The following is a 52692-nucleotide window of genomic DNA, read 5'->3' as shown; positions in this document are numbered from 1 at the left end:
TGTAACTTTTGTCTGGCAGTCAGAAAGGGTTACAGCGCCGTTGGCCTTGCAGGACTTGACCAAAGAACGGTCAAAGGTTGCACTCGAAGTTATCAAAAAATACTGGCCGGATGCTGAAGCTGAGCCGAGAGTTCAATGTGATCGTCGGTCATGATACCAAAGGTAAGCCGTGGTGAACTTTGATCTAGACGATTGTGAAAAGGGGTGGGATGTATCATTCTGATTTTGAAGGCGAATTGCAAAGGCCCAAATTCCCATTCCGTGTGTTTCCGCCATTATTTGGGCTTACTACCGCGATCTTGTTTGCGACGAAGTTTGCGGATGATTGGCGTTTTTTGACCGACTCATGGGTATTGGCGGTGATATTTTTTCTTTCTCTGGCCGCTGTCATCTTCCGCGCTGCCCAAGATTTCCGTTCGTTTCGGGCGGCTTTGTCGAAACAGGGTACGATCTTGCGAATAGATGCAGATGGCTGGTCAATGAATGGCGAGCTGGTGGTTCCTTGGGACCAGCTGAGGTCTATTGAACTGCGCAGAGCGAAGAGGCGTCTGATTGGGTCATATGTGAACTATGCGGCACAAGGTTTTGGTCGAACAAGTGTCATTTTGCCATTTGATGCTTTGACGTCAGAACAGGCCGAACGTTGTTTGTCTGCAATCAAGCACTATGCCCCCGACGTCGAAGCGCCATGGCAAGATCAACTGGCTCGGCGTGGTCTGAGTTAGGGCGCAGCTTTTTCGTTCTGTAACGCTTTTAACAAACTCGTGCGCATCTTCGGGATGACATCCGGCTCTGGCCTTCCTATCTGCGCTATGGAATATCTTTGCACCACATTGCGGCGGCAGACACGCAAGCAGACACAGGAAGACTGGGGACAGCCATGAGCGACTTTGATTTTGACCTATTTGTGATTGGCGGCGGTTCGGGCGGCGTGCGCGCGGCGCGGGTTGCGGCGGGTGAAACTGGAGCCAAGGTTGGCCTTGCCGAAGAGGACCGGTACGGCGGCACTTGTGTTATTCGCGGTTGTGTGCCCAAAAAGCTGATGGTGTTTGCCTCGGGCTATCCCGAAAAAGTGGCCGAGGCGCAGGCCTATGGCTGGGACATGACGTCCGGTGATTTCAACTGGGATCATTTCCACGGTAAACTGGCGGCGGAGTTGGACCGCCTTGAAGGCATCTATCGCAAACTGCTGGCAGGCAGCGGTGTTGAGACCTTTGACGCCCGCGCCAAGGTTGTTGATGCCCATACGGTTGAGCTTTCGACCGGTGAACGTAAGACCGCCAAACACATCCTTTTGGCGATGGGCGGACGCCCCACGATGCCCGACATTCCCGGTGCGGACTTGGCGATTTCGTCAAACGAAATCTTCCACCTTCCTAAGCTTCCCAAGAATATCCTCATCGTCGGTGGCGGCTATATCGCGTCGGAATTTGCCGGGGTGATGAATGGCTTGGGTGTGAAAACCACGCAGTTTTATCGCGGCGCACAAATTCTGCGCGGCTTTGACGACGAAGCGCGTGGCTTGATCGCCGAAGAGATGATCCAAAAGGGAGTCGATTTACATCTTGGCACCAATGTGCTTGAGATGAAAAGGGTTGATGACGGCATTTGGGTCAAGGCCACCAATGGCTCGGAACATGTGTTTGATCACGTGATGTTTGCCACCGGGCGCAAGCCCAACACCGATGACATGGGCCTAGAAGAGGTGGGCGTGAAACTTGGCCGCAAGGGCGAAGTTCTTGTGGACGAATATAGCCAGACCGCGGTGCCGTCGATCTATGCGATTGGCGATGCAACCGACCGCGTCAACCTCACGCCGGTTGCGATCCGCGAAGGCATGGCCTTTGTCGAGACCGTGTTTAAGGGCAACCCAACCCCGGTGGATCACGAGTTGATCCCAAGCGCGGTGTTCACCCAGCCCGAATATGGCACCATTGGCCTTTCGGAAGAGGCGGCGCGCGAGCAAGAACCGATCGAAGTCTATGCGACCTCGTTCAAACCGATGCAGTCGAGCTTTGCCGGATGCGCGGACCGCGTTTTGATGAAATTGATCGTATCCCAAGCCAATCGCAAGGTTCTGGGCGTGCATATCGTCGCACCAGCGGCAGGGGAAATGATCCAATTGGCCGGAATCGCCGTAAAAATGGGTGCAACCAAAGAGGATTTCGACCGAGTGGTTGCAGTTCACCCGGTTATGGCCGAAGAACTTGTCACAATGCGGAACCCCACGCGGACTGGTTGAATTTTAACCAAATCACGCACAGGTTACTGTAAGAGAGACGCCAAAGGACCAAAGAAGGACGACACTTCATGGCAGGAAACAGCGGCGGCCCCTGGGGGGGCGGCGGAAATAACGGCGGCAGCAATGGCGGCGGCAACAACGGCGGGAACAACGGTCGCGGCCCTCAGGGCGGTGGCGGCAAGCGCCCCGACGATGGTCAGATCCCCGAAATTGATGAGCTGATGAAAAAAGGCCAGGAACAGCTGCGCGTCCTTATGGGCGGTCGCGGTGGCGATAACGGCGGCGCGAAACGCGGCGGCGGGTCGGGCGGTTCCGGTGGTGGCTTTAACAAAGGGACGGCCGTTTTTGGCGCGCTGATCCTTGTTGGTCTTTGGGCCTTTGGAAGCTTTTACACAGTTAAACCCGAAGAGCAGTCGGTTGAGTTGTTCCTTGGGGAATACTCCAGCACCGGCAATCCGGGACTGAACTTTGCCCCATGGCCGTTTGTGACGGCTGAGGTGGTGAATGTGACCTCGGAACGCTCTGAAACCATTGGCGGACGCGGTAGCGACGGCTTGATGCTAACCACGGACGCCAATATCGTTAATATTGACTTCCAAGTGGTTTGGAACATCACCGATCCGGCCAAATACCTGTTCAATATTGCCGATGCTCAGTTGACTGTTCAGGCGGTGTCCGAGGCGGTCATGCGCGAAATCATCGCGGCAACCAACCTTGCGCCAATTTTGAACCGTGATCGTGGTTTGATCGCTGATACGGCGATGGAAAACATTCAAGCGACGCTGGACGAATACGAATCCGGTATCTCGATTGTCCGGGTTAACCTTGCCAAGGCAGACCCGCCTGATGAAGTTATCAACGCGTTCCGAAAAGTTCAGGAAGCTGAGCAAGAACGTGACCGTCTTGAACGTCAAGCGGATGCCTATGCCAACAAGGTTGTGGCCGAAGCCCGTGGTGACGCGGCGCAGGTTCTTGAGCAATCCGAAGGTTACCGTGCCCGCGTGGTCAACGAAGCCTTGGGTGAGGCGGCACGCTTTACCTCGGTTCGTGATGAATATGTGAAGGCCCCAGAAGTGACGCGCAAACGTCTTTATCTGGAGACAATGGAAAACGTGTTGGGTGATGTCGATAAGATGATCCTTGATCCCAGCCTGACGGGGGAGGGTGGTGTTGTGCCATATCTGCCTCTGAATGAGTTGAACCGGACCGGAGGGAAGAACTAATGCGTAAGACAGCATATTTACTCCCCGCTTTTGTGATCCTTTTGGTGGTCATCCTGTCTGCGGTCTTTGTTGTGGACGAACGCCAAAAGGCGCTGGTTCTGCAGTTTGGTCAGATTAAGGATGTCAAAGAAGACCCCGGCTTGGCGTGGAAAATCCCGCTGATCCAAGAGGTTGTCTACTATGATGATCGTATTCTGAGCCTTGATACAGATACCATCGAAGTCACCCCATCCGACGACCGTCGTTTGGTTGTTGACGCCTTTGCCCGTTACCGGATCGCTGATGTGGTCAAGTTCCGTCAGGCGGTTGGCGTGGGCGGCATTCGCGTCGCAGAAGACCGTCTTTCCGGCATTCTCAACTCGATGATCCGCGAAGTCTTGGGGGCCGATCAGGTCACCTCGGACCGGATTTTGTCGGTTGATCGCCGTGGGTTGACGAACCGCATCCGTGATCGTGCCCGCGTCCAGGCGCTGTCGCTTGGTCTTGACGTTGTTGACGTGCGTCTCAAGCAAACCAACCTGCCGGCGACAAGCCTTGAGGTGACCTTTGCTCGGATGCGCGCCGAACGGGAACGTGAAGCGGCGGATGAGATCGCCCGTGGTAACGAAGCGGCCCAGCGTGTGCGCGCGCTTGCCGATCGTACCGTGGTTGAAACAACTTCCGAGGCCGAAAAAGAAGCCAACGTGATCCGCGGTGAAGCGGATGCGGAACGTAACCGGGTCTTTGCCGAAGCCTATGGCGCGGATCAGGAGTTCTTTGCCTTCTATCGGTCTTTGCAGGCCTATGAGGCGGCGCTGCGCGGGTCCAATTCGACCATGGTGATCACGCCGGACAGTCAGTTCTTTGACTATTTCGGCAGTGAAAACGCTGCACCAGCCCAGTGACACCACGTCAGTGAGCTGGACGGACATATTAACGGGGATCGGTATGCTCCTCGTGATCGAGGGGCTGGTGTACGCACTGGCCCCTTCGCTTGTCGAGCGCCTGCTTGAGGCGCTGCGCGAGATGCCCTTGGACACACGTCGGGTTTTGGGACTGGCAACGGTTGTGACTGGGGTTTGCATCCTTTGGTGGGGGCATTTCTAAAGGTCACGGCTGTTTTTGTGTTTCAATGAGATGCGATTCCCAAGGGGCGAAACGGTAAGATCACGATAGTGCCTGACGACGATTTGCACCAAGCACGACTCAGAAAGGTCCGCACACAAAAGACGTGGATTTTCTTTATGACACTGTACCTCCAAAGTGGCTTTGGTGGACCGCCTGGGAAAGGTTTGTACTCAGGGCATATCGCGTCGAACGCTTTAGAAAAGGATTATTGTTAAAGCGGTCTGAGCGATTGTTTTTTGAACGTGCTAGGTCGGCAAGGGGCGCTTTGACGAGGTACGGGTTGTGTCAAAGAGCAAATCCAATCAGTTCGGGCTCGTTTTAATCAATTTGAAGGTAGCGTGCGCGTAACTAAAGTTGGTGGATCAACAACTAGTATTATTTGTGGAGCCTCAAGATTGAATCTCTACGGAATTTCATCCGGACATCAGCCGCAGATTGTACCGGCTGGTGCACCTGAGAACACGAGCGGCGAAATCAATCAATTTGAAGCAGTTTTCATTGAAGGAACTCAGGCTGAACGGGCGATGGGTCGAGCAGGGTTATTAGCATTCCGGGGTTTGGAGACCTAGAGACGCCGACTGACCCTGTCAGAGCACAAGAGCGACTTGCTGCGTTTGTAAGTTTTTATGAACGTGGAGCGGAGAGTTATCGCGAAGGCCTAGAAAACTTGGAAAAATCGGTGTCGATGCTCACTGAGGCGCGCGATCGGGTTGCTGCTGGAAACGTCTCTTTTGGTAGTCAAGTTGAACGGTTGGCAAGTTTGGAAGCCACGATTGACCAACACACACGAACATTACGCGAAGCACCTGAAATACTGAGGCAGCAAACCGAAGGGTTAGATGCCCTGCGATCCTTTTATGAGGAACGGTATGGGTGAGGGATAGGACGATTTTGAACAGTTTTGCCTTTACTGCAGTTAGGATGCCTAGCCAAACCGATCTCCGTCCACGTCGAATGCGCAGCAATACCAAATGGTTTTTGACGGCGGTCAACTTATGGCAATTATGCATTGCGGTCGTTGCTCTGCATCTCGCGACATTCCGCTCACTCTCCCTTCACAATCGCTTGAGGTCGGGTTTTCCCGCCTTTGGTGTTGCGCAGGTGCACCTATCTTTGTCACACTAGCAGGAGGCAGGACGCGGCGCGCACCAATGCGGGCCCACACCTGACAATGACAAGGAGTGCCAAGTTTGAAACCCCAATCCCTCGCTTTGACCAAGGACGATGTGACGCCGCTCAGGCTGTTCTGGCTGACGACGCTGTCGATGGTTCTGATCTTGTCGCAATCTTTGATGGCGCATGCGCGTGGCGCGCCCGAAAGCTTTGCTGATCTGGCCGAACGCATTAGCCCGTCGGTTGTGAATATCACCACATCCACCGTAGTCGAAGGGCGCACCGGCCCACAGGGTATCGTACCCGAAGGATCGCCGTTCGAAGATTTCTTCCGTGAGTTTCAGGACCGCGGCGGCGAAGATGGCGACCGCCCACGTCGTAGCTCGGCCCTTGGTTCGGGATTTGTGATTTCCGAAGACGGCTATGTTGTCACCAACAACCACGTGATCGAAGGGGCCGATGAGATCCTGATTGAGTTCTTCGAAGGCTTTGAATTGCCCGCGAAACTAATCGGAACCGATCCAAATACCGATATTGCGCTTCTCAAAGTCGAAGCCGAAGAACCGCTTAAATTCGTCAGCTTTGGAGATAGCGACACCGGCCGCGTTGGCGATTGGGTCATGGCGATGGGCAATCCGCTTGGCCAAGGGTTCTCGGTCTCTGCTGGGATCATTTCCGCCCGCAACCGCGCCCTAAGCGGCACCTATGACGACTACATTCAAACAGACGCGGCGATTAACCGGGGCAACTCGGGTGGTCCGCTGTTCAATATGGACGGTGACGTGATCGGTGTGAACACCGCGATTCTGTCGCCCAATGGTGGCTCGATCGGGATCGGCTTTTCCATGGCGTCCAACGTGGTGACCAAGGTTGTCGATCAGCTCAAAGAATTCGGTGAAACCCGTCGCGGTTGGCTGGGTGTGCGCATTCAGGACGTGACCGATGATGTGGCCGAAGCTCTGGGTCTTGAAGATGCTAAAGGCGCACTTGTGTCGGATGTGCCGGATGGTCCTGCCAAAGAGGGTGGCATTCTGGCCGGTGACGTGATCGTCAATTTCGATGGTGTTGCGGTTGAAGACACCCGCCAGTTGGTCCGCGTTGTTGCCAATGCCCCCGTTGGTCAAACGGTCCGGGTGGTTGTGAACCGTGGTGGTGAAACGCAGACACTCAAGGTGACCTTGGGCCGTCGCGAAGAAGCCGAGGGCAAAGCCCCACCCGCGCAAGAGGACACGCCAGAAGAGCCATCGAAAATGGAACTGATGGGCCTGACCCTCAGCCCGCTGACCGATGAGATCCGGGGTGAGCTTGGCCTTAGCAAAGACGCCGGTGGATTGGCCGTTGTTGCGGTTGATGAGACCTCGCCCGCGTTTGAAAAAGGCCTGCGCGCCGGGGATTTGATCACCGAAGCCGGGCAAAACCCAGTGGCGACATTGGACGATCTCGAAAAGCGGATTGATGAAGCCAAAGAGGGCGGCCGCAAGTCGATCCTGCTTTTGGTGCGGCGCGGTGGAGACCCCCGTTTTGTGGCGCTTGGCCTAGACGAGTAATCCTTGCTTACAGACGTGAAAAAGGCACCCTTTTGGGTGCCTTTTTTGTTTGTTGGAACGGGGCGGCCTGCTGCGATTTGGCTACAAACTGCTGCGATCCACGGCGACAAGGCCGAGGCTGCGGGCGGTTTCAAGTGACATCTGGCCGCTGTCCAGACCACGTTCGTTTTGGAATTTGCGAATGGCGGCGGTGGTCGGGGCGTCGAGTTGCCCGGTGACATTGCCGTGGAAATACCCGCGTGCGGCAAGGGCGCGTTGGGTCGAGGCGACAAAATCCGGGGTCATTTGATAGCCGCAGGGGGCCTCAAACCGCATCTCACCGCGCGGGGTGACAACCCGTGGCACCGGTGCCTTGCGATAGATTGGCGGGCGGATCACGGTGCCATCTTCGGCGATTTCCGCCTGGACGACCTGGACTTCACCCATGACCTGCTCATAGACGGCAGGGGTGATTTCGCGCGCCCAACAGCGGCCGTCGCGATCGGGTTCGGCCATGGGCGGCGGGCCAATTGGGGTGGCGGCACGGGTGACGGGCTGCGATGCGGTGCATGCAGCAAGTAGCGCCAACGCGGAAAGCGGTGCGGTCCATTTCATCAATCTGCTCGGGCCTCTTGTCGTGCCTTAGTTTGGCAGTGACGTTAGCCGGTTTTGCCGATCTCGCCAAGCTTTGGGTCCAAAAGCATATCCAACATGTCAGAAATATCTTCGATTGTGTCCGCAATGACATGGGTGACGCCATTGTCACGCTGAATACGGCCGGTGACGCGCAGCATGCGCCCGGCGATGACCGCACGGCGGTAGGCCTCGTACATTTTGCGCCAGACGATGACGTTGACGATTCCCGTCTCATCCTCAAGCGTCAGAAAGATCACCCCATTGGCGGTGCCGGGGCGTTGGCGCAGGATCACCAGACCCGCCACGGCGATGCGCGCGCCATTTGGCGGTTCGACCAAACGGCAGGCTTGCAGCGCCGAGGGGGGCAGGGGCCAGGGGGGCGGATGTTTCATGTGAACAAATATAGAACATTTGTGTGATGAGGCAAGTTTGTTGCGCCCTGCGACATTGGAATGCCGCAAAAGGGGCTGGCAGAGACCAGAGCGGCACATTAGGTATGTGCCAAATGATTATTGGAGAGCGGTGAAGATGGCGAAAATCACCTATATCGAGCACAACGGCACGAAACACGAAATTGAGGTGGCCAGTGGGCTTACCGTAATGGAAGGCGCGCGCGACAACGGCGTGCCGGGCATCGAGGCGGATTGCGGCGGGGCCTGTGCCTGTTCCACATGCCACGTCTATGTTGATCCGGCTTGGGTCGAAAAGGTTCCGGCCAAGGATGATATGGAAGAAGACATGTTGGATTTCGCGTTTGAGCCCGATCCGGCCCGGTCGCGCCTAACCTGTCAGATCAAAGTGACCGATGATCTGGATGGTTTGGTTGTGCAACTGCCTGAAAAGCAAATCTGATGTTGAAAAGGGCGCCGCGTCTCCTGTTGCGCCCTTTGCGCCGCCTCATGCGCGGCGGGCTGCTGATGTCGAGCCTGTGGATGGCGGGGGCTGCCGCGGCAGAGGTGCCAGCGGCGGCGCAATTTGTGGAGCCAACCACCCGGTATCAGCACGGTGTTCTTGGGGACGCCATTGAGTGGGGGGGCTTGGAGTTCAGCTCCGGCAAAAGATTTCGCCTACCTGAAGCGCTGGTTTTCGAAGACCTCACCCCGCGCGTTGTAGAGATTGATGGCGTATCCGCCCGAGACAAAGAGGGAAATCCGTCTGATAGCGGGCAGCCCGATCTCGAATTCATGGTTGTTGAATCACACCAATCCAAAGGGGCGCGATTGGCGCTTTGGGATGACAGTGGGCGGCTTGCAGTCACGCCCTTTATTGGCCAACGCAACCGCTGGCTGGCCCCGATTGGGGCCGGCGATTTGGACGGGGATGGCAGGATCGAAGTTGCCTATATTGATCGCCCGCATCTGGCCAAAACCCTACGTGTTTGGCGATATGAGAATGGTGAGCTAAGCGAAGTGGCCGCGGCCTCGGGGTTTAGCAACCATCAGATCGGCTGGGATTACATCGAAGGTGGTCTGCGCGACTGTGGCAACGGCCCTGAGATGATCGTGGCGTCGGGAAATTGGCGAGAGGTTCGAGCCGTTCGATTTGACGGGTCCAAACTTTCCTCTCGGCGATTGGGGGCCTATAGCGCGGCGGCGATCAAACAGGCGATGGCCTGTAAATAGGCTTGGGGAAATAACCACAACCTCATTGCGGCTATTTTGCCTTGTCCTCTTTGCTTTCTATGCAATTGGCGCTAGGGCATGGCGTTATGCGAATTCTGTTTCTAGGCGATGTGATGGGCCGTGCCGGGCGCGCCGCCATCACCGAAAACCTCCCCAAGCTGCGCGATGACTGGCGGCTGGATTTTGTTGTGGTCAACGGCGAGAACGCGTCGAATGGCATGGGTCTCTCGGGGGAACATGCCAAGCTGATTTTGGGCGCAGGGGCCGATGTGGTCACCTTGGGCGACCATGCGTTTGACCAAAAAGACATGCTCAGCTTTATCGAAAATGAGCCGCGGGTGCTCCGCCCGATCAACTTTGCCAAAACTGCGCCGGGGCGCGGAGTTGGATTGTTCAATGACCGTCGAGGCCGCAAGGTTCTGGTGTCTCAGGTGTTGGGGCAGGTGTTCATGAAACGTGCCTATGATGATCCGTTTTCGGCCATGGATGATGTGTTCCGTCGCCACCCTTTGGGTGGTCAGGCCCAAGCGATTTTGGTTGATATACATTGCGAAGCCACGTCCGAGAAAATGGGCATGGGGCATTTTTGCGACGGCAAGGCCAGCCTTGTTGTCGGCACTCATACCCATGTGCCAACGGGCGATGCGCAAATTCTGCCGGGCGGCACCGGATACATGAGCGATGCGGGCATGTGCGGCGACTATAATTCGGTGATCGGCATGGAAAAGGCGGAACCGATGCGCCGTTTTGTGACCGGCATGGTCAAGGGGCGCTTTACCCCGGCAACCGGCGAGGCAACGCTCTCGGGGGTTGTTGTCGAAACCGATGACCGAACCGGCAAAGCGACGTCTATCACACCAATCCGCCATGGTGGCCGTTTACAGGCTTCCGGTCTCTGACTGCGGGGAATTGCCCTTAAACTTGGCCTTGTTACCATCGCGCCGGTCGGCCACAATGGCCATCGGTTGAGGGATAACAGAGCAGAGCATGCAATTCATTGAACTGAGCCAGACCGGGCAGGCCGGGGTCGCCATTGCTGTGGTCATCGTGATGTTTGCGTTGTTTTTGCGCGACATTTACCCGACCGAAGTCACCGCTCTTGGTGGTGTTGCGGTTTTGTTGTTCACCGGCGTTCTTCCCTATGACAACGCCTTGGCGGTGTTGTCGAACCCCGCACCTTGGACCATTGCGGGCATGTTTATCGTCATGGGGGCCTTGGTGCGCACCGGTGCGTTGGATGCTTTTACCAACTACGCTCAGGCGCAGGTGCTCATCCATCCGCGCACCGCAATGGCGGCGATTTTGGCGGTGGTGGTGGTGGCATCGGCCTTTATGAACAACACGCCGGTTGTGGTTGTGATGCTGCCGGTCTTTGTCCAATTGGCCAAAGCGCTGGGGTTGGCCCCGTCCAAGCTGTTGATCCCGCTTAGTTACGCGGCCATCTTGGGCGGTACTTTGACCCTTATCGGGACCTCGACCAACCTGTTGGTTGATGGGGTGGCGCGGACCCAAGGGATGGAGCCCTTTACGATTTTTGAAGTCACGCCACTGGCGGTCATTCTGATCACATTCGGCATGGTTTACCTTGCGGTTATTGGTCGGTTTTTACTGCCGGATCGAACCTCATTGGCGGGCATGTTGTCTGATCGGTCGCGGATGAAATTCTTTACAGAAGCCATTGTGCCACCGGATTCCAACCTGATCGGCCGCGAGGTGCTTGGGGTTCAACTCTTCAAACGCGATGGCGTTCGCCTCATCGACGTGATCCGCGGCGATGCATCCTTGCGACGCAACCTTGACGGCGTCGAATTGCAGGTTGGTGATCGCGTGGTTTTGCGCACCCAAATGACCGAGCTTTTGTCGCTACAGCGCAATAAATCCCTGAAACGCGTCGATCAAGTGTCGGCCAAGGAAACCACCACGGTTGAGGTGCTGATTTCCCCCGGTTGCAAGATGATCGGGCGCAGCCTTGGAGCCCTGCGTCTGCGGCGGCGCTATGGTGTGTACCCTTTGGCGGTGCACCGGCGGAACCAAAATATCGGACGCCAGCTCGATGATTTGGTGGTGCGGGTGGGGGATACGCTCTTGCTCGAAGGCAACCCCGAAGACATTCAACGTTTGGCCGAAGACATGGCCCTTGTGGATGTGTCGCGCCCCTCCGCACGGGCCTTTCGCCGTGGCCATGCTCCGATTGCTTTGCTTGCCCTCGCGGGGATTGTCATCCTCTCCGCCTTGGGGGTGGCAAAAATCCTGCCGCTGACCATCATTGCCGTTGCCATTGTTTTACTGGCGCGCTGCATCGACGCCGAAGAGGCGTTTTCCTTTATCGAAGGCCGCTTGTTGGCGCTGATCTTTTCGATGTTGGCGATTGGCGCGGCGCTACAGGCCTCAGGGGCGGTTCAAATGATTGTCGAGGCCATCGCCCCACATCTGATCGGCTTGCCACCGTTTCTGCTGATCTGGGCGGTCTATTTGCTGACCTCGGTCTTGACCGAAGCCGTCAGCAACAACGCAGTGGCCGTCGTCGTGACCCCCATCGCCATCAGTCTCGCCGGCGCGATTGGCGTCGACCCGCGCCCCTTGGTGGTTGCGGTCATGGTGGCGGCGTCATGTAGCTTTGCCACGCCGATTGGCTATCAGACCAACACGCTTGTGTATGGCCCCGGCGGCTACAAATTCACCGATTTCGTCAAAGTGGGTCTGCCGCTGAATATCAGCATCGGCTTGATCGCCTCACTGTTCATTCCGGTGTTTTGGCCTCTCTAAAACTCCAATATCCTCGCGGGGATCAGGTTTTTTCTTTCCCCAAATTTCCCGAGATGAACGCGCCCTTGGGCGCAGAGGAGCAGGCCCCTTGCCCCCTCGCTTAACCGTAGCGTGCTACAAAGGCGGAGAGGATTTTCTCGGGCGTTGAGATATCTGCCGAGTGGCAAATGTCGATCAATCGGTCGGCGTCGTCTGGGGCAAAATAGCCTTTGTGACGATAGAACCTGATCCGGGTTTCGAACTCGGCCCCATCGGCTTCGGGGTGAAACTGGGTGGCATAGACATTCGCGCCGTAGCGGATCATCTGAAACGGGCAGGGGCCCGAGGCCAGCAAATGCACCGCGCCCTTGGGTAACTCCTGCAAGGCTTCTTTGTGACCGACCAAAGCGTCAAAGGCTTTGGGGAGACCGTGTAAAAGAGGATCTTTTGCCCCCTCAACCGTGAGCTCACAGGTTGTCGGCCCCACGGGTTCACCGTAGCGCGCCTTTGATACGTCTGCCCCAAGGTGATGGCCCAAAATGCCAATCCCATAGCAACAGCCCATAAACGGCACATCCGATGCGGTGATTTCAGGCATCAAAGAAAGGCAGGCGGCTTCGATGCGCGCCTCAATCGGTGTTTTGTCTTCGGGCGCATCGGAAACACAGCCCGGACCGCCGCCGACGATAACCCCCGCATAGTCATGCACATCAAGCCCATCCGGGAGGGTTTCCCGGTCAAGGCAAATGCGATGAACACGCGCGTCGTCCAACCCGGTTTTATCTAGCATCGCGCGATATTCGCTATCGCTGACTTCGGGTTCCGGGCGCAGTTGCAACAAGAGAAAATTAGCCATGTCCCATCGCCTAACGCAGCCAGCCGACGTTGCCAAGCCTATGCCCAAGCCTATACCTACGCCAATCCAGAGCCCGGCATGGCCAAAGCCGCCTTGGAAACCTGAGCCCAATAGCCTATAGAATGCGCCAAACAGGACGATCAGATACGAGGCGACACCATGGCCGGCCATTCCAAATGGGCAAATATTCAGCACCGCAAAGGTCGTCAGGACAAATTGCGGGCCAAATTGTTTTCAAAATTCTCTAAGGAAATCACCATCGCAGCCAAGATGGGTGATCCTGATCCAGAGAAAAACCCGCGTTTGCGCTTGGCGGTAAAAGAAGCCAAGTCAAACTCGATGCCTAAGGATAACATCGAACGCGCGATCAAGAAATCGGTCGCAGGCGAAGGCGATGATTACGAAGAAATCCGCTATGAGGGCTATGGCCCCAACGGCGTGGCGGTCATCGTCGAGACATTGACCGACAACCGCAACCGCACCGCATCAACCGTGCGTTCGACCTTTACCAAAAACGGCGGCAACCTTGGCGAAACCGGGTCGGTTGGGTTCATGTTCGATCGGGTTGGCGAAATTGTTTATCCGGCGGGAGCGGGTGACAACGACACGATTATGGAAGCCGCCATCGAAGCGGGTGCCGAAGATGTCGAAAGTTCGGAAGATGGCCATGTTATCATTTGTGCCGACACCGATCTGAACGAGGTTTCGACGGCTTTGGAAACGGCTTTGGGCGAATCGGATTCGACCAAATTGATCTGGAAGCCGACCACCACAACCGAGCTGGACCTTGACGGAATGGAAAAGCTGATGCGCTTGATTGATGCGCTTGAGGATGATGATGACGTCCAGCGCGTCACCGCCAACTTTGAGGCTTCTGATGAGGTTATGGACCAGCTGTCCTAAGCGGTTCTAAAGCTTGCGCCGTAGGCAGTTATGCCTGCGGCCCCCCCAAACAGGTTGTTATGTGTCGGCGGATAGGTCGGCCAAAGACAGATTGGGAAGACCGAGAAACGCACAAGCGCCTTGGTCGGAATCGACGATTTTGACGTCGATTTCATTCCCGTAAATATTCGCAATTGACGTGAACATCCGGGCCAATCCATAGACAAACGGGCCGTTTTCTATCAACGCGACCTTCGGAATGTGCCCCTGATCTTTGTGGTAGCTGACGAGGTCAGACACATAGGTCAGCATATCCCTGAACGTGATCTCAACATCGGTGATCCCGCGCAAATCGTCGATTTCAGACATGCCAACGCGGTAGGCGGGATGGCTGTAGGTATTTTGTTGGCAGCGTTGAACGTCAGGGAGTGTGACGAACCCGGAATAGCTGGCATAGACTAAATTATACGCGGGGATGATATTCGCACGGACGGGCATAGTGAACTCTTTTAAAGCTATGGTCGAAAATGTCTTCTAACTTATTGGCTTTTATGAAAGAAATTTATGAGGTGGGCTGCGGTTTCCTTGGGGGCTTCTTCTGGTAGGAAGTGACCACAGGGAAGCGCATGGGCCTCTACCATTTCTGCGTATTGATGCCAGACATTGGGCACATCATAGAGCCGACCAACAACCCCGTTTCCACCCCAGAGCACTTGCACAGGCATGGCAAGCTTGGCCCCGGCATCGGCCCGATCATGGTCTAAGTCAATGGTTGCGGCGGCGCGGTAGCCTTCGCAGGTGGCATGGATGCAGGCGGGGTCTCGAAAACAACGGGTGTATTCGGCAACAACGGAGGGATCAAAGGCCGCTGGGATGTCTGTGCTCCAGGCTGTGAGTTTGCTGCTCAGGTAAAAATCCGGATCCCGCCCGATCAAGGTTTCTGGAAAGGGCGCGGGTTGGATCAAGAAGAACCAATGATAATAAGCGCTGGCAAAACTCTGATCGGTTTGCGCGTACATATATTCCGTGGGAGCGATGTCCAAAAACGACACGGCGCGAACCCGGTCGTCATAGTCCCGCGCGAGCCGATGCGCCACTCGGGCACCGCGGTCATGTCCTGCAACGCAAAACCGCGTGTGTCCCAAGAGTGTCATCAACTCGGCGATGTCCTTGGCCATCGCGCGTTTGGAATACGGGCGATGCATGTCATCTGAGGGGGGCTTGTCGCTGTCCCCATATCCGCGCAGGTCAGGCAAGATGACATGAAACCCGGCGTCAACCAAACTTGGAGCAACTTTGTGCCAACAAAGATGCGTTTGCGGGTAGCCATGCAGGAGCACAAGAACCGGGCCATGTCCGGCCTGCCGAACATTTAAGGTTATACCCGTCGGTAGCGTCACTTTGTCATTGTCAAATCGGTCCAACATCAAGCCACCTCACTTTTGAACACGGTTTCAGGTTCGAGGGCACGAGGCAAGCCGAGAGATTGTCACGGGTCAGACCCTCGTCAGACAATCGAAAGGGGCTTGGATGGGGGGATGTACACGGAGAGGGAAACACTGACTCTGCGCCAAGGTCAAACCATGCGTTTAGATCGAACAAACGGCCGATCAAGGTGCAGGCAAGGACGGTAAGCTCTCTGTTGTCTGGTGGATAAAGGTCCGGCCTACCGGAGGCCGGACCCAAAGGTGTCACGGGCAAAGACCGCCAATGCTTAGGTACTTGCCATAGACCCAACCATTGGGGTCAGGTTGTCCCCACAGCGGATTCAGGCATCTGCCGGACATGCATTGCACCCGGTACCAGCTCCCGGCACGGTCCCAGACGGCAATTTCATCCCCGCGATACAACTCACCGATCTGTTGGTATTTGGACCCCGGACCGGTCCGCACCGCCAAAAAGCCGTTGCCTTTGGCATGGTTGTATTGGCTGATTGGGCGCACGCCGGTTACATGCCCAGTGCAATCTCCGGCAAAGGAGGCCCCCGCGGTCATGGCTAGGGCGGCGGCCGTTGCTAGGGTAACGAGGTGTTTCATTGTGGTGTCCTCCCCTCATGTGTGAGCGTCGGAGTGTCAGAGGGTTTCGACCCCGACGCCGAGATAATACCCAACAAAACACATTCCGTCGTTGATATGAGTCAGTCTCCTTGGCTGGGCGGCGCTTGCCGATCGCTCTGTGCTGGCCTATCACTCGGACATGTTATTTCGCGCGATCCTTTTGCTGACAGTGGTGGTTTTACTCTCTGCCCTTGCGACGTGGTACTTTGGCAAGGATGTGTTGATCGCTTTGGGGCTGATCCTTGTTCAGCTCAAGATCATTCTCAAAAAGACGGCGACCTTAGAATTGCCGATCTTTCTGATCTGGTTGAAAACCCATGCTTCGGCGTTTTTCAAAATCGAATTGATCAAAAAATGGATCATGTCGACGCTGATGCCGATGGTCTTGGGCAAGGCGGTGTTGCGCCGTCTGGCCGGATTTTTCACCCGCTACATCGAGGCGGTGCAAGCGCGCTATGCAAAACTGTTCCAATGGTACCAAAGCCTGTCGGGCATTGAGAAATTTGTCTCGGGGCTGATTTTGGTTTTTGCGGCGCTGGCCTTGTCGGTAAGTACCGTTGGTCTTTGGCTGGTCCTGTTTTCGGTTCAAGTGCCCTTGTGGATTGTTGCCAGTGGCACGGCTTTGGGGCGTCTCATCTGGGTCAGTGTTCAGAAAATGGCGTTTAAGGCCGTGGCGTTTTTGCAATTGGGGTTGTTGTGGAAGGGCTTGCAAAAGCTACTTCCGGAAAGCCTGCTTAAACGCAAACGTGCCTTTGACTATCGGGTTGCGCGGGCGGTGATCCGACGGCGGCGTATGACGGTGCGCCAATTGGCCGATCGCAAAGACAGCCTGCCCTTCCGGATGGGGTTGATGGTGGACTATCTGTTTGGCACCGGCAAATCGGATCAGGGTTGAACCAAAGCCGCGCGCGCGCTTTGAACAACGGCATCGGTGACCGGTTTCAACGCCGGAGCAAGAACGCGGCTCACTTGCCAGACAAGCGGAACATCCCATGTGGCGCGGTCATTCAAGGGCACAAGCCGACCACGGCGCAAAGCCCGGCGCACCAAAGGCTCGGGGTTCATACCCCAGCCAAGACCGGCAACAGCAGCATCAACAAAAGCATGGGTTGAGGGCAAATAGTGGCTTGGGGGTGTTGCACGCGGGGCCCCTTGGGCGGCCATCCAATCCCGTTGCAGACCGTCCTTGGTATCAAACACCAAACAGGGGGCTGTGTTGAGACTGTCTTGGGTGATGCCCTCTGAGAACCAGCGGTTGTGAAATTCGGGCGAAGTGGTGGCGACATAGCGAATGGCCCCGAGGGGATAGGCGTCACAGCCCGGAATGCTTGGGGTCGAAGTGATTGCGGCGCTCACCGCCCCGCGTTTAAGCCAATCGGCGCTATGGTCCTGATCGTCCAACTCAAGATCAAACAAGATGTCGGGCAATTGCACCATGGTTTGCACAAACCATGTGGCAAGGCTGTCGGCATTGATCGCGATCCGCAGGTGGCGCTGGGCGTCAGAGGCCTCAAGCTGCAAATCGCGGGTCAGGGCGTTTTCCAACAAGCCGATATCCTCGGCATGTTTGGCGATGCGAAGCCCATGGGGCGTGCCGGTACAGGGGGTGCCACGATTGATGAGGGTCGAGCCGACCCGTTCTTCCAAGGCTTTGATCCGTTGGGAAATCGCCGACGGGGTGACATGAAGCGCATTGGCGGCGGCGTCAAAGCTGCCATGACGCAAAACGCCCGACAGAGCCGCGAGGTGGTGGGGATCAAATTGCATTAGCCAAACTAATCTACCTGTAGTTTCTTTAATTTGATTGCGGGAAAGTCCTGACGTAGTCAAGCCCGACGACAAGGAGAGTTTGGGATGACCGCATATTTTGCAGGCTTTGCGCTGGGCTTTAGTTTGATTTTGGCCATCGGGGCGCAGAACGCTTTTGTTTTGCGCCAAGGGTTGATGCGCCAACATGTTTTGCCGGTTGTCCTTGTCTGTGCGATCTCGGATGCCGTGCTGATTGCCGCCGGGGTGGCTGGCTTTGGGGCTTTGGTTGCGGCGGTGCCCGGGCTTGAATGGGGGATGCGCTTGTTTGGGGCCGCCTTTTTGGTGTGGTACGGGTTGCGCACGTTGAAAAGCGCCTGGGACGGTGGACACAGGATGGAGGCGGGCGAAAAGGCCGGGAGCCTGCGTTTGGCGGTCTTGACCTGTTTGGCGCTGACCTGGCTCAACCCGCATGTCTATCTGGATACGGTTGTCTTGCTTGGGGCGGTGTCGGCACAATACGACGACAAGCTAAGCTTTGGGCTTGGGGCCGTCTGTGCGAGTTTCGTGTTCTTCTTTTCGTTGGGATTTGGCGCGCGCCTTTTGGCACCGGTGTTTGAAAAGCCGGGGGCGTGGCGGGTGCTTGACCTAGGTGTTGGCCTGACAATGCTGGCAATCGCGGCGGCTTTGCTATTGGGCTAGGCACCACCGTTAGGGGCATCACATATGTCGAGACATCACTGGCCTTGTGCCTGATGGTGAATGCGTTAAGTAATTCCTATGGATCAAGCGCGCCCCAGTGTTGGCATTTTCTGGATGGTGGTGACAGGGCTGTGCTTTGTCGCCGTTACGGCCTTGGTTAAAACCATGCATGGCCGCGTACCCGCCCCCGAAGCCGCGTTTTTGCGCTATGTTTTGGGGCTGGTGTTTGTCATTCCGTTCTGGCGCGAGCTGCGCAACATGCGCCCAACCCGTCGCCAATGGAAACTGATGGCGGTGCGCGGGGTGTTTCAATCACTTGGGGTGGCGTTTTGGTTTTTTGCTATGACGCGGATTCCCTTGGCCGAAGTCACCTCGATGAACTACCTCAACCCGATTTTTGTGACGCTCTTGGCGGTGCTCTTGTTGGGCGAAAAATTGGCATTGCGGCGCATCTTGGCGATTGCGGTTGCGATGATTGGTGCGCTTATCATCCTGAGGCCGGGGTTCCGCGACCTTGATCCGGGGCATTTGGCCATGCTGATCACCGCCAGCTGTTTTGCCGCGTCCTATTTAATCGCCAAAATCCTCTCGGCCGAGGTCAGCCCGGCGATGGTTGTTGCCACCATGTCGGTGTCTGTCACGATCGGATTGGCCCCATTGGCTATCCCGGTTTGGGTCTGGCCAAGCTGGTGGGACGTTGGAATTCTGTTCCTCGTGGCGTGTTTCGCGACGGGGGGGCATTACGCCATGACATTGGCCTTTAAAGCCGCGCCATTGACCGTGACCCAACCGGTGACATTCTTGCAATTGGTGTGGTCCGTTTCCCTCGGGGCGCTTTTGTTTGACGAAGCCGTTGACCCATGGGTGATTTCCGGGGGCGGGATCATCATGGGGGCCGTGGTATTCATCACTTTGCGCGAGGCCGCGTTGAACCGGCGGATTACGCCGGGTGTTGTGGAAACGAAACACTGATCTCGGGCCCATTGTCTCCAAATCGTTAAAAATCCATGTATTGGCCGCACTTGTGCCCCAATGCTTAAGCAGTTTGTAAACCATCGGAAGATAACGTGAACGATGGAGAAACAAATGTTTGCGGAGAATAAATTGACTGAGAATATGACTGAGATCGAGGCCTTCTTGCTCAAAGAACGTGCCAAAGTGCTTTCCGAAGCAGAGTGGCGTTTCCGGATGCGTGGCTATGGCTACAACCTGCGTCGCACAAACGATGGCGTCGAAGTGGCTCGCCTTCCACAAAACAAGGTTCTGGGAACGTTTGAAATGTAAGCTGCGGCCTGATTGGGCCGGAGACATGCACGCGAGTCGTGCACATAAACCAGATGCTGGCCGTGTGGCCGGATCAGAGTTGGCCCAAGTTGAGCCAGCCATGGGAGCGCCTGAATTTTTGGGAATGCGTTCAGGAAGCGACCCTTTGACAATGTTTTACGACGTGCCTTTCAGCGTGTTGTGAGGAGTACATGGGCTGTCCATAGTCGCCGTTGGATTTTGATTGACTTGTCAGTCAATAACCGGCAGCAATTCTTATATGCCTAAGATTGGACAAGAACCCAAAAGACGCGCCGCCTTGGTCGCAGCCACAGTCGAAGAGATTGGGGCCGCTGGATCGCTTGAGGTGACCGTTGGACAAATCGCCAAACGTGCCGGAATGTCGAGCGCCTTGGCCCACCACTATTTTGGCGGCAAAGCCCAGATTTTTCTGGCGGCGATGCGCCATATCCTCAACGAGTATTCGCGCGATGTGCGCGCAGCCTTGGCATCTGCGCAACCGGGTAGACGGCTTGAAGCCATTATTGACGGAAGTTTTGACCCGAATTGTTTTGATCCGGCAGCGGTCTCTGCTTGGCTCAACTTTTATAGCTTTGCGCAGCGCGACAAAGAGGCCGCGCGGCTTTTGCACATTTACCAGAGACGGTTGCACAGCAACCTTGTGCATGCGTTGCGGTCGCGCTGTTCTAACCCTCAATCTGCGGCGCGGATTATCGCGGCCCAAATTGATGGCGTTTATCTACGCGCGGCATTGGCCCATGGCGATATGTCCGGCGCAGCGGAGCAAGTCAAAACCGTAGCGCACGCCCTAATAGGGGAGGCATCGGCGTGAGCCCGAATATCCTGATCATCATGGTGGATCAGTTGAACGGCACGCTATTTCCCGATGGTCCCGCCGACTGGCTACATGCCCCAAATCTTAAAGCTTTGGCAGCGCGTTCGACCCGTTTTGCGAACAGCTACACCGCAAGTCCGCTTTGTGCGCCGGGGCGTGCAAGCTTTATGTCTGGGCAGTTGCCAAGCCAGACGCGCGTTTATGATAATGCGGCTGAGTTCGCCAGCGACATTCCCACCTATGCGCATCATCTGCGCCGGGCGGGGTATTACACGTGCCTATCAGGCAAGATGCATTTTGTCGGGCCGGATCAATTGCACGGGTTTGAAGAACGCCTGACCACCGACATTTACCCCGCAGATTTCGGTTGGACCCCGGATTACCGCAAGCCTGGCGAGCGGATTGATTGGTGGTACCACAATATGGGGTCGGTCACCGGGGCAGGGGTGGCTGAGATCAGCAACCAGATGGAATATGACGACGAGGTCGCGCATTTCGCCAAGATGAAGCTTTATGATCTTGCGCGCGGACTGGATGATCGGCCTTGGTGTGTCACGGCGAGCTTTACGCACCCGCATGATCCCTATGTGGCGCGCAAGAAGTATTGGGACCTCTATGAGGATTGTCCGCATCTGGAACCTGAGGTTCCGTCGATGGGTTATGACAACCACGATCCGCACTCTAAGCGCATTTTTGACGCCAATGACTGGCGCTCTTTTGATGTCAGCTCCGAAGATATTCGCCGTGCTCGGCGCGCCTATTTCGCCAATATCTCTTATTTGGATGACAAAGTTGGTGAGCTATTGGCAGTGCTGGAAGAGACACGCCAAGAGGCGGTTGTTGTCTTTGTGTCTGACCACGGTGACATGCTCGGAGAGCGCGGGTTGTGGTACAAGATGTCGTTCTATGAGGGATCGGCGCGGGTGCCGATGATGATCGCCTTGCCCGGTTGGGAGGGGCAGACGGTAGACGCGCCGGTATCCACCATTGACCTATGTCCTACGCTTGCCGCCTTGGCTGGTGTTGATATGGGGGAGGTTGCGCCATGGACCAGTGGCGAAAACCTTCTTTCGGTGATGAATGGTGAAGAACGCACGGCCCCGGTTGCGATGGAATATACGGCAGAGGCGTCTTATGCGCCTTTGGTGTGCTTGCGATATGGGAATTGGAAATACACCGCCTGTTCGCTTGACCCTGAACAGCTTTTCGATTTGGACAATGATCCGCATGAGTTAACCAATCTAGCCGATGATCCGGCCCATGCCGGCACGTTGGAAGCGATGCGGGCCAAGGCCGAGAAACGCTGGGACCTAGCGCAATTTGATGCAGAGGTCCGTCAGTCACAGGCACGCCGATTGGTGGTCTATGAGGCCTTGCGACAGGGGGGGTATTACCCGTGGGATTATCAACCGCTGCAAAAGGCCTCTGAGCGCTATATGCGCAACCATATGGATTTGAACGATCTCGAAGAGAACAAGCGCTTTCCGAGGGGCGAGTGAGCATGGAGAGGTTGTGCCGCCGCTTTGACGCGCCGCCCACCCCCCCACCCCGTCGCTTCAAAGCGGCATTGGTGGGTGAGGGCTGGACATGGTGACCGTTTGGGGGCGGGCGACCTCGTCAAACGTACAGGCGGTCATGTGGTGTGTGACTGAGCTCGGGCTTGAGGTTGATCGTCGCGATGTCGGTGAGGGTTTTGGCGGGCTGGACAGCGCGGAATTCTTGGCGATGAACCCCAATGGATTGATCCCGGTGTTGCAAGACGGAGCTGTGACGCTTTTTGAAAGTGCGGCCATCATTCGCCATCTTGCTCGCGCTTATGGCGACGACGGGTTTTGGCCGCGTGATACCACCGCCTTGGCAAAGGTTGACCAATGGGCGGAGTGGGCCAAGCAGATGGTGGCGAACCGTTTTACCGGCCCGATCTTTTGGCGGGCTGTTCGCACACCCGCTGAGCGCCGGGACCCGGAGGCCATCGCCCAGGCGGTTTCGCGTTTTGAAACCGGATTGGCCGTGGCCGAGGAGCGGTTACAAAACCACGCTTGGTTGGCGGGGGATCACATGACACCGGGGGACATCCATCTTGGGCATGTTCTTTACCGCTATTTCGACATCGACATCATGCGGGCCGATTTTCCGGCGCTGCGGAGCTACTATGACCGGCTGACCCGGCGTCCTGCTTATCAGGAGACGGTGATGCTTTCTTATGAGAGTTTGCGAGACACAATATGAGCACGAGCAAAAGCTACGATACGCAACCCACGGCCAGCCATTTTGTGAATGGGGCCTATTTGGAAGACACCGCCGGTGAGCTTATCGAGGTGGTGTACCCGGCCACGGGTAAGGTGATTGCGCGTGTGCACGCCGCGACGCCAGCGGTGATTGAGGCGGCTCTGACGTCGGCGCGCGCGGCCCAGAAAGAATGGGAAGCCAAGTCAGGTACAGAGCGAGGACGGGTGTTGCGCCGAGCGGCGGACATCATGCGAGAACGCAACCGCGAGCTGTCTGAGCTTGAGACCTATGACACCGGAAAGCCGATGTCGGAAACCTTGTATGTGGATGCGACATCGGGGGCGGATGCGCTTGAGTACTTTGGCGGATTGGCCGGAAGCCTAACCGGGGAGCATGTCAACCTTGGCGGTGATTGGGGTTATACGGTGCGCGAGGCGCTGGGCGTCTGTGTTGGTATCGGGGCATGGAACTATCCGACCCAGATTGCTTGCTGGAAGGGGGCTCCGGCATTGGCTTGCGGCAATGCGATGATCTTTAAGCCCAGTGAAAACACGCCGCTTTGTGCGCTAAAGGTCGCCGAGATTTTGGTTGAGGCGGGATTGCCAGCGGGCTTGTACAACGTTGTGCAAGGCATGGGCGCGGTTGGTGCGTCGCTGGTCACCGACCCGCGGGTCGACAAGGTTTCGCTGACGGGTTCTGTGCCGACGGGGCGCAAGGTTTATGCCGCCGCCGCCGAGGGGATGAAACACGTCACGATGGAGCTGGGCGGCAAAAGCCCCTTAATCATCTTTGACGATGCCGATCTGGAAAATGCCGTGGGTGGCGCGATCTTGGGGAACTTCTATTCCTCTGGTCAGGTCTGTTCCAACGGGACGCGGGTCTTTGTTCAAAAGGGGATCAAGGAGGCGTTTCTAAAACGGCTTTCGGAGCGTTTGGCGACGGCAAAAATTGGTGATCCGATGGACGAGAACGTCAATTTCGGCCCGATGGTCAGCAAAGCACAGCGTGAGATTGTGATGTCCTATATTGCCAAGGGCAAAGAGGAGGGCGCGCGTCTTGTTTGTGGTGGCAATGAGATTGCCGGTGATGGGTTCTATATTGAACCGACGGTGTTTGCCGATGTCAGTGATGAGATGACCATTGCTCAAGAAGAGATTTTTGGGCCGGTGATGGCGGTCTTGGATTTCGACAGCGAGGAAGAGGTGATTGCCCGTGCCAATGACACGCAATTTGGCCTATCTGCCGGGGTTTTCACCAACGACCTAACCCGTGGGCACCGTGTGATTGGGGCGATGGAGGCGGGGAGCTGCTTTATCAATTCCTACAATGATGCGCCGGTCGAATTGCCCTTTGGCGGATCGAAAATGTCGGGTGTTGGGCGTGAAAACGCCAAGGGTGCGATTGAGCACTATTCACAAGTGAAGTCGGTTTACGTGCGTATGGGTGACGTCGAGTCGCCGTTTTAAGACCTTGATCTCGTTGGGGCCACTGCCCCGGCGAGCGGCCCACCCGCCCACCCCCGTCTCGCCGGGGCAGCGGCGGTTGGCCTTGGACGATGATGAAATTGCAGCGATTCAGGGTGTTCCTTGAAACGTCAGGAAGAGGTCGCCCTAGACTGGGGCGGCTTGATCGAATGATGCCTGACGGTTCAGCAACCCCGAATGTCTTGAAGGATGAAAAGGCATGAAAGCGGATTATGTGGTGATTGGCGCGGGCAGCGCCGGGTGCGCAATGGCCTATCGGCTGGCAGAGGCCGGAAAGTCGGTCATTGTGATCGAACATGGAGGCTCTGACTGGGGCCCGTTCATCAATATGCCCGGTGCGCTGAGCTACCCGATGGGGATGAAAACCTATGACTGGGGTTTTGAAAGCGAGCCTGAACCACATTTGGGCGGGCGCCGGTTGGCCTGTCCACGGGGCAAAGTTATTGGTGGATCTTCCTCGATCAATGGCATGATCTATGTGCGTGGCCATGCGATGGACTATGACACATGGCGGGACATGGGCGCGCAGGGGTGGGGCTATGCGGATGTCTTGCCCTACTTCAAACGTCAGGAAGATTGGCATGATGGCGGGCATGGCGGCGACGCCGCTTGGCGTGGCAAGGGCGGTCCATTGCATGTGACGCGCGGCACGCGTGAAAACCCGCTGGTGCCCGCCTTTGTCGAAGCGGGACGTCAGGCGGGTTACCCGGTAACCACAGATTACAACGGCTATCAGCAAGAGGGGTTTGGCCCCTTTGACATGACCGTTTGGAAAGGCGCGCGTTGGTCTGCGGCCAAAGCCTATCTGCGTCCAGCCGAAAAGCTTGGGGCGACGGTTGTGCGTGGGTTGGCGCGCAAAGTGGTGATCGAAAATGGCCGTGCGACGGGTGTTGAATTGCGTCGCAAGGGCCGGATCGACGTGATCGAAGCCGGCAAAGAGGTGATCATCGCCGCAAGCGCCATCAATTCGCCTAAGCTGTTGATGCATTCCGGCATTGGCCCTGCGGCGCATTTGGCCGAGCATGGGATTGAAGTCATCGCGGATCGGGCCGGTGTTGGTCAGAACCTTCAGGATCACCTTGAGCTATATATCCAACAGGCCGCGACCCAGCCTGTGACCTTGGCGAAATACTGGAACCTGATCGGCAAGGGCTATGTTGGGGCGCGGTGGTTGTTTGGTCGCTCGGGGCCGGGGGCGTCAAATCAATTTGAAAGCTGTGGGTTTATTAGATCCGGGGCAGGGGTCCAATACCCTGATATTCAATATCATTTCTTGCCGATTGCGGTGCGTTATGACGGGCAAGTCGCCTCGGAAGGGCATGGGTATCAAGCCCATGTTGGACCGATGCGATCACCATCACGCGGGGCGATCACATTAAAGTCCAATGATCCAGATGCCGCCCCCAGTATCCTATTCAACTATATGAGCGAGGAAAAAGATTGGGAGGATTTCCGCACCTGTATCCGCCTGACTCGCGAGATTTTTGGGCAAGAGGCCTTTGCCCCATATCGCGGCCACGAAATCCAACCGGGTGATGCGGTGCAAAGCGATGATGCCCTGAACGGATTCATCAAGGAACATGTCGAAAGCGCCTATCACCCCTGCGGGACCTGTAAAATGGGGGCGGTTGACGATCCGATGGCGGTGGTTGATCCAGAGGCGCAGGTGATCGGAGTTGATGGGTTGCGCGTTGCGGATAGTTCGATTTTCCCACAGATCACCAACGGCAACCTAAACGCGCCGTCTATCATGGTGGGGGAGAAGGTGTCGGACCATGTGTTGGGACGCAGCCTTGCGGCGGAAAATGCCGAGCCTTGGATACACCCTGAGTGGGAAACCGCGCAGCGTTAAGCAGTTTTCGCTTAAATGGTTGATTTCGGGGGCCTTCATCCCGAGATTAACCTGATGTTAAATGTTCGTTTCTGTCTTGTTCTGCTTTTGTGGGTCATTGGGGCCAATCTCGCGTCTAGCGAGGTCAGCGGACCGCTGCGTGTCAAAGATGCAGATACGATAGACGTTGGCGGCATTTCCGTCCGCCTTCATGCCATTGACGCCCCAGAAGTCAAACAACGCTGTGGCGGTGATGGCCAACCTGTTTGGGCTTGTGGTGCGTGGAGCAAGGCGCAGGCGATTGAGCTATTTGACGGCAAACTGGCGCGTTGCGAGGAGCGCGATCGAGATCGCTATGGACGGGTTGTTGCGCGCTGCTTTGTTGATGGTCAGGACATGGCAAAAGTTTTGGTGCAAAACGGACTGGCCTTTGCCTTTCGGGAATATGGTTTTGACTATGATCTTGATGAAAAAGCGGCGCTGGTTGCGGGGCGCGGATTACACAGCACTGACGTGACAGCGCCCGCCACCTACCGCGCGCGCGGGCGCGAGGCGCGGGCAAAATGGTCACTTTTTGCGGCCCCCAAGGGCTGTGTGATCAAGGGCAACATTTCTAAAAGCGGCGAGCGGATTTATCACCTTCCCGGACAAAATTGGTACAACGCGACCACGATCCGCGCCGACAAGGGGGAGCGCTGGTTTTGCTCGTCAAGCGACGCGCGTATGGCCGGTTGGCGCGCGGCAAAAAAATAAGACAAAAAGAGACAGGAATGCCACCTGATTGATCCGGGTCAAAGTGAGTGCCTTAGCTCTGTGTCACCTTGCTTGCGAAAACGAACAAGGGAGACGCAAATGTCGAATACACCTCATGAACTGGCCGAGGAATTTCCGGAACATGTTGAAAAAATGAGTGCCTTGAAGCAGTCAGATGCTCATTTCGCAAAGCTGGCGGACGAGTATCATGACCTAAACCGTCAGGTTCACCGCGCAGAAACCAATGTTGAACCAATGAGCGAATTGGCAGAAGCGGAATTGCGCAAAAAGCGGGCCGCGCTCAAAGATGAAATCTATGGTATGCTTTCGTCTTGATCTAGGTCGCGAGTTTTCTGGAAGGGGCCAGGCGGGGAAACTCGGCTGGCCTTTTTGTGTGTCGTGAATAAGTTATGGCTGAAATGAGGCGGAGCTGCCACAATTTAGCCACAAATGTCTCGATTTTGCGGATGATGATTATCATCGCTTTAAGAAACACAGGCGAGGCTGACAATCATCCGAGTTTTGTTGCAAGCCTTGTGAAAGAGAAGGTTTGCCGAGGCAGAATGCCACCTGTGACCACTTCTTGATCGGTATCGCGCAGAAGCGTGCCCGAAGAGCAAAGGCGTGAAACATGTCGAGTATTCTGACCAATATCGGTGCCTTGTCGGCGCTTAAAACGCTTCGGCGTGTCAATTCTGATCTAGATGCCACCATGTCCGAAATTGGGACCGGGAAACGCGTGTCCAACGCGTCTAAGAACGCGGCGGTCTGGGCGGTGTCGAAAACGATGGAATCCGATGTGAAAGGGTTTCAAAAGATTTCCGATAGTTTGGGTATGGCGCAGGCGACTCTTTCGGTGGCGCGTCAAGGGGCGGAATCACTAAGCGACCTGTTGACGGACCTCAAAGGAAAAATTGTTGTCGCCCAACAAGACAACATTGATCGCGACAAAGTGCAGGCAGATGTTGAAGCCCTGCGCAATCAGATCACAGCGGTGGTCGAAGCGACGCAGTTTAACGGTCAGAATTTGCTCAAGAATGACCGCGACGATGCAGGTTCGGGGACGATCCGTATTCTCGCCTCACTGGCCCGCAATAGCGCCAGTGTCCAAACGACCGACATCACCTTGAAGCGTCAGGATTTACGCACCAGTGCCGCAGTTGTCGCGGCATCGGGCGGGACCTATGCGGCCGGCGCGGCACAGGCGACGTTGAACGCGACCCAAAGCGCGACGATCGATGTCAGCGGCCTGGCTGTCACCACTGGAACAGCCTTTGGGCTGTCGGTTTTTGGTACCGATGCGGATGGCTCAGGGTTCGATCAGGTGGCCTATCGGACGTCTGCAGCCGGTGCCGAGACCCAAGCGGAAATGGCGGCGGGAACATTGGCTTATGTGGCCAGAGAAGGAGATAGCATGTCGGATGTCGTCTCGGGGTTGGGCCGCAGGTGGGAGGCTTATGCCAACGCCAACGGGATTGACGCTTCTGTGCTCGCAATGAGTTTCAAGGGAACTGACATCGTTGTTAGCTCCGATGTCAGCACTGCGAGCGATACATTGCAAGTGAGCGTGAATACGCTCGGCGCTGATGCGGGGAACACAACCGGGGGCGAATTGGGGGACATCGCTAGCATAGACGTCACAACCGCAGCCGGTGCGGCGGATGCCCTTGGTCGCGTGGACGTCATGATTGAGGCCGCTGTCGATGCGGCCGCCGAGATCGGCTCAGTCCAGGGGCGACTGACGACGCAGGAAAGCTTTACCTCACAACTGATCGACAGCTTTAACACCGGTATCGGGGCGTTGGTGGATGCAAACCTAGAAGAGACCTCTGCGCGCCAACAGGCTTTGCAAGTTCAACAGCAATTGGCGGTTCAGGCCTTGTCGATTGCCAATCAGGCCCCGCAATCGCTGTTGTCACTGTTTCGGTAAAGAAAAGGCCGCTTTCGCGGCCTGATCTTTAGTCTTCCATGGCTTCCAACTCGTCGATGAACCCTTCGATCATCGACAGGCCTTTGTCCCAGAAACTTGGGTCCGAGGCATCCAAGCCAAAGGGAGCCAGCAATTCGGAATGGTGTTTCGACCCTCCGGCGCGCAGCATTTCGAAATACTTATCCTGAAAGCCCTCGGGTTGTTCTTGGTACGCGGCATAAAGCGCATTCACCAATCCGTCGCCAAAGGCATAGGCGTAAACGTAAAACGGCGAATGGACGAAATGCGGGATATAGGCCCAGAAGGATTCATAGCCCTCCATAAACTCAAACGCAGGCCCGAGACTCTCAGCTTGGACGCTCATCCAAAGGGCGTTGATGTCGTCTGGGGTAAGCTCGCCTCCGCGACGCGCATCATGCAATTTGCATTCAAAGTCATAAAAGGCGATCTGACGCACGACCGTGTTGATCATGTCCTCAACTTTTCCAGCCAACATCACCTTGCGTTCGGCCTGATCCTTGGCTCCGTCCAACATTTGGCGGAAGGTAAGCATTTCGCCAAACACGGAGGCCGTTTCCGCCAACGTCAGCGGAGTTGATGACAGCATTTCGCCTTGACCTGCGGCCAATACCTGATGCACGCCGTGGCCAAGTTCATGGGCCAAGGTCATGACATCACGCGGTTTTCCGAGGTAGTTGAGCATGACATATGGATGCACATCCGTCACCGTGGGGTGGGCAAAGGCACCGGGTGCCTTGCCGGGTTTCACACCGGCATCAATCCAACCTTTGGTAAAAAACGGTTCGGCCAATTCGCCCATACGTGGGTCAAACGCGGTGTAGGCGTCCATCACGGTTTTTTGCGCATCTTCCCAGCCAACGATTCGGTCGCTTTCCATCGGCAAAGGCGCGTTGCGATCCCAGACCTGCATGACATCAAGACCCAGCCACTTGCGCTTGAGCTCATAGTAGCGATGGCTAAGGCGGGGGTAGGCGGCAACCACGGCGTTGCGCAGCGCTTCGACCACTTCGGGTTCAACATCGTTAGACAGGTGGCGACCGGTCTGTGCACTTGGCATCCCACGCCAGCGATCAAGGATTTCTTTTTCCTTGGCTTGGGTGTTGTGAACGCGGGCAAAGGTTTTGATGTTGTCGGCAAACACACGTGCCAGCTCGCGTGCGGCGTTTTCGCGTTTGGTTCGGTCTTGATCGGTTAGGAAATTGAGCGTGGCTTCGATATTAAGTTCTTCGCCCTCAATGTCAAAAGTCAGCGCGGCGATGGTCTCATCAAACAGACGTTCCCAAGCATCGCCAACAACCCCAAGATCGTGCAAAAATTTCTCCAACTCATCACTAAGTTGGTAAGGTTTCATTTTGCGGATTTTGTCGAAGATCGGCTTGTAGCGCGCCAGATCGGCGTTTTCAGCAAACAACCCATCGAGGAAATCATCATCCAATCGGTTGATTTCAAGCGTGAAAAACACCAATGGCGTCGAAAAGTTTGTGATGCGCTCTTGGCAATCGGACAAAAATTTGGCCCGCTCCGCATCAGTGGTCAGCTGATAATATCGCAAGCCGGCAAAGGACATGATGCGTCCGGCCACACTGTCGATGCGTTCTTGGCGCTTGATCGCCTCAAGCATCCCTTTGGCATCCAAGTCCGCCAATTTGTTTTCGTAGTCGTCCGCGAACTTCAGACAAGCTGACTCCAGCCAATCCAGATCACGTTTAAGTTCTGGTGACTCGTCAGATGTATAAAGATCGCTTAGATCCCATTCTGGCAAAGGACCAAGCGAACCATCCCCGTTAGAAGCGTTGATGTCATATAGCGGCTGGGTCGGCATGCGCGTCTCTCCTTGATATCTTGAATCAGAGCTAAGCCCGCATGGGCAGGAGGTTCAAGGGGCAGCGGCCCTTATCCTGTGGATAGGGGCAATATCTCCGACAAAGTCGGTAGAATTTTCGTGAAATCGCTGCGCCAGTTCCTGTTCGGCAAGCTCAGGCGTGGCCCAAGCGGGTCACGCGGTCAGCGCTGTGTCTGAACCTGCTCGGTCAAAAAGGGCGCAGATTTGATCCGCCACACGCTTGCGCTTTTTGACATCTTCCATAAGGATTTCATGTTCACCATCAGTGATTTGCACCAATTGGCCACCGGGCCATTGCTCCATCCGCGACGTGATGCGCGATGAATCAACGATCCGTTCGTTGGTCCCAAGGAAGGTCAAACAAGGCTGCGCTGGTGAGGGGCGGCGCGACAGTTCACGCGTTTCAGCCAAAGCCTCGTGAAGCCAATTCAGCGACGGGCCCCCCAACTGCAATTCCGGAACAGAGGTCACCTGTCGTTTCATATAGTCCCACATCTCCCGGTCGCGGGTGAGCAGGTTGTTTTCAAAGGGTTCCGAGGCGACATAGCTTTCGGGTTTGGTGCCGGGTGTGAACACATGACCAAGTCCGATTTGCTTGCCCCACCAGGACAACGCCCAAGCGGCAGGGCGGATGGGGTCGGCCATGCGAATGCCCCACATTGGCCCGGTGAAAACACAACTTTCGACCGGTAGACCATCCATAACTGCGCGCAATCCAATGCAGCCACCCATGGAATGACCAATCATGTGTAATGGGCGCGGAAGCCCAAGGTCACCAACACTTTGCAGCATCGCCGCAACATCACGTTGGTAGTCTTCAAAGACGTGGACATGGCCGGCCATCGGCTCATCCAGCATTCTATCCGCTAAACCCTGACCGCGCCAATCAATGGCAAGAACGTGATAGCCTCGTTCGGTCAAATCGGCGGCGGTGCGGCCGTATTTTTCAACGTATTCGGTACGACCAGGCATAAGGAGCACGGTGCCCCGCGCCTGTTCCGCCGGAAAATGCGCCACGCGGAGGCGCAAACCGTCGTCAGCCTCGATCCACCAGGCGCGGCTATTGGCCGGGCTATCGGATAGATCAGAGTGAAAAGGCGCGGGAACCAAACTCATTATGCTAGGGCCGAAGCGAGGCGCATCGCGGCGGACATATCACCATCAATGGTCAATTTGCCGGACATGAAAGCACCAGTTGGGTTCAAGGCACCCGATAAAATTTGTTCAAACGTGTCAACATCTGCGGTCAAGGTTACGTCTGCATCGTCGTCGCCTGCGCGTACGCCGTTTTCGTCTACGATCACGCTGCCTTCGTCGCCCAGCACAAATTTGGCCGAGGCATCAAAGCCTTCGCCCAGCTTTTCAGTCAGTGCTGCAACGGCAGTATTGATAGTGTCGCTCATGTATTTTCCTCTCTACATCAAGTGGGCGCTGGAAATCTTGCGCACCAGCGCTACACTCAGGACACGTTATGAGCACGGGTCACCATGGTTTACAAATCTATCCTCACGGCACTTTGCACCGTAGTAATGATTTCCCTACCTTTTGGTTTACGGGCGGAAAGTCGCGCGTCAAATCTCTCGAATGAGCTTTTGGAACAGCTTTCCGTAGCGGAAGATAGCGTTTCAGCTCAGCGGTTGGAAACTCAATTAATAGCAGAGTGGTCTAAATCTGGCTCGCCCGCAATGGATTTACTTCTAAAGCGCGGCCATGATGCCCTTGAAGTCACAAAAGTGGATGCTGCGATCGAACATTTTCGTGCGCTGACCGATCATGCGCCCGATTTTGCCGAAGGGTGGCACGGGTTGGCTTTGGCATATTTTCAAGCAGAGCGGTTTGGCGTGGCGATGGAGGCTTTGGAACGCACATTGGCCCTTAACCCGAACCATTTTGCCGCCTTGCGTGGGGTTGGTGCCATTCAGGAGCAAGTGGGCAAACCGGCCCTTGCCTATGAGGCCTTTGCCCGTGTACTTGAACTTCGGCCGCATGATGACGATGTGTTGAATGCATTGGCGCGGCTGGAACAAGAGGTGAAGGGCGTAAAGCTCTGACAACAAAGGCAACCCCCTGGGAAACACTATGGGCATGACTGCGCGGATCGCGGCCGTTCTTGGCCCAACCAACACTGGTAAAACGACCTATGCCATTGACCGGATGCTAGGCTATCGCACCGGGGTGATTGGCCTGCCGTTGCGTCTTTTGGCGCGCGAAGTTTACGACCGGGTCGTTGATATTCGCGGTCCATCCGTTGTGGCATTGGTCACCGGGGAAGAGCGAATCGTTCCGCCGCGGGCCAAATATTGGATCAGCACCGTTGAGGCGATGCCCGAGGGGATGGGGGCGGATTTCGTCGCAATTGATGAGATTCAGCTTTGTGCCGACCTTGAGCGTGGCCATGTTTTTACCGACCGGCTTTTGAGAATGCGCGGCACCCATGAAACGCTGTTTCTTGGTTCTGATACGATGCGTGGACCAATTCAGACTCTTGTCCCGGATGCGGAATTTATTTACCGCGACCGAATGAGCCAATTGGCTTATGCGGGGTCGAAAAAGATCAGCCGCCTGCAACCCAGAAGCGCTATTGTCGGATTCTCGGTCGATAATGTTTACGCCATTGCGGAATTATTAAAGCGTCAAAAGGGGGGTGCGGCCGTGGTGATGGGCGCGCTTAGCCCGCGTACCCGCAACGCGCAGGTCGAGTTGTACCAGAATCGCGAGGTCGATTATCTTGTCGCTACGGATGCGATTGGGATGGGCTTGAACCTCGATATTGATCACGTCGCGTTTTCGTCTCTCAGTAAATTTGATGGTCGGCGCATGCGCCAGCTGCAACCAAATGAGCTTGCCCAGATCGCTGGGCGGGCTGGGCGCGGTATGTCGGATGGCACCTTTGGAGTGACCGGAGATGCGGGGCAGATTCCCGAAGATTGGGCGGAAGCGATCTGTAATCACCAATTCACACCGCTGAAAAAGCTGAATTGGCGGAACTCAAAATTGCAGTTTGGAACCATCGAGGCGCTAGAGCGCAGCCTAGAACAAGCCCCAAGCGATGAAAATTTAGTCAAAGCGCGCGAGGCGGATGACCTGCGCGCGTTACGTCACCTTGGTTCGGAGGCGGAAATCCGCGCACGGGCATCGGATGGACAATCCGTCCAGCTTTTGTGGGATGTTTGCCGTGTTCCGGACTTTCGGGGCATCTCTCCGGCCGAACATGCGGGTCTTTTGCAGGTTATTTTCCAATATCTGCATGAAAAAGGACACGTTCCGGATGAATTTATGGCGCGGCAAATCAACCGCATTGACCGGACGGATGGCGACATTGACACATTGTCGAAACGTCTGGCCTATATCCGCACGTGGACATATGTTGCGCAGCGCAATGGCTGGACACGAGACGAAGACCATTGGCGCGGGGCAACTCGCAAAGTTGAAGACAGCCTGTCAGATGCGCTACACCAGCGCCTGACACAAAGATTTGTTGATCGGCGCACATCTGTGTTGTTGCGCCGGTTGAAACAGAAGGAGGCCCTTTTGGCCGAAGTGAACGATCAAGGTGAAGTGACCGTCGAAGGAGAATTCGTCGGGAAACTAGAGGGTTTCCGATTCCGTCAGGATAAGGATGCAACGGGGCAAGAGGCCAAAACGCTGCGACAAGCGTCGCTGCAGGCTTTGACGCCGCATTTCCATTTGCGGGCGGACCGGTTTTACAACGCACCAGACAGTGAGATTGATTTCACCGAGCAGGGCGGCCTTATGTGGGGCGACCAGGCAGTGGGCAAGCTTGCCAAAGGGGATGACGCGCTTAAGCCGCGTATAGTTGTTTTTGTCGATGACGAAGCCGGTGCAGATGTCGCGCAAAAGGTGGAACGCCGTTTGCAGCATTTCATGGACCGCAAGATCGCGGCGCTGTTTGAACCGCTGGTTAAAATGCGTGATGATGAGACGCTTACCGGGTTGTCACGCGGTTTTGCGTTTCAGTTGGTCGAGGCAATGGGCGTTGTTCAACGGTCCGATGTCGCGGATGACGTCAAAGCGCTAGATCAAGATGCCCGTGGCACATTGCGCAAGCATGGTGTGCGTTTTGGGCAATACACCATCTTTATGCCTTTGCTTCTCAAGCCTGCTCCGACGCGGTTGCGTTTGGTTTTGTGGAGCTTGTCCAACGACCTGCAAGAGTTTCCTGAAGCACCGCCCCCCGGATTGGTGACCGTTCCCAACGTCGAAGAGGTGCCCGGTCGCCACTATGCGCTGGCTGGGTATCGCAAGGCGGGCGCGCGCGCGATTCGTATTGATATGCTTGAACGTCTGGCAGACATGCTGCGCACCGAAGATAGCCGCGCAGGGTTTGAGGCCAAGGCCGACATGTTGTCGATCACGGGCATGACGCTTGAACAGTTCGCCGATCTTATGGGCGGGTTGGGCTACAAAGGCGAAAAGGGCGAGCGGGCCAAGCTCAAAATTGCCCCAGTTCAAGACACCAAAGCCGAAGTTGAGACATCTGCTGAAGGTGACACACCTGCGGAGACCTCGGCGGATGCGGCTGAGACATTGGTCGCAGATGCGACCGACGTTTCAGGTGATGTTGATACGCTCCAAGCGCCTGTTGCTGAGGTGGCGACACCCGATGCTGCGGAACCTGAGATGGAAGTGTTCTACACCTTCACATGGGGTGGCAACCGCGGCGGTCAGCGTCGTGGTGGCGGGAAGCCGCGCCGTGATGCGCGTGGCGGCGGTGACGCCCGTGGCGGTGATCGCAACAAGGGTGGAAAAGGCAAACCACGCGGCAAAGGGCCTAAGGGCGGCGGCGATCGTGGGGCCAAAACCTTCCAATCGCGCCCACCGAAAAAGGAAAAGCCCATTGATCCCGATAACCCGTTTGCAGCGGCTCTTATGGGGTTGAAGGACAAGACCTAATTGGTTGACCAACATGGAAAAATTCGGTGACGAAGATCCGAATTGATAAATGGCTATGGCAGGCTCGGTTCTTTAAGACCCGTAGCCTGTCGTCCAAAACCGTGTCTGGAGGGCATTGCCGCGTTAACGGCAACCCGGTGTCAAAACCAGCTTTTGGGGTCAGCGCAGGTGATGTGCTGACCTTTCCCAAAGAAGATGATGTTCGGGTGATCAAAGTGGTGGCCTTGGGCGAGCGCCGGGGCCCTGCGCCTGAGGCACAAGCCTTGTACGAGGATTTGGCCCCGCCCAAACCGCGTGCGCGACCAGATCAGGCCCCGAAATATGACGGGGGCGGGCGTCCAAGCAAACGGGATCGCCGTGCTCTCGAACAGTTGCGCAGGGATGTGCTTGAATGATGGCGCGGCGTGGTCTAGTCACGCGTCAAGCTTTTTGAAGGATCGAGACTCATGACCTACGTGGTGATCGACAATTGCATCGCCTGCAAATACACCGACTGTGTCGAGGTGTGCCCCGTGGATTGTTTCTACGAGGGGGAAAACATGTTGGTGATCCACCCCGATGAATGTATCGATTGCGGGGTGTGTGAACCGGAATGTCCAGCGGATGCGATCCGTCCGGACACTGAGCCAGACATGGAAAAATGGGTTGAGTTCAACCGCAAATATTCCGAAGCTTGGCCGGTTATCATCGAAAAGAAAGATCCTCTGCCTGACTATGAGGCAAAAGATGGCGAGCCAGATAAGCTTAATAAATACTTCTCCGAAGCTCCGGGCGAAGGCAGCTAAACGAATCGTTTTTCGTTTTTTGCTACGGGTGCGTGAACACCCCTAGGGCATTGAAAAGAGATGGGAAAAGCACCTTGTCCCCCGGCTATGGGAAAGGGTGCTTTTTTGTGATACACTAACAGTTCAAATGACGACATTTCGTCGGGATGCGGGGCCTGCGAGGACTTGCACATTATCGCTATGAGAGGTGGCCGGGTATCAAGCTGATCCCCGTCGTCTTTCTTGTCGCCCGCTCGAAATGCGCTGCAAGGAATGAGACTTATATGACCAAAGCGAAGAAACCCGATTTCCGTCCGAATGAATACGTTGTCTATCCCGCCCACGGTGTTGGTCAGATCGTTTCAATCGAAGAGCAGGAAATCGCTGGCATCGAGCTGGAGCTTTTCGTGATCTCTTTTGAAAAGGACAAAATGACCTTGCGGGTCCCAACCCATAAGGCAACAGAAATCGGTATGCGCTCGCTCAGCTCTCCTGATGTGATTGACGCCGCGATGAAAACCTTGCGCGGTAAGGCCAAGGTTAAGCGCGCCATGTGGTCGCGCCGGGCACAAGAATATGAGCAGAAGATCAACTCGGGCGACCTGATTGCCATTGCTGAGGTTGTGCGCGATCTTCACCGCGCAGACGATCAGCGTGAACAAAGCTACTCAGAGCGCCAGCTTTATGAAGCGGCGCTTGAGCGTTTGACCCGTGAAGTCGCGGCTGTTGCCGGTGGTGACGAAGTAGGTGCCGCCAAGCAGGTTGACGACGTTCTGGCTCTGCGCGCCGCTTAATTTACTATGAATGTGAAAAGCGCGCCTTCGAATAGAAGGTGCGCTTTTTTGTTGCGCGCCCAAATTCCGTGCACGGAATTTGCAAAACTCTTGCAAGAGTTTTGGTGCGCTCGCCGAACTGGCCTTTATGCCATTTCTTTCTTGCCGCGCTCTTCAAGGGCGGTGAACAACGCGGTTTCCAACTCTTTTTCTAACTCTTGAGCGCGCTGAATATAGGCATCATTTTCGGCCGGTGGAATCGTCGGATCCCACAAAAGGGCCAGTTCACGAATGGTGTGTCGGTCGTGATGGTAAAATGTTTCCTCGGCAATGGCCGCTTCGTATTCGCTCATTCCAACGTTTTCCAAGACATAGCGCCCGGCGCGTAGCGAGCTGTCGAACATTTCTCGGACAATGTCGTTTGCACCGGCTTGATACAAAGCAAAGACATGGGTTCGGTCGTGCGCACGGGCTACAATGTGCAAGTCAGGTCGTAGCCTGCGCGCGTATGACACGAGTTTCACAGTGGCTTTGGGATCGTCCAAAGCAGCCACCAAGACCCGAGCGCTTTCGATTCCGGCAGCGTGCAACAATTCGGGTCGGGTCGGGTCGCCGAAGAACCCCTTGTACCCAAAACGCCGCATCAGTTGGATGGTTTGCATGTCGTGATCAAGAACCACGGTGCGGTAACCGGAGTTCTGCACGAGCCGATTAACAATTTGGCCAAAGCGCCCGATCCCGGCAATGATGACCGGGCCATCGGTGTCGATGGTATCCGCTTCTAGTGTTTCGTGTGGGACCTCTACTTTTTTGGAGACCCATTCGAAAATGAGAAACAAAAGCGGAGTGATCAGCATTGAGATCGCAACAACCAGCAACAAGCGGTCACTTAGCGCGTCCGCCAGTACCTTTTGTTGGCGAGCGTATGAAATCAAAACGAACCCAAATTCACCGGCCTGGGCGAGACCCAGAGTAAACAACCATTGTCCGCGATTTGTCAGCTGAAACAAGCGGCCAATGCCATAGAGAATGATACCTTTGGTGACGATGACCCCCGCCGCTAGGGTTAAGATGGACAGCGGCTCCATCAGGAGCCGGTCGACATCTATTCCTGCCCCAACCGTGATAAAGAAAAGCCCCAACAGCAAGCCTTTGAAAGGGGCAATATCGGATTCCAACTCATGTCGGAACTCCGAGTTTGCCAGAACCACCCCCGCCAAAAACGTGCCCAACGCAGGGGAAAGCCCCAAAAGCATCATCAAGAAACCGATGCCGATAACGATGAGAAGGGCGATTGCCGTGAACATTTCAGGTAAGCGAGCCGAATGGATGTATCGAAACAACGGGCGCGCACCGTATATGCCGGCAAGGATAATCCCCAAAATGACACCTAGCGTGACAAGCGCAGCCCCCCATCCCGGCAAACCTTCGACAAGGGACATCGTGGTGTGGGCGTCTTCGGCATGGTGCAAGGCGGTGCGTTGGATGGAGCCATCCGCCGATAGGGTAACAGCCGGTGCTATGGCCAATAAAGGCATCACCACCAGCATGGGGATCACAGCGATATCTTGGGTCAACAAAACCGAAAACGATCCCCGTCCACCCGATGTTTGCATCAATCCCTTTTCGGACAGGGTTTGCAAAACGATGGCGGTTGAGGAAAGGGACAGGATCAAACCTATTGCCAACGCTGTGTTCCAAGGTTGTCCAAGGGCCATTGCGCCTAACGTTATCGCGGCAGTTGTGCCCCCAACTTGCAAGCCCCCCAACCCTAATAGGCGGTGACGCATATCCCACAAAGCCCGAGGTTCGAGTTCTAGACCAATGATGAACAACATCATCACCACCCCAAACTCGGCGAAATGGCGAATGTCATCTGTGTCTACAACCAGCCCCAGACCGGGGCCAATCGCAAGCCCAGCCAGCAGATAGCCGAGAACCGATCCTAATCCCATTCGTGAGGCAAGTGGAACAGCAATGACTGCAGCGGCTAGAAAAACAGACGCTTGAAACAGCATGGATTCCATATTTGGTTGCTACCTTTGACCCAATAGCGCCTATCGTGCGGTATGCCACGGTGGAAGCGCAATATTTAGAGGTACTTATAGCAGCTTTTTTGTTAACGAAGAATGCCTGATCCTAAGTCTTAACCAAGATTCATGGCCGATTGTTCGTTTTGGAAGCGAGGACGTGAAAACGGTAGTCTGGACCATCGTGGATGAGACTCGCTTGGGAGCACAGCGCGCATTTTTCTGACCGGTATCTCATCCCTCAGAAAGGCGCGATACAAGGGAAAAACTCCGGGGAGCAAGTAGGGTGACCAATGGCAAATTCGTTTCTGTGGGCTTGCGATCGGATACCCGTTTGCCCGAAGCACAGTCAGACTTGCGGGATGATCCAGTTGAAGTGTCGCCATATTTGGAAGCGAAAGGCTGCCATGTCCTAGCATCCGGTCATGTGGGCAAGGGCGCTTGATCAGACGTTCCAGCATATAGTCAAAAATATCGTTTTCCCGGCTTGAGACATTGAGGACATTGACGTTTTGCCCTGCTGGGGAGCAGAGAGCCGTTTCCGCAATGGATTGGTACTCGGCTGCGGCCATAAGAATGGCATGCGAGACAATACCGGCCGGAGCGTGTCCAATCGCTCTGATCGCTACGCGAGCCCCAAGGGAGTGGGCAATCACCTGAATTGGTCGATCCGGAGCCAGTGTTTTTATGATTTCCAGAAGCCGAACCAATGCGTCCCCGGCGGATTGTGCTGCGTCGTAAGCGTTCCAAATGGAACCACGCGCAGTCCAACCAAATGATATGCCGAGCCCTTCGCCTTTTTGACCGCGCAACCCTAGATGGCGCGGCCAGCTGATTATTTTTGCGGCTTTGCCAGTTGGATGTCGTGACAGAATGCCGTCATGAGGACAAAAGCTCGGATGTCCGGGCAGATATTTGAAACCGTGGATCATAATTTTGATCGGCCCGTGATCTTGCCCAATTGCATGTTGCAAAGTCGGTGCCAAAGGGGCCAAGGACCCGTGAATGCGGGGATGGCTGTCTTCAACGGAAATACGCAGCATCGGCATATAGGAACCCACGAATTTAAGTTATTTCGGTCGTAACCCTAGGCTGCGACGGATTCGTGAACGGAGTATTACAGCTCCGTGACGTGCGTCCCGGTGGCGAGCAACGGCTGCGCCTAGACGAAATCCAAATGGTAAAAACGGCCGGTGATGTCGGGCGCGCTATTGAATGCACAAGCCCGAATTTGCTCGGCGGCTGATGCCCAAGGCATGGTCGCTGAAGGTTTCAATTAGGTTGGAAAGTTTCGGATCTCACTGATGGCTGAGAATAGTTTGAATTGTTGGTTTTGAGATGAGCTACAAGAAGGGTTTTGTTTACGGGGTTTCGCTAGTTTCCCGTTGAATTTTCTGGAGTTAGGAGACGAAATTTGTTTGAAAACGTGCGTTCCAGTTTCTTGGCCGCCTCTTTGGTTGCTCTGCCAATAAGCGCTGTCGCCCTTGAAGAGGCTCCAATGTTTGTTGAAGGGGCAACAACTGTCACAGTAGACGAATCTCTTGAGCTTTTTGACCAAGGTGTTGCTTTCGTTGATGTGCGAAAGCCCTCTGATTTTGAGGTAGGACGGGTTGCTGGCGCGATCAATCTTGATCTGAATGATGGCTTTTCACGAGAGAGCCTTCTTGAAGTCGCCGGGCCAACTGATCCGGTCGTGATCTATTGCAATGGTGCGGCCTGCCTCAGGTCGTCCGAGGCGATCGCTCAGGCGGTCTCTTGGGGCTACGAGACACTCTACTATATGCGCGATGGGTACCCCTACTGGGACATCGCCGGCTTTCCAGTAGAATAAACTAAGAATTGGGGTGGACATGACGTTAACCAATCGGATCGTTGTCAGTATTCTTCTTTTTACAGCCGTTTTGGCATTCGGTGTTGTCTTTAGTGGAATGAGAATTCTAGAGCGCGTTGAGTCCTCCCTACTAAGCGTCAACTCTCAAAACGCAAACGCGGCAGTTCAATCAATCCTGATCGGTGCAGAAGACAATTTGGCCGTGCATGGCAAAACGGTTTCGCGCGACCGCGCCACCATCAAGGCCATCGTTGACGAAGACACAGAGACCATCAAGTCAAGCTTGGCATCAACGTTCAACCGAATTTCGGCAACTAAGAGGCTGAGTGATTTGGTCATATATGATCTTGCAGGTAAACCTTTGGTTAGGTTTTCGACCACCCCACAAGGGGAGGTTTCTGATCATACTCCGGACATATTAAAGACGGTGATTGAAACAGGCCGTCGTAAGTTTGCAGTCGGGCAACTGGATGAAACAAGAATTGCATCCATCTACGTTGTGCCGTTGCTGTCAGGGCGTTCGCCGGTCGGTTATGCTTTGCTTGCTTTGGATGCAAATTCGCAATTGAATCAGATCGCGCAGAACATGGGCAATCGGTCTTTGTTGGTCAACAAATCATCAGACGGGGCCGTGACGGCGCAAGCCTATGCTGAATTCATCGACACAGAGCAAAAGCCTGATGAAAATGGGGGCGGCTCCAAGGACGCAATAACAGACCTGCTCATTGAAACAGTGTTAGCCGCGACAACCCATGGAGAAGACGATTTCGAAGTCATTGAAGTCGCATCGCATTTCTTCGTTGTGACGCATTCTCCCTTTCCCCTTGAGGGGAACAGTGAAGAGGTGCAGGTGATTTCAATTTTGGACTTTACGAACCAAACGTTGGCCAGACACGCTGCACTCAAGACTGCGGCGATGACGTTGGGCGCGATTGTTTTCGTGTTGTTGGGGCTGTTATTGCTGGGCTTGAACTTGCAGCTGCGACCATTGAGAGAGGGAACGCGGGCCTTGGCAGCTGCGGCCCAGGATCAAGAGCCTGAACCGATCAAACACAAGAGTTCCGCACATGAAATCGCCGAGTTGAATCGCGTAATCGAGCGTATGCTTGCCAAAGGTCAAAATGAGACCTTGGCCGCATCGGAGATTTCCGTCGTTGTCGGAGCTTGCGCAAACGGAGATTTCTCACACAAAATTCAAATGGGCGACAAAGAAGGAATTTTTGCCGAGCTTTGTGAGAACGTTAACAGTATCAGTCACTCGGCGAATGAGGGTCTGGAGGCTATCCGGACGGGTTTAAACCATTTGGCAGTAGGTGATTTAACACATGAAATGCCAACCGACCTTCCGGGGATTTTCGGGGAAATCGCAGGGTCGATGGATCGCACAACATCTGAGTTGGCCAAGGCACTTGGAAGTGTGTCTGCGGCGTCCTGTGATATCTATTCAAGCGCGGAAGCCTTATCCAGAAATACCGAAGTCCTCTCGATGAACACGGAACGCAATGCGGCAGCCCTCGAAGAAACGGCTGCGGCGTTAGAAGAGATGGCACGGACTGTTTCTCATGCCGCCGGTTCGGCAGATGATGTGCGCAGCAATGTTTTGGATGTCACAGAACATGCTGAAAAGGGATCTAACCTGATGAAAAGTGCGATCACTTCAATGGACGACATCAAAAATTCGTCTGCTGACATCAATAGAAGTCTTCAGGTGATCGAAGACATCGCCTTTCAAACCAACCTTTTGGCCTTGAATGCCGGGGTCGAAGCGGCAAGGGCTGGACATGCTGGGCAAGGCTTTGCCGTGGTGGCCGGTGAGGTCCAGTCTTTAGCGCAAAAATCCGCGGCAGCAGCCATTGAAATTGGCAAAATTCTTACGTCATCCAATGCGTCAATCAATACGGGTGCGGAAGTTGTCGAAAATTCCAATGTCGCTTTCCAGGAAATTGTAGGTGCCTTGCGGAAAACAGAGGATTCAGTGGCAAAAATTGTACACGCCACAGAGGAGGCGGCCCGTGGTGTCAGTGAAATCAGCGGTGCCACAACTGAGCTTGATCAATCTACACAGAGAAATGCAGCAAGCTTTGTCGATTCACGCGAGTCGGTCACTTTGGTTGATGAGAAAGCCAACCGGTTGGCCGACACGGTCGCGATTTTCAAACTTCCCGACGACTACCTATTGTTGGCGCTGCCGGAAGAGATTGGACATAATCTTGCCCCAACCGGAACGTAAGGTTATCGCGCCAATGTAGCCCGATCCTGCCGAAGGAGTGTTTTCTTTAGGTCTCACAAAATCTGGATCGGCGTTCTGTTTTCTCGGTTGGCGCGGGTCCTAAATAGAAAAGTCGGCCGTTTGGCAAAGCGAGATACCGTGTTTGGCGGGCTGTGAAACATCGCGCATTAGCCGATGGAACGCATCGTAGGATACTTTTCGCTCTTGCCTTTTGAGGACGATTGCGCCTTATACCCGATATAACCAAAATGACAGTCACAAACGGCTATCCTATCGGTGTACCCAATCAGGGTTTTGATGGGTATGTGACCAGACCAGAGTGTTGGGTCAACACAAAGGTTTTGGCAGATCAAATGAGCTAACCCTCTTGGATTTGTCGTGGGATTTGGTCGGTTGTTTGAGACAACGTCTGATGGTTTACCCCGTGGCGATTTGTAACCGGATTGCGGGCCACGTTAAACACACCGCTAAAGAGGTCAGACGAAGGGCTCCTTTCGCTTGACCGCGATCGGGGCTTTTTTTTTGCGGAGGCAAATATGACAGAACACGGAACTCGAACCAAACTGGTTCATGGTGGCACCAAACGCAGCCAGTGGAACGAAGTTAGCGAAGCGATCTTCTTAACCCAAGGCTTCGTTTACGAAACTGCGGAACAAGCTGAGGCGCGGTTTGTCGAGACTGGACCAGATGAGTACATTTATGCCCGTTACGGCAACCCAACCGTCGCTATGTTCGAAGAACGGATGGCGCTATTGGAAGGGGCAGAAGACGGGTTCGCGTGTGCGTCCGGAATGGCTGCGGTCAACGGTGCACTGACGTCTTTGCTCAAGGCTGGCGATCATGTGGTGTCTGCTAAAGCGCTTTTCGGATCGTGCCTCTATATTCTTGAAGAGGTTTTGACCCGCTATGGTGTTGAGGTCACTTTTGTGGATGGTGCCAACCTAGATGAATGGCGCGCGGCCATGCGCCCAGAGACCAAAGCGGTCTTTTTTGAATCCATGTCGAACCCAACTTTGGAAGTGATCGACGTGGCCGGCGTTTCGGAAATTGCCCATTCTGTCGGGGCCAAAGTTGTGGTCGACAATGTGTTTTCGACGCCAGTCTACTCAAATGCAATTGAACAAGGTGCTGATGTTGTTGTCTATTCCACGACCAAACATGTGGACGGACAGGGCCGATGTTTGGGGGGGGTGATCCTTGGCACCAAGGACCATATTCGCGGTGTTGTTGAACCATACATGAAACATACCGGCGGGTCCCTTAGCCCGTTTAATGCCTGGGTCATGCTTAAGGGGTTAGAAACCATTGCGCTGCGTGTTCGGGCGCAAACTGAAGGGGCTTTGGCTCTTGCAAAGGCGACAGAAGGGCACAACAAGCTAAAACGCCTGATTTACCCCGGTCTCAAAAACCATCCGCAACATGATTTGGTCATGCGTCAACTTGGAGCCGGTGGCACAATGCTTTCACTTGAGCTTGAGGGCGGAAAAGAGGCGGCGTTCCGTTTTCTGAATGCTCTGGAAATTGCCGTCATTTCCAACAACTTGGGTGACGCGAAATCTATCGTGACCCATCCTGCGACGACAACTCACCAACGTCTTTCCGATGAGCAACGTGCCGAACTTGGGATCAGTGATGGCTTGGTCCGGTTTTCTGTCGGGATCGAAGATCCAAAAGATCTTGTTGCTGATGTTTTGCAGGCTCTCGATCAAGCCTGATTTTGGAGCTGTCGCAAATGGGGGTGTTTGCTGCGCAGGTGGACTTTGCGCAGCAGCCGCCTATCTGTATGATGCGACAGGACGAAAGAGGGGAAAGCCATGAATATCCAATCGGATATCTCTGACACGCCCAGCCGGGAAGAGGCTGAAAAGGCATTGGCGATTTTGCGACGCTACGCCGGGAGCGATGCTGCTTTGGCAGAACTGGCGGGTGTTTACCCTGACTTGCACGCCATCTACCCAGACAATTTTGTTGTCGATGCTGCTTACAAGGAAGGCCTGCCGGACCTACAAAATGGTCCCGCCTCCCTCATCCGTGGTGCGCAGCGGGTGATCCAGCATGTCGGTATTTCCAATTTTCGCCTGCCGATTCCGTATCGGACCCGTGACAATGGCGATTTGACGCTGGAAACATCGGTCACCGGAACGGTGAGTTTGGAGGCCGATAAAAAAGGGATCAACATGAGCCGCATCATGCGATCCTTTTATACTCACGCGGAAAAATCCTTTAGTTTCGAAGTTATGGAAGCGGCGCTGGACGATTACAAAAGCGACTTAGAGAGCTTTGATGCGCGTATTCAGATGCGATTCAGCTTCCCGATGAAGGTGGAAAGCTTGCGATCCGGTCTTACCGGTTTTCAGTACTATGATATTGCGTTGGAGCTTGTTGAAACCGCGGGACAACGTCGCAAAATCATGCATTTGGACTATGTTTACAGTTCAACCTGCCCTTGTTCGCTTGAACTTTCGGAACATGCGCGCCGAACGCGCGGGCAATTGGCGACCCCGCATTCACAACGTTCTGTCGCTCGGATCTCGGTTGAGGCATTGCCGGGTGATTGCTTGTGGTTTGAAGATTTGATTGATCTGTGCCGGCGCGCTGTGCCGACCGAAACTCAGGTCATGGTTAAACGTGAAGATGAGCAAGCTTTTGCCGAACTAAATGCCGCGAACCCAATCTTTGTTGAGGATGCAGCGCGGCTGTTTGCGCAAGGTTTAGAAGACGACCCTCGCGTTGGGGATTTCAGAGTTGTGGCCAGCCATCAGGAAAGTTTGCACAGCCATGATGCGGTGTCAGTTTTGACCGAAGGCAAGCTATTTGCGGACCAAAGTCTCGACCCTAAACTGTTTTCTACACTGTTTCATGTGGGCTGATGTTCGCCATGAGGTATAGCGAACCGGTCATCTTGGGATGAATTAATGGGCATTTGTGAAAAACTATCGTCGTCGTGCTCGGTGCTTTTACTCTAAAGACATCTTTGATGTGGCAAGCTGGGGGCAGGGAGGAAACCAGAGTTTAACGAAAGGTTTCCGATATGACGCGCGACAATGTACAAATGGCCATGGGCAACGTCTCTCTGGGCCGCAAGATCGACCAATTTTTCACCGAACGTGGGCTTGGGTTAAACCCGGCTGGCTTGCGTCGAGCGCGGTTAAAGCAGATCATTCAGCTCGAAGCACAGAGCGACCATGATCTCGCTCTCATTGGGCTTAAACGCGATGATATCTTGCCGCATGTCTTTCGGGACATTCTTTACTGCTAACGGCACCGCTTGACATGGCGCGCAGCTGCATCCAACCCTGCGCATATGTTCGATATTCGCCCCGTCGCCTATGTCATTGGCCTTCTCGTCGCCTGCCTTGGCGCCACCATGTTTCTACCTATGTTGGTGGATCTCGCAGAAGGGCGCGGCCAATGGCCGGTGTTTCTTGAAAGTGCTTTGATCACCATCATGACCGGTGGATTGATCGCATTGGCCTGTTCCAATGCGGTCAAACAAGGGCTTTCGATCCAACAAACCTTTCTTTTGACTACGGGCGTTTGGGTGGCTTTGCCGATCTTCGGAGCGCTCCCGTTTGTATTGGGGGCGACCGATAGCAGCTATACAGACGCGTTTTTTGAGGCCATGTCGGGTTTGACGACCACCGGGTCGACGGTCCTGTCTGGCCTCGATGAATTGCCCAAAGGGCTGTTGCTTTGGCGCGGGTTGCTGCAATGGATTGGTGGCATTGGTATTATTGTTGTCGCCATGGTTTTCCTACCTGAGTTGCGGGTTGGTGGGATGCAAATCTTCCGATCCGAAGGATTTGATACCATGGGGAAAATCCTTCCTCGTGCGACACAGATTTCATCGTCGATTTCGACGATATACGTCTCTCTCACGCTCGTCTGCGCCGGGGCCTATATACTTTCGGGGATGGATCCGTTTGATGCCACGGTCCATGCAATGACCACCGTCGCCACTGGCGGTTTCGCCAATTACGACGCCAGTTTCGGCGCGTTCAGCGCATCAGCGGAGTATGTTTGTGTGGTCTTCATGCTTTTGGCGGCGTTGCCCTTTGTCCGCTTTGTTCAAATGACCGCTATGCGCGATATCCGCCCCTTGGCCCAAGACAGCCAAGTACGCGCATTTTTGGCCACGGCGGTTGTGATTGTCGCGTTGGTGAGCCTTTGGCGGTATTTGGGAGGCGAGGCCACCGGCGAAGAGGCCTTTCGCAAGGTTCTTTTCAACGTCGTCTCCATCCTGACCGGCACAGGGTATGCAAGTCAGGACTATGGGCTTTGGGGTGGTTTCGCCGTCGCGCTGTTCTTTTTTGTTGGCCTGATTGGCGGCTGCGCGGGCTCAACCGCTTGTTCGGTCAAAATCTTCCGGTATCAGCTTTTGTTCGCCTCGATCAGCACGCAATTGCGCCGCATCCGTTCGCCTTCGGGCGTTTTCACGCCGCGTTATGCCGGAGTTCCCGTCGGGGCCGAGGTTATGTCTTCTGTCATGTCGTTCTTCGTCTTCTTCGTTGTGTCGATGGGGGTGTTGTCCGTTGCGCTTAGCTTGACCGGTTTGGATTTCATCACATCGGTGTCGGGCGCGGCGACGGCTTTGGCCAACGTTGGGCCGGGGCTGGGGGATGAAATCGGACCATCTGGAAACTTTGCAGGGGTCGGAGATACGGCAAAATGGATGCTTAGCTTTGCCATGTTGGCCGGGCGTCTTGAGCTTTTGGCGGTCTACGCCATCTTCACTATCCGCTTTTGGAGGGCGTAATGCAAAGACCATTGGGTGCGCAGATTTCTCACATGCTCAAATCTCGGGGCGTCGACGTCATATTCGGGATTCCCGGTGTTCATAATGTCGAAATGTATCGCGGCATTGAAGAAGCCGGGATCACCCATGTATTGGCGCGCCATGAACAAGGTGCCGGGTTTATGGCCGATGGCTATGCGCGTGCAACCGGAAAGCCGGGGGTTTGCTACCTGATCACTGGTCCGGGACTATGCAATGCTATGACCCCCTTGGGGCAAGCCTATAGTGATAGTGTTTCAGTGCTGGCGGTGACGTCATGCCTTGATAATGTCACCGGAAAACGCGGCCAGTTGCACCAGATGTTGGATCAACGCGCCGCTGCGGCTACCGTGTGCGAATGGTCAGAAGAAGCCCGCGATCCGGAAACGGCCTATCGCTTGGTGGATCGTGCTTTGACGGGATTTGCGAGTAAGCGCAAACGGTCATGCCACATTCAAGTTCCGATCCAAAGTCTTGGGGCGATGGCAGACGCGGCACCTGAAGCAGGACTGATGCCGGGGGGGCCAAAGGCAAGCAGTGAAGACATGCGCGCAATTGTCGATCGTGTATTGGCTGCGGAAAAGCCGATTTTTGTGTTTGGAGGAGGGGCCGTTGGCGGTGCTGAGGTCATCGACGACATCTTGCGGATGACCGGTGCGGCGGCCTTTTGCACCTATGCCGGGCGTGGCTTGGTATCGGCAGAATACCCGCTGTATTTCGGCTCATTTTTGGCGCGCCCTGATAGCGCTTCTGTGTTCGCAGAGGCCGATTTGGTCATTGCGATGGGAACCGAGCTTTCAGAATGCGACATCTGGCGGGATGACCTCGGCCATACGGCCCCGATGATCCGCGTCGATATCGACCCAGAGGTTCTTGCGCAGGCAAGGCCCGGTGATGTGCCCGTTTTGGGCGATGTTGGTGCAGTTCTCAAGGCAATGGCGGTGGCCATACCGGCGCGTGTCGATGATCGCGCCCTTTGCTGGGACGTGCAAAAAGTCGCCGCGACAAAAGCACGGTGGCGTGCCGAAGTGATGTCAGAGCGCCCCGGAATTGTTGAGATCGCAGAGGCGTTGAAGGCGGCTTTGCCGGATGATTGCATGATCTATTCGGACATGACGCAGTTTGCCTATGCCGCCAAGGAAGTGTGGGACATGCCCCGTGCCGGGCATTGGCATCATCCCTATGGCTTTGGAACTTTGGGCTACGCGTTGCCTGCGGCGATTGGTGGGGCGGTTGCACGACGTGGTTTGCCGACGCTGTCGATCCTTGGGGATTATGGATTTCAGTATACCGTGCAAGACCTTGGGACGGCTGTGGAATTGGGCCTAAGCTTACCAATCATCATCTGGGACAATGGCAAGTTGGCCGAGATCGAAGAAAGCATGATCAAGAGCCAGATCGCCCCCAACGCAGTTGTGGCACAGAACCCTGATTTTCTGGCGCTGGCGCGCGCCTATGGGGCCGGGGCGGTTGAACCAAAGAGTTTGGAAGAGATGCAGCAGGCCGTGCTGGCGGCCTTTGATGCGCCGGTGCCGACTGTAATTCGGGTCACACCGGGTGTTCTGTAAGAAGTTTATGATCTGACGATCATCGCCTGCGGCGGGCATATGCGAGGGGCGCTGCCCCTCGCGCTCCCCGGTGCTCAATCGACCAGATGAAAAAAGCCCGCTCCTTTTAACAGAGGCGGGCTTTTTCTATAGTAAATTTTCTGGCGGGCGTTAGCCGATTTCAGCCAGACGGGCCAAAGCCTCTTTTAACTTCGCCTCATCCCCTTCACGCGCTGCGAGGTTGGCTTTGGCTTCCTCGACAACCTCGGCCGGGGCGGATTCCGCGAATTTGGGGTTGTTCAAACGGCCACGCAGCCCCCCCAATTCCTTGGCCAGTTTACCGAGCGACTTTTCGAGACGGGCCTTTTCGGCGTCCACGTCGATGATATCGGCCAATGGCATGCCGAACGTGGCCTCGCCGACGGGCACAGTGATGCAGCCTTTGGGGAAGCCATCGACAAGGTCTAGGTTCTCGACCCGTGCCATGCGTTGTATGATGGCTTCGTTGCGGCCCCAAGCGGCCTTTTCGGTTTCGCCAAAGCCGGTTGCCAACAGCGGCACGAACAATCCTGCCGGAACGTTCATTTGCGCGCGCGCCGAGCGGACCCCCTCGATCAAGCTGATGACCCAGGAAATCTCGGCCTCGGCCTGTGGATCAACCAGATCGGTCGTGTATTCCGGCCAATCGCCGTGCACCAACATCTTGTTGCGCTTGGCGGTGTTTTCCCACAACTCTTCGGTGATGAAGGGCATAATCGGGTGCAGCATGATCATACATTGATCAAGGACCCAGGCCATTGTATCGCGCGTTTCTTGCGCAACGGCGAGGTCATCGGAGCCAAACAAGGGCTTGGAGAATTCCACGTACCAGTCGCAAACCTTGCCCCAGACAAAGGCATAGAGCCCAAGCGCGGCGTCGTTGAAACGATAGTCAGCCAAGGCTTTGTCGGTGGCTTCGCGGACCTTGGCGGTTTCGCCGATGATCCATTTGTTCAACGTCGCCTGCGGATCTTGCGGCATAGCTTTGGGTGCTTTGTCCGCGCCAACCGCGTCGTTCATTTCGGCAAAGCGGGTGGCGTTCCAAATCTTGGTGCCAAAGTTGCGATACCCGGCGATGCGGTCTTTGGACAGTTTCAAAACGCCACCAATCGACGCCATGGCCGTATTGGTGAAACGCAATGCATCCGCGCCGTATTCGTCAACGATCTCAAGCGGATCAATGACGTTGCCGGTGGTTTTCGACATCTTCTTGCCCTTCTCGTCGCGAACGAGCTGGTGCAGGTAGACGGTATCAAACGGAACCTGATCAACCACGGCGAGCTGCATCATGATCATCCGAGCGACCCAGAAAAACAGGATGTCTTGGCCGGTGATCAAGGTGCTGGTCGGGAAGAAGCGTTTCATCTCATCGCTGTCTTCGGGCCAGCCGAGCGTGCCAATGGGCCAAAGGCCAGAGGAGAACCACGTATCGAGAACGTCGGCGTCGCGGAACATCGGAATGACCATCGGCCCTTCGAATTGACGGATCGCGCCTTCGTCTTTGGTATCCATCAGGTCGATATCGGCTTGCAAGACGCCTGCGGCCTCTTGAGCGTCGGCAACAATGCGGAAATCGGTGCCTTCTGGGAACCGAAGGGCGGCTTCTTTTAAGGCGTCTTCTTCATTCGCTGCGCAGATCGCGTACCAATCTTCCTCGCCCGGAACATACCAAACCGGGATCTGATGACCCCACCAAAGCTGACGCGAAATGCACCAAGGTTCGATGTTTTCGAGCCAGTGATAATACACTTTCTCACCGGACTCAGGCATGATTTTGATGTCGCCCTTGCGCACGGCATCAAGCGCCGGGCCGACGATCTTGGCGGCGTCTACATACCATTGGTCGGTGTGCATCGGTTCGATGACGACCTTGGAACGGTCGCCAAAGGGTTGCATGATCGGCTTAGCCTCGACCAATGGAACGGCAACAACTTCGGGGGCTTCCTCGCCCTTTTTGAGCTTTTTCTTGGGGCCAAGGCGCGGGTCGTCCGACATCGTCATCACGGCCAGTCCTTCGGCGGTGATTTCTGCGACCACCTTGTCGCGGGCATCAAACCGGTCAAGTCCGCGAAGATGTTCAGGCACAAGATTGATGGCGTCGGCTTCGGCTTCGCTTAGTGTGCGTTTGCCATTGGCAACGTCACCGGCGATTTTGGCGTCGTGGTCATAGGTGGCCCCGTCGGCACGCATCGCACCGCGCGTATCCATCAGGCGATACATCGGAATGCCGCCGCGTTTGGCGACTTGGTAGTCGTTAAAGTCATGCGCCCCGGTGATTTTTACCGCACCAGACCCAAAATTCATATCGGGGTACTCATCGGTGATGATCGGGATCAGGCGGCGATGTTCTTTGGGACCAACCGGGATTTCACACAGCGTGCCAACGATGGGCGCATAGCGTTCGTCATCCGGGTGAACGGCCACCGCGCCATCACCCAGCATGGTTTCAGGGCGGGTGGTGGCGATGGAAATGTAATCACGTTCTTCCTCAAGCGTGACATTCCCGTCTTCGTCTTTTTCGATATAGGTATAGGTCGCGCCGCCCGCGAGTGGATATTTGAAGTGCCACATGTGACCGGCAACTTCGATATTCTCGACCTCAAGATCGGAAATTGCGGTTTCGAAATGCGGGTCCCAGTTGACCAAGCGCTTGCCGCGATAGATCAACCCCTTGTTGTACATATCAACAAAGACCTTAATGACCGCGTCATGGAAATTCGGGCTATTTTCGTGGCCAACACGCGGATCACCCGCCGCACCGGCCATGGTAAAGGCGTTGCGATCCCAATCACAGGAACAGCCTAGGCGCTTGAGTTGTTCAACAATGGTGCCGCCATATTGGCCTTTCCATTCCCAAACCTTGTCGAGAAAGGCTTCGCGACCCAATTCGGCGCGGCTTGGCTGCCCGGTTTTGGCAAGCTCTTTTTCCACCATCAACTGTGTGGCAATACCCGCGTGGTCCTGACCCGGCTGCCAGAGCGTGTCGAACCCGCGCATCCGGTGCCAGCGTGTCAGAATATCCTGCAACGTGTTGTTAAACGCATGGCCCACATGGAGCGCCCCGGTGACGTTCGGGGGCGGGATCATCACGCAAAAGCTTTCGTCGCGCGACTTGTTGGCACC

General features: G+C 55.3%; 47 protein-coding genes and 1 riboswitch. Of the genes, 35 read left to right on the top strand and 12 right to left on the bottom strand.

Translation table 11 applies throughout. The features are described 5' to 3' along the window. Positions 1 to 209: 209 nt before the first annotated feature. The 6 genes from AC5EFR_RS04890 to AC5EFR_RS04865 all read left to right on the top strand — a co-directional run bounded on the left by AC5EFR_RS04890 (position 210) and on the right by AC5EFR_RS04865 (position 7232). Positions 210 to 725 carry a hypothetical protein gene (locus AC5EFR_RS04890; RefSeq protein ID WP_493574834.1) on the top strand — a complete coding sequence of 172 codons (516 nt, stop codon included), beginning with the start codon at positions 210 to 212 and terminating at the stop codon, positions 723 to 725. 155 nt (positions 726 to 880) lie between these two features. Beyond that, complete coding sequence (gor, locus tag AC5EFR_RS04885) at positions 881 to 2242, top strand: glutathione-disulfide reductase (RefSeq protein ID WP_493574833.1); 1362 nt, start codon at positions 881 to 883, stop codon at positions 2240 to 2242. A 68-nt stretch (positions 2243 to 2310) separates the two neighbouring features. Beyond that, positions 2311 to 3465, top strand: coding sequence for an FtsH protease activity modulator HflK (gene hflK, locus AC5EFR_RS04880; protein WP_493574832.1), 1155 nt, complete (start codon positions 2311 to 2313; stop codon positions 3463 to 3465). Beyond that, positions 3465 to 4349 carry a protease modulator HflC gene (gene hflC / locus AC5EFR_RS04875; protein ID WP_493574831.1) on the top strand — a complete coding sequence of 295 codons (885 nt, stop codon included), beginning with the start codon at positions 3465 to 3467 and terminating at the stop codon, positions 4347 to 4349. Before hflK ends, hflC begins: the two co-directional genes overlap by 1 nt. Before the next feature lie 10 nt (positions 4350 to 4359). After that, on the top strand, positions 4360 to 4551 hold the full coding sequence (locus AC5EFR_RS04870; protein WP_493574837.1) for a DUF2065 domain-containing protein: 192 nt from the start codon (positions 4360 to 4362) through the stop codon (positions 4549 to 4551). A 1286-nt stretch (positions 4552 to 5837) separates the two neighbouring features. Next, positions 5838 to 7232 carry a DegQ family serine endoprotease gene (locus AC5EFR_RS04865; RefSeq protein ID WP_493574836.1) on the top strand — a complete coding sequence of 465 codons (1395 nt, stop codon included), beginning with the start codon at positions 5838 to 5840 and terminating at the stop codon, positions 7230 to 7232. Positions 7233 to 7313: 81 nt separating this feature from the next. On the opposite strand, the gene AC5EFR_RS04860 is transcribed toward AC5EFR_RS04865, so the two are convergent. Continuing rightward, positions 7314 to 7826 carry a peptidoglycan-binding domain-containing protein gene (locus AC5EFR_RS04860; protein ID WP_299923959.1) on the bottom strand — a complete coding sequence of 171 codons (513 nt, stop codon included), beginning with the start codon at positions 7824 to 7826 and terminating at the stop codon, positions 7314 to 7316. A gap of 44 nt (positions 7827 to 7870) precedes the next feature. Continuing rightward, positions 7871 to 8239, bottom strand: a complete 369-nt coding sequence (locus AC5EFR_RS04855; RefSeq protein ID WP_493574830.1) for an OB-fold nucleic acid binding domain-containing protein — start codon at positions 8237 to 8239, stop codon at positions 7871 to 7873. Between the two features lie 136 nt (positions 8240 to 8375). Here AC5EFR_RS04855 and AC5EFR_RS04850 point away from each other — a divergent pair, with 136 nt between their 5' ends. From AC5EFR_RS04850 to AC5EFR_RS04835, 4 genes are all read left to right on the top strand, one after another. Beyond that, a complete protein-coding gene (locus tag AC5EFR_RS04850) occupies positions 8376 to 8699 on the top strand; it encodes a 2Fe-2S iron-sulfur cluster-binding protein (RefSeq protein ID WP_299923954.1) in 324 nt (107 codons plus the stop codon). A gap of 65 nt (positions 8700 to 8764) precedes the next feature. Then, positions 8765 to 9469, top strand: a complete 705-nt coding sequence (locus tag AC5EFR_RS04845; RefSeq protein ID WP_493574829.1) for a VCBS repeat-containing protein — start codon at positions 8765 to 8767, stop codon at positions 9467 to 9469. 86 nt (positions 9470 to 9555) lie between these two features. Beyond that, positions 9556 to 10368: a TIGR00282 family metallophosphoesterase gene (locus AC5EFR_RS04840; protein WP_493574835.1), complete on the top strand. Its 813-nt coding sequence runs from the start codon at positions 9556 to 9558 to the stop codon at positions 10366 to 10368. Positions 10369 to 10456: 88 nt separating this feature from the next. Then, positions 10457 to 12235: an SLC13 family permease gene (locus AC5EFR_RS04835; protein WP_493574828.1), complete on the top strand. Its 1779-nt coding sequence runs from the start codon at positions 10457 to 10459 to the stop codon at positions 12233 to 12235. A 100-nt stretch (positions 12236 to 12335) separates the two neighbouring features. On the opposite strand, the gene AC5EFR_RS04830 is transcribed toward AC5EFR_RS04835, so the two are convergent. After that, positions 12336 to 13070 (bottom strand): glutamine amidotransferase, encoded by a 735-nt coding sequence (locus tag AC5EFR_RS04830; RefSeq protein ID WP_493574827.1) that lies wholly within the window; start codon positions 13068 to 13070, stop codon positions 12336 to 12338. A 159-nt stretch (positions 13071 to 13229) separates the two neighbouring features. Here AC5EFR_RS04830 and AC5EFR_RS04825 point away from each other — a divergent pair, with 159 nt between their 5' ends. Beyond that, positions 13230 to 13973 carry a YebC/PmpR family DNA-binding transcriptional regulator gene (locus tag AC5EFR_RS04825; RefSeq protein WP_493574826.1) on the top strand — a complete coding sequence of 248 codons (744 nt, stop codon included), beginning with the start codon at positions 13230 to 13232 and terminating at the stop codon, positions 13971 to 13973. A 57-nt stretch (positions 13974 to 14030) separates the two neighbouring features. Here the strand turns inward: AC5EFR_RS04825 and AC5EFR_RS04820 are convergent, their stop codons facing one another. From AC5EFR_RS04820 to AC5EFR_RS04810, 3 genes are all read right to left on the bottom strand, one after another. Next, positions 14031 to 14450, bottom strand: coding sequence for a hypothetical protein (locus AC5EFR_RS04820; protein ID WP_493574825.1), 420 nt, complete (start codon positions 14448 to 14450; stop codon positions 14031 to 14033). 41 nt (positions 14451 to 14491) lie between these two features. Then, positions 14492 to 15379 (bottom strand): alpha/beta fold hydrolase, encoded by an 888-nt coding sequence (locus tag AC5EFR_RS04815; protein ID WP_493574824.1) that lies wholly within the window; start codon positions 15377 to 15379, stop codon positions 14492 to 14494. 264 nt (positions 15380 to 15643) lie between these two features. Continuing rightward, on the bottom strand, positions 15644 to 15988 hold the full coding sequence (locus AC5EFR_RS04810) for an SH3 domain-containing protein (RefSeq protein ID WP_493574823.1): 345 nt from the start codon (positions 15986 to 15988) through the stop codon (positions 15644 to 15646). Between the two features lie 160 nt (positions 15989 to 16148). On the opposite strand from AC5EFR_RS04810, the gene AC5EFR_RS04805 reads away from it, so the two are divergent. Then, positions 16149 to 16904: a hypothetical protein gene (locus AC5EFR_RS04805; protein ID WP_493574822.1), complete on the top strand. Its 756-nt coding sequence runs from the start codon at positions 16149 to 16151 to the stop codon at positions 16902 to 16904. Here AC5EFR_RS04805 and AC5EFR_RS04800 read toward each other — a convergent pair. Next, a complete protein-coding gene (locus AC5EFR_RS04800) occupies positions 16895 to 17776 on the bottom strand; it encodes a LysR family transcriptional regulator ArgP (protein ID WP_493574821.1) in 882 nt (293 codons plus the stop codon). The two genes, AC5EFR_RS04805 and AC5EFR_RS04800, sit on opposite strands and share 10 nt — an antisense overlap. Positions 17777 to 17863: 87 nt before the next feature. Here AC5EFR_RS04800 and AC5EFR_RS04795 point away from each other — a divergent pair, with 87 nt between their 5' ends. From AC5EFR_RS04795 to AC5EFR_RS04745, 11 genes are all read left to right on the top strand, one after another. Next, entirely contained in the window at positions 17864 to 18457 is a 594-nt protein-coding gene (locus AC5EFR_RS04795) for a LysE/ArgO family amino acid transporter (protein WP_493574820.1), read from the top strand. Between the two features lie 78 nt (positions 18458 to 18535). Continuing rightward, a complete protein-coding gene (locus AC5EFR_RS04790) occupies positions 18536 to 19429 on the top strand; it encodes a DMT family transporter (protein WP_493574819.1) in 894 nt (297 codons plus the stop codon). Between the two features lie 144 nt (positions 19430 to 19573). Then, on the top strand, positions 19574 to 19741 hold the full coding sequence (locus AC5EFR_RS04785) for a hypothetical protein (protein ID WP_493574818.1): 168 nt from the start codon (positions 19574 to 19576) through the stop codon (positions 19739 to 19741). 259 nt (positions 19742 to 20000) lie between these two features. Next, complete coding sequence (betI, locus tag AC5EFR_RS04780; RefSeq protein ID WP_493574817.1) at positions 20001 to 20573, top strand: choline-binding transcriptional repressor BetI; 573 nt, start codon at positions 20001 to 20003, stop codon at positions 20571 to 20573. Continuing rightward, complete coding sequence (gene betC, locus AC5EFR_RS04775; RefSeq protein ID WP_493574816.1) at positions 20570 to 22075, top strand: choline-sulfatase; 1506 nt, start codon at positions 20570 to 20572, stop codon at positions 22073 to 22075. The genes betI and betC overlap by 4 nt, the downstream gene beginning before the upstream one ends. An 88-nt stretch (positions 22076 to 22163) precedes the next feature. Continuing rightward, positions 22164 to 22805, top strand: a complete 642-nt coding sequence (locus tag AC5EFR_RS04770) for a glutathione S-transferase family protein (protein WP_493574815.1) — start codon at positions 22164 to 22166, stop codon at positions 22803 to 22805. After that, positions 22802 to 24271, top strand: a complete 1470-nt coding sequence (betB, locus tag AC5EFR_RS04765) for a betaine-aldehyde dehydrogenase (RefSeq protein ID WP_493574814.1) — start codon at positions 22802 to 22804, stop codon at positions 24269 to 24271. Before AC5EFR_RS04770 ends, betB begins: the two co-directional genes overlap by 4 nt. 217 nt (positions 24272 to 24488) lie before the next feature. Next, positions 24489 to 26141, top strand: a complete 1653-nt coding sequence (betA, locus tag AC5EFR_RS04760; RefSeq protein WP_493574813.1) for a choline dehydrogenase — start codon at positions 24489 to 24491, stop codon at positions 26139 to 26141. Between the two features lie 15 nt (positions 26142 to 26156). After that, positions 26157 to 26873, top strand: coding sequence for a thermonuclease family protein (locus AC5EFR_RS04755; RefSeq protein WP_493574812.1), 717 nt, complete (start codon positions 26157 to 26159; stop codon positions 26871 to 26873). A 99-nt stretch (positions 26874 to 26972) separates the two neighbouring features. Next, positions 26973 to 27209, top strand: a complete 237-nt coding sequence (locus AC5EFR_RS04750; RefSeq protein ID WP_493574811.1) for an HP1242/YdcH family protein — start codon at positions 26973 to 26975, stop codon at positions 27207 to 27209. Positions 27210 to 27504: 295 nt separating this feature from the next. Further along, positions 27505 to 28803 (top strand): flagellin N-terminal helical domain-containing protein, encoded by a 1299-nt coding sequence (locus AC5EFR_RS04745; protein WP_493574810.1) that lies wholly within the window; start codon positions 27505 to 27507, stop codon positions 28801 to 28803. Positions 28804 to 28831: 28 nt separating this feature from the next. On the opposite strand, the gene AC5EFR_RS04740 is transcribed toward AC5EFR_RS04745, so the two are convergent. The 3 genes from AC5EFR_RS04740 to AC5EFR_RS04730 all read right to left on the bottom strand — a co-directional run bounded on the left by AC5EFR_RS04740 (position 28832) and on the right by AC5EFR_RS04730 (position 32070). Continuing rightward, positions 28832 to 30646, bottom strand: coding sequence for a M3 family oligoendopeptidase (locus AC5EFR_RS04740; protein ID WP_493574809.1), 1815 nt, complete (start codon positions 30644 to 30646; stop codon positions 28832 to 28834). 174 nt (positions 30647 to 30820) lie between these two features. Next, the gene (locus AC5EFR_RS04735) at positions 30821 to 31783 is read right to left on the bottom strand and encodes an alpha/beta hydrolase (RefSeq protein ID WP_493574808.1); all 963 of its coding nucleotides are present in this window, start codon (positions 31781 to 31783) and stop codon (positions 30821 to 30823) included. After that, on the bottom strand, positions 31783 to 32070 hold the full coding sequence (locus tag AC5EFR_RS04730; RefSeq protein ID WP_493574807.1) for an SCP2 sterol-binding domain-containing protein: 288 nt from the start codon (positions 32068 to 32070) through the stop codon (positions 31783 to 31785). Before AC5EFR_RS04730 ends, AC5EFR_RS04735 begins: the two co-directional genes overlap by 1 nt. A gap of 282 nt (positions 32071 to 32352) precedes the next feature. Here AC5EFR_RS04730 and AC5EFR_RS04725 point away from each other — a divergent pair, with 282 nt between their 5' ends. The 5 genes from AC5EFR_RS04725 to AC5EFR_RS04705 all read left to right on the top strand — a co-directional run bounded on the left by AC5EFR_RS04725 (position 32353) and on the right by AC5EFR_RS04705 (position 37139). After that, a complete protein-coding gene (locus AC5EFR_RS04725; protein ID WP_493574806.1) occupies positions 32353 to 32718 on the top strand; it encodes a tetratricopeptide repeat protein in 366 nt (121 codons plus the stop codon). Between the two features lie 28 nt (positions 32719 to 32746). Next, the gene (locus tag AC5EFR_RS04720) at positions 32747 to 35581 is read left to right on the top strand and encodes a helicase-related protein (protein WP_493574805.1); all 2835 of its coding nucleotides are present in this window, start codon (positions 32747 to 32749) and stop codon (positions 35579 to 35581) included. A gap of 26 nt (positions 35582 to 35607) precedes the next feature. Continuing rightward, positions 35608 to 35976 carry an RNA-binding S4 domain-containing protein gene (locus AC5EFR_RS04715; RefSeq protein WP_493574804.1) on the top strand — a complete coding sequence of 123 codons (369 nt, stop codon included), beginning with the start codon at positions 35608 to 35610 and terminating at the stop codon, positions 35974 to 35976. Between the two features lie 51 nt (positions 35977 to 36027). Then, positions 36028 to 36366: a ferredoxin FdxA gene (gene fdxA / locus AC5EFR_RS04710; protein ID WP_493574803.1), complete on the top strand. Its 339-nt coding sequence runs from the start codon at positions 36028 to 36030 to the stop codon at positions 36364 to 36366. A gap of 263 nt (positions 36367 to 36629) precedes the next feature. Continuing rightward, complete coding sequence (locus AC5EFR_RS04705; protein ID WP_299923869.1) at positions 36630 to 37139, top strand: CarD family transcriptional regulator; 510 nt, start codon at positions 36630 to 36632, stop codon at positions 37137 to 37139. 125 nt (positions 37140 to 37264) lie between these two features. Here the strand turns inward: AC5EFR_RS04705 and AC5EFR_RS04700 are convergent, their stop codons facing one another. Beyond that, entirely contained in the window at positions 37265 to 39145 is a 1881-nt protein-coding gene (locus AC5EFR_RS04700; RefSeq protein ID WP_493574802.1) for a cation:proton antiporter domain-containing protein, read from the bottom strand. A gap of 1429 nt (positions 39146 to 40574) precedes the next feature. Here AC5EFR_RS04700 and AC5EFR_RS04695 point away from each other — a divergent pair. From AC5EFR_RS04695 to AC5EFR_RS04665, 7 genes are all read left to right on the top strand, one after another. Beyond that, positions 40575 to 40979: a rhodanese-like domain-containing protein gene (locus AC5EFR_RS04695; protein ID WP_493574801.1), complete on the top strand. Its 405-nt coding sequence runs from the start codon at positions 40575 to 40577 to the stop codon at positions 40977 to 40979. 19 nt (positions 40980 to 40998) lie between these two features. Continuing rightward, complete coding sequence (locus AC5EFR_RS04690) at positions 40999 to 43209, top strand: methyl-accepting chemotaxis protein (protein WP_493574800.1); 2211 nt, start codon at positions 40999 to 41001, stop codon at positions 43207 to 43209. 414 nt (positions 43210 to 43623) lie between these two features. Further along, positions 43624 to 43701: riboswitch (SAM riboswitch) on the top strand. 44 nt (positions 43702 to 43745) lie between these two features. Further along, positions 43746 to 44924, top strand: coding sequence for an O-succinylhomoserine sulfhydrylase (gene metZ, locus AC5EFR_RS04685; protein ID WP_493574799.1), 1179 nt, complete (start codon positions 43746 to 43748; stop codon positions 44922 to 44924). A gap of 99 nt (positions 44925 to 45023) precedes the next feature. After that, complete coding sequence (folE2, locus tag AC5EFR_RS04680) at positions 45024 to 46079, top strand: GTP cyclohydrolase FolE2 (RefSeq protein WP_493574798.1); 1056 nt, start codon at positions 45024 to 45026, stop codon at positions 46077 to 46079. A 161-nt stretch (positions 46080 to 46240) separates the two neighbouring features. Next, positions 46241 to 46468, top strand: a complete 228-nt coding sequence (locus tag AC5EFR_RS04675; RefSeq protein WP_493574797.1) for a hypothetical protein — start codon at positions 46241 to 46243, stop codon at positions 46466 to 46468. 45 nt (positions 46469 to 46513) lie between these two features. Then, entirely contained in the window at positions 46514 to 47965 is a 1452-nt protein-coding gene (locus AC5EFR_RS04670) for a TrkH family potassium uptake protein (RefSeq protein ID WP_493574796.1), read from the top strand. Next, entirely contained in the window at positions 47965 to 49551 is a 1587-nt protein-coding gene (locus tag AC5EFR_RS04665) for a thiamine pyrophosphate-binding protein (RefSeq protein WP_493574795.1), read from the top strand. Before AC5EFR_RS04670 ends, AC5EFR_RS04665 begins: the two co-directional genes overlap by 1 nt. A gap of 150 nt (positions 49552 to 49701) precedes the next feature. Here the strand turns inward: AC5EFR_RS04665 and AC5EFR_RS04660 are convergent. After that, positions 49702 to 52692: valine--tRNA ligase (locus AC5EFR_RS04660; protein ID WP_493574794.1), on the bottom strand; the 2991-nt coding region annotated here is incomplete at its 5' end.

It is taken from the genome of Pelagimonas sp. (assembly GCF_058892305.1).
The sequence above is the reverse complement of the archived record's forward strand: the minus strand, read 5'-3'. Positions and strand labels throughout refer to the sequence as shown.

What these genes read in the sequence shown, in the direction of transcription:
- AC5EFR_RS04890 (WP_493574834.1), top strand. Translation starts at nt 210, where the DNA reads ATGTATCATTCTGATTTTGAAGGCGAATTGCAAAGGCCCAAATTCCCA.
- gor (WP_493574833.1), top strand. Translation starts at nt 881, where the DNA reads ATGAGCGACTTTGATTTTGACCTATTTGTGATTGGCGGCGGTTCGGGC.
- hflK (WP_493574832.1), top strand. Translation starts at nt 2,311, where the DNA reads ATGGCAGGAAACAGCGGCGGCCCCTGGGGGGGCGGCGGAAATAACGGC.
- hflC (WP_493574831.1), top strand. Translation starts at nt 3,465, where the DNA reads ATGCGTAAGACAGCATATTTACTCCCCGCTTTTGTGATCCTTTTGGTG.
- AC5EFR_RS04865 (WP_493574836.1), top strand. Translation starts at nt 5,838, where the DNA reads ATGGTTCTGATCTTGTCGCAATCTTTGATGGCGCATGCGCGTGGCGCG.
- AC5EFR_RS04860 (WP_299923959.1), bottom strand. Translation starts at nt 7,826, where the DNA reads ATGAAATGGACCGCACCGCTTTCCGCGTTGGCGCTACTTGCTGCATGC.
- AC5EFR_RS04855 (WP_493574830.1), bottom strand. Translation starts at nt 8,239, where the DNA reads ATGAAACATCCGCCCCCCTGGCCCCTGCCCCCCTCGGCGCTGCAAGCC.
- AC5EFR_RS04850 (WP_299923954.1), top strand. Translation starts at nt 8,376, where the DNA reads ATGGCGAAAATCACCTATATCGAGCACAACGGCACGAAACACGAAATT.
- AC5EFR_RS04845 (WP_493574829.1), top strand. Translation starts at nt 8,765, where the DNA reads ATGTCGAGCCTGTGGATGGCGGGGGCTGCCGCGGCAGAGGTGCCAGCG.
- AC5EFR_RS04840 (WP_493574835.1), top strand. Translation starts at nt 9,556, where the DNA reads ATGCGAATTCTGTTTCTAGGCGATGTGATGGGCCGTGCCGGGCGCGCC.
- AC5EFR_RS04835 (WP_493574828.1), top strand. Translation starts at nt 10,457, where the DNA reads ATGCAATTCATTGAACTGAGCCAGACCGGGCAGGCCGGGGTCGCCATT.
- AC5EFR_RS04830 (WP_493574827.1), bottom strand. Translation starts at nt 13,070, where the DNA reads ATGGCTAATTTTCTCTTGTTGCAACTGCGCCCGGAACCCGAAGTCAGC.
- AC5EFR_RS04825 (WP_493574826.1), top strand. Translation starts at nt 13,230, where the DNA reads ATGGCCGGCCATTCCAAATGGGCAAATATTCAGCACCGCAAAGGTCGT.
- AC5EFR_RS04820 (WP_493574825.1), bottom strand. Translation starts at nt 14,450, where the DNA reads ATGCCCGTCCGTGCGAATATCATCCCCGCGTATAATTTAGTCTATGCC.
- AC5EFR_RS04815 (WP_493574824.1), bottom strand. Translation starts at nt 15,379, where the DNA reads ATGTTGGACCGATTTGACAATGACAAAGTGACGCTACCGACGGGTATA.
- AC5EFR_RS04810 (WP_493574823.1), bottom strand. Translation starts at nt 15,988, where the DNA reads ATGAAACACCTCGTTACCCTAGCAACGGCCGCCGCCCTAGCCATGACC.
- AC5EFR_RS04805 (WP_493574822.1), top strand. Translation starts at nt 16,149, where the DNA reads ATGTTATTTCGCGCGATCCTTTTGCTGACAGTGGTGGTTTTACTCTCT.
- AC5EFR_RS04800 (WP_493574821.1), bottom strand. Translation starts at nt 17,776, where the DNA reads ATGCAATTTGATCCCCACCACCTCGCGGCTCTGTCGGGCGTTTTGCGT.
- AC5EFR_RS04795 (WP_493574820.1), top strand. Translation starts at nt 17,864, where the DNA reads ATGACCGCATATTTTGCAGGCTTTGCGCTGGGCTTTAGTTTGATTTTG.
- AC5EFR_RS04790 (WP_493574819.1), top strand. Translation starts at nt 18,536, where the DNA reads ATGGATCAAGCGCGCCCCAGTGTTGGCATTTTCTGGATGGTGGTGACA.
- AC5EFR_RS04785 (WP_493574818.1), top strand. Translation starts at nt 19,574, where the DNA reads ATGACTGAGATCGAGGCCTTCTTGCTCAAAGAACGTGCCAAAGTGCTT.
- betI (WP_493574817.1), top strand. Translation starts at nt 20,001, where the DNA reads ATGCCTAAGATTGGACAAGAACCCAAAAGACGCGCCGCCTTGGTCGCA.
- AC5EFR_RS04770 (WP_493574815.1), top strand. Translation starts at nt 22,164, where the DNA reads ATGGTGACCGTTTGGGGGCGGGCGACCTCGTCAAACGTACAGGCGGTC.
- betB (WP_493574814.1), top strand. Translation starts at nt 22,802, where the DNA reads ATGAGCACGAGCAAAAGCTACGATACGCAACCCACGGCCAGCCATTTT.
- betA (WP_493574813.1), top strand. Translation starts at nt 24,489, where the DNA reads ATGAAAGCGGATTATGTGGTGATTGGCGCGGGCAGCGCCGGGTGCGCA.
- AC5EFR_RS04755 (WP_493574812.1), top strand. Translation starts at nt 26,157, where the DNA reads ATGGTTGATTTCGGGGGCCTTCATCCCGAGATTAACCTGATGTTAAAT.
- AC5EFR_RS04750 (WP_493574811.1), top strand. Translation starts at nt 26,973, where the DNA reads ATGTCGAATACACCTCATGAACTGGCCGAGGAATTTCCGGAACATGTT.
- AC5EFR_RS04745 (WP_493574810.1), top strand. Translation starts at nt 27,505, where the DNA reads ATGTCGAGTATTCTGACCAATATCGGTGCCTTGTCGGCGCTTAAAACG.
- AC5EFR_RS04740 (WP_493574809.1), bottom strand. Translation starts at nt 30,646, where the DNA reads ATGCCGACCCAGCCGCTATATGACATCAACGCTTCTAACGGGGATGGT.
- AC5EFR_RS04735 (WP_493574808.1), bottom strand. Translation starts at nt 31,783, where the DNA reads ATGAGTTTGGTTCCCGCGCCTTTTCACTCTGATCTATCCGATAGCCCG.
- AC5EFR_RS04730 (WP_493574807.1), bottom strand. Translation starts at nt 32,070, where the DNA reads ATGAGCGACACTATCAATACTGCCGTTGCAGCACTGACTGAAAAGCTG.
- AC5EFR_RS04725 (WP_493574806.1), top strand. Translation starts at nt 32,353, where the DNA reads ATGGATTTACTTCTAAAGCGCGGCCATGATGCCCTTGAAGTCACAAAA.
- AC5EFR_RS04720 (WP_493574805.1), top strand. Translation starts at nt 32,747, where the DNA reads ATGGGCATGACTGCGCGGATCGCGGCCGTTCTTGGCCCAACCAACACT.
- fdxA (WP_493574803.1), top strand. Translation starts at nt 36,028, where the DNA reads ATGACCTACGTGGTGATCGACAATTGCATCGCCTGCAAATACACCGAC.
- AC5EFR_RS04705 (WP_299923869.1), top strand. Translation starts at nt 36,630, where the DNA reads ATGACCAAAGCGAAGAAACCCGATTTCCGTCCGAATGAATACGTTGTC.
- AC5EFR_RS04700 (WP_493574802.1), bottom strand. Translation starts at nt 39,145, where the DNA reads ATGGAATCCATGCTGTTTCAAGCGTCTGTTTTTCTAGCCGCTGCAGTC.
- AC5EFR_RS04690 (WP_493574800.1), top strand. Translation starts at nt 40,999, where the DNA reads ATGACGTTAACCAATCGGATCGTTGTCAGTATTCTTCTTTTTACAGCC.
- metZ (WP_493574799.1), top strand. Translation starts at nt 43,746, where the DNA reads ATGACAGAACACGGAACTCGAACCAAACTGGTTCATGGTGGCACCAAA.
- folE2 (WP_493574798.1), top strand. Translation starts at nt 45,024, where the DNA reads ATGAATATCCAATCGGATATCTCTGACACGCCCAGCCGGGAAGAGGCT.
- AC5EFR_RS04675 (WP_493574797.1), top strand. Translation starts at nt 46,241, where the DNA reads ATGACGCGCGACAATGTACAAATGGCCATGGGCAACGTCTCTCTGGGC.
- AC5EFR_RS04670 (WP_493574796.1), top strand. Translation starts at nt 46,514, where the DNA reads ATGTTCGATATTCGCCCCGTCGCCTATGTCATTGGCCTTCTCGTCGCC.
- AC5EFR_RS04665 (WP_493574795.1), top strand. Translation starts at nt 47,965, where the DNA reads ATGCAAAGACCATTGGGTGCGCAGATTTCTCACATGCTCAAATCTCGG.